This window comes from Variovorax sp. 10L421 (assembly GCF_056395365.1).
The window spans coordinates 1-53,561 of record NZ_JBFTJJ010000026.1 but is presented as its reverse complement, the minus strand read 5'-3'; the positions used below and the strand labels follow the sequence as shown (position 1 = coordinate 53,561).

The window sequence follows — 53,561 nt, the reverse complement described above, 5'->3', positions numbered from 1 at the left end:
TCGACCTCGCCCACGGCGAGCAGAAGCAGCAGCCCATCGCCACCGGCTGGCTTCGCGGCACGCTCGAGGAAGCGAAGGCCGAGGCCATGGCCTTGGGGCAATGGCTGGCGCGCGCGGGCATGGCGGTGCGGCGCGTGAAGATCGAGGCGTCGGTCCAGGGCTGGGAGCGGCTGAGCCAGCCCGACCAGTATTTCGAGTGGCGCGGCAAGCTGCTGCTGCACAACGCATCCGCGCTGCAGCACCTGTGCGAGACGCACGGTGCTCGGCTGTCGCGCAACAGCCTCATGGGCGAGACCGGCATGCGCTTCGTCACGCTGCGCAGCCGCGAGCCGCTGGCCGGGTTCAAGGCCCGGGTGGCGGCGCTGGCTGGCCAGCTGGAACGAGAAGGCTGGCTGCCGCTGAAGCAGGACAGCGAGATCTGCCTGCACGACAGCCGCGAATCGCTCGACGACGGCTGGCCGGGCAGCGCCGCTTGACGCCGCCCGGGCTCAGAGCCTGAGGCCGCTGAACTCCATCTTCATCCACTCGATGAACGCCCGCGTGCGCGCGGGCAGCAGCCGCGCGTTGGGATAGATCACGCTCACCGGCCGCGGCGGCGGCTCGAAGTCTTCGAGCACCAGCTTCAGCCGGCCCTGCGCCACGTGCGGCATCACCTGGTACGAGAAGAAGGTGCCGAAGCCCATGCCCGCCGCGCACGACTCGATGGCCGGGGCCAGGTGGTTGAACTCCAGGCGGTTGTTCGGCGTCACGCTGATCGTCTTGCCGCCGTCGCGGAACAGCCACTGCGCCGGTGCGTCGATGCGGCCGCGCACGCAGGGCGCACCGGCCAGGTCGCGCGGATGCCGTGGCGTGCCGTGCTGGGCGAGGTACGCGGGGCTCGCAGCCACCACGCGGCGGATGGTGCCGAGCGTCTGCGCCACCAGCGACGAATCTTCCAGCGGGCTGATGCGGATGCCCACGTCGATGCCCTCCTCGAGCAGGTTCACGGTGCGGTCGTACAGGCGCACGCTACAGCGCACCTTTTCGTGCCGCTGCATGAAGCGCACGATGGCGGGCGCCACGTACATGTGGCCGAAGAGCACCGGCGCGGTGATCGTGAGCTGGCCCGCCGGCTCGCGCGCCTCGGCCTTCAGCGCGAGGTCGGCGGCGTCGGCCGCGAGCAGCACTTCGCGCGCGCTCGGCAGGTAGTGGCGGCCTTCCTCGGTGAGCGACAGCCGGCGCGTGGTGCGATGGAACAGTCGCACGCCCAGGTGCGCCTCCAGCGCGGCGAGCGAGCGCACCACTGCCGGCAGTGAGCTGCCGAGCGCCTCGGCGGCGCGAGTCAGGCTGCCCTGGTCGGCAATCTGAACGAAGGTCTGCATGGCTTTGAAACGATCCATGGCGCGATTAAACCGGAAAACGCAGCAGTCAAATACCGAATTGGCTATTCATTCATCTGATGCAGGAGAGAACAATCCAGGCAACGCCCCCGCCATCCTCAAACAAGGAGTTCCCATGACCACCGCCCGCCCCGCCCAGCCCATCAAGCTCTACGGTTCCGCCATCTCGGGCCACGTGCATCGCGTGCGCCTGTTCCTCGCGATGCTCGGCCTGCCATTCGAGAACATCGAGATCGACATGCGCAGGCGCGAGAACCGCACGCCCGAATTCCTGGCGCGCAACCCCTTCGGCCAGGTGCCGGTGATCGAGGACGGCGAACTCGCGCTGGCCGATTCCAACGCCATCCTCGTTTACCTCAACGAACGCTATGCGCCGGACCCCGCGCGCTGGATGCCGAGCGATCCCGTCGGTGCTGCGCGCGTGCAGCGCTGGTTCTCGGTGGCGGCCGGCCCGCTGGCCTACGGTCCGGCGGCGGCGCGGGTCATTGCGCTGTTCGGCCGCGACACCGACCCGGCGGAGATCGTCGCGCGTTCGCATGCGCTGCTCTCGGTAATGGAAATGCATTTGCAGCAGCAGCCCTTCCTCGCCGGCCACGACGCAACGCTCGCCGATATCGCGAACTACGCCTACGTGGCGCATGCACCCGAAGGCAGCGTGTCGATCGACGCCTATCCGAACCTGCGCGGCTGGCTCGAACGCGTGGAAGCCCTGCCGGGGTTCGTGCCGATGGTGCGCACGCCCGTCGGGCTCGGGGCGGTTGCATGATCGCCGCGCCGTTCCATGCGGGCGAGCGCGCGATGCAGGCCCTGGCAGGCTCGCGCGAGCAGATGGAGGTGGCGGGCCCGCGCGTCATTCGCGACTACATGCCTGACCAGCACCGCGAATTCTTCGGGCTGCTGCCGTTCCTCGTGGTTGGCAGTCTCGATGCGGAACTGCAGCCGTGGGCCAGCGTGCTCGCGGCGCCCGCCGGCTTCGTGCATTCACCCGATGCCACGCACCTGCGCGTCGATGCGCTGCCGGCGGCGGGCGATCCACTTACCGGGCAACTGAAGCAGGGCGCCACGCTGGGCCTGCTCGGCATGCAGCCGCACACGCGGCGGCGCAACCGCATGAACGGCACGGTCGAGGCGCTCGATGGTTCGGGCTTCATGGTCGCGGTGCAGCAGAGCTTCGGCAATTGCCCGCGCTACATCCAGGCGCGCGAGCCGGTGTTCGCATCGCCGCGCGGCGATGCGGCGCCGCAGGTGCAGTGGCTCGACGAACTCGACCTGGCGGCGCATCGCCTGATCGGCAGCGCCGACACGCTGTTCATCGCCACTGCCTATCCGAACGAAGCGGCGGCGGGCGATGAGGCCGATGCGAGTTCGCACGGCGTCGACGTGTCGCACCGCGGCGGCCGTCCGGGCTTCGTGCGCATCGACAACGACCACGAAGGCGACGTGCTCACCGTGCCGGATTTCAACGGCAACCGCTTCTTCAACACGCTCGGCAACCTGGCGGCGCATCCGCGCGCGGGGCTGCTGTTCGTCGACTTCGACAGCGGCGACCTGCTGCACGTGGCGGTCACGGCAGAGATCGTGTGGGACGGTCCCGAAGTGGCCGCGTTCGAAGGTGCGGAGCGGCTGATGCGCTTTCGGGTCACGCACGCCCTGCGTCGTCCGGCGGCGTTGCCGCTGCGCTGGGGTGATGCACAACTGTCGCCCCACCTGGCGGGCACGGGTCAGTGGAACACGGGGATGCGCCCATTGACCGACGGCCGATAGCTCCAGCCGCGCACGCGCTGCGCATCGAGGTCGGCTGCATGGCGCGGCAGCAGGGCACCGAGGCTGGCCGCCGCCAGCGTGCAGGCCAGCGCCTGCCCCGGACACGCGTGCATGCCGTGGCCGAAGCCGAGCATGCGGCGGCGGGCGCGCACGGGCATGAAGCGATCGGGGTCGGGGTTGAGTGCCGGGTCGCGGTTGGCCGAGGCCAGCAGCACCAGCACCGCATCGCCGGCCGCCAGCGGGGTGCCGGCGATCTCGACGGCCTCGGCGGCAAAGCGCCGCGTGTTCTGCACCGACGGGTCGTGGCGCGCGGTCTCCTCGACGATGGCTTGCAGGCCGTCGCGCGTGCGGGTCGACGCACTCGGCAGGGAAGGCTCGCGCATCATCGCGATCAGGCTGTTGCCGACCAGGCCCGCCGTGGCGTCGCAGGTCTGCGAGAGCAGGCCCGCGAGGTTCGCGAGCAGAGAGCGCGACACGCGCGCATCGCCCGCGCTCTCGGCGAGCACAGCCGCGAGCAACGTGCCGTGCCGCGGCGGCGCGACCGCTGCCAGCATTTCAAAGCGCGCCATCAGTTCGCCCGCTGCGGCGCTCGCACGCTCCAGCTGCTCGGGCGTGGACAGCGGCGACAGGCAGGCCACGAAGTCGCGCAGCCACCGGTCCACCTGCGCCAGCGCATCGTCGGCAAAACCCAGCAGGTGCGCGACGGCCTGCACGGGCATCGAGAACAGCGTGTCGGATAGCGGCTGCTGCCCGGGCACGCGCTGCGCCACCCGCAAGGCGGCTGCATGCACGGCATTGAGGTCGAGGCCGGTCAGCGCTCGTTGCAGCGCAGGCCGATGCGCCTGGTGCGCCGCGCCGTCGTTCATGCGCACCAGATGTCCGAACACTTCGCCGGCCGCGCTGCCCGCGATGGCGCGCGGCACCGGCTCGGCGGCCGGCCGCACGCGCAGCGCGCCATGCGCGAGCAGTACCTGCTCGATGACATCCGCGCGGCTTGCGACCCAGAGGCGCAGTTTCTCGTTCCACGCGAGCGGCGGGCCGTCGCGCAGGGTGGCGTAGCAGGGATAGGGGTCGGCATGCGTGGCGGCTGCGACCGGGTCGGCGGGCATGCCGATATCGACGGGGCGGTTGCTTTCGTTCATGGCCGCAGTGTGCGATCGAAGCCGCCATCGCACTTCGCCCGCGAACGAAGTGTCGGATGCAGCGCCGTTCTACGATGCGCGCATGGACTCCATTTCCTCCTCCGCCGATTTCCAGCTGGCCCGCCTGGCCGGCGCCATCGCCGAACCGGCGCGCGCCCGCATGCTGAGCTGCCTGATGGACGGCCATGCACGCACCGCCACCGAGCTGGCCACCGTCGCCGAGGTGGCCGCGTCGACCGCCAGCGCGCACCTCGCGCGCCTGAAGGACGAGCGGCTGGTCCAGCTGCTGGTGCAGGGCAAGCACCGCTACTTCCGCCTCGCCAGCGACGACGTCGCCGCCGCGCTCGAAAGCCTGATGGTGGTGGCCGGCACGCCGCGCACGCCCGGATTCGAGCCGAGCACGCCGAGCCGCCTGCGCAGTGCGCGCACCTGCTACGACCACATGGCGGGCACGGCGGGCGTTGCGCTGCACGACCGGCTGCATGCCCAGGGCTGGCTCAGCGGCCTGCAGAGCGGCTCGTACGAGCTCACGCCCGAAGGCGCGATCGCGCTGGAGAGCCTGGGTGTCGAGGTCGATGCGGTGCGCCGCTCGCGCCGGCGCTTTGCCTGCGCCTGCCTGGACTGGAGTGAACGCCGGCCGCACCTGGGCGGCGCATTGGGTGCCGCATGGCTGCAACTGTCGCTGCGCCGGGGATGGGTACGGCAGGAGCTGGACGGGCGGGCGCTCACGCTCACGCCGAAGGCGCAGCGCGAGATGCCGGAGCTTTTTTCTTGAAGCGCCGGGCGATCAGGCTTTGAGCTTGAGCAGGTAGATCAGCGGGCCGGCCATCGCCGTGTCGAGTTCGAGGAAGCTCTCGAAGTCCTTGCCCGCCATCCAGTACGCGTCCCAATTGCTGCGCTTGATGGTCTTCTGCCAGAGTTCGGCCATGGTGGCGCGGCGCACGGCTTCGAGCAGCACCGCGCGGCGCTCGGCCGGCACCTTCTTGCCGGTGAGCACGCCGCGCCAGTTGGCGAGGTCGGCGTCCACGCCCTGTTCGCGCACTGCCGGAATGCCCATGAACGAGCGCTTGGCCGATACGCCGATGGCGCGCAGCTTGCCGCTGGCCAGGCCTTCGCTGAATTCGCTGTAGCCCGAGATGCCGGCGGCCGCCTTGCCGCTTTCCAGCGCCTCGACCACCTGCGCACCGCCGGGGTACGGCTGGTAGACCAGCGCGGCCGCATTGCCGGCCACGCGCGCCAGCATGCCGGCGTACATGTGGTCCACGCCGCCGGCCGAGCCACCGGCGATGACCGTCTTGGCGGCATCGGCGCGCAGCTGCGCGATCAGGTCCTTTGGCGTCCTGATGGGCGAGTCGGCCTTCACCGCCACCACCTCGTAGTCGCTGGTAAGCCGCGCCACCGGCGCGAGCTGCGCCATGGTGACAGCGGGCTTCTGCAGCGCCACCGCGCCGACCATGACCATGCCGCTCATCAGCAGGGTGTCGGGGTCGGCGTCGTATTTTTCTACGTACTTCGCCAGGCCGATGGTGCCGCCCTTGCCGCCGATGTTCTCGTAGGCGACATCGCCCACCGCACCCGACGCCACCATCGCGGCACCAAGCGCGCGGCCGGTCTGGTCCCAGCCGCCGCCTTCGTTGGCGGGAATCACGATGCGCAGCTTGGGGATCAGCTGCGGTTCGGCCGCGCCAGCCAACCGGGGCCAGAACGCTTCCGGCACCACGCCCGCGACGACGGCCGATGCCAACCATGCAGCGAGGCTGCGGCGAGAAAAGCCTGCTGGCACGGGATGCGGCATTTTGTTTCCAGTTGTCTATAAAGGTAACTGGATGATGTCCGAAAAACGAGCAGCCTCCTCGGGTTTTACATCTAGGGAAAACCCTTGGAGTTGAGTGGCGGCCGTTGCCCCTCAGGCTTTCAGCTTGAGCAGATAGATCAGCGGACCAGCCATCGCCGTGTCGAGTTCGAGGAAGTTCTCGAAGTCCTTGCCCTCCATCCAGAAGGGGTCCCAGTTGTTCTGCTTGATGGTTTTCTGCCACAGGTCGGTGGCGGTGGCGCGCCGCACCACCGTCAGCAGTGCCGCCTTGCGGTAGGGCGGTACCTTGCGGCCGGTGAGCACGCCACGCCAGTTGGCGAGATCGGCATCGACGCCCTGTTCGCGCACCGACGCAATGCCCTGGAACGGCCGCTTCGACGACACGCCGATGGCGCGCAGCTTGCCGCTGGCCAGGCCTTCGCTGAACTCGCTGTAGCCCGAGATGCCCGCCGCGGCCTTGCCGCTTTCCAGCGCCTCGACCACTTCGGCGCCGCCGGGGTGCGCCTGATAGACCAGCGTCTGCGAGGCGTCGGCCACGCGCGCCAGCATGCCGGCGTACATGTGGTCCACGCCGCCGGCCGAGCCGCCCGCGATGACGGTGTTGGCCGCATCGGCGCGCAGCTGCGCGATCAGGTCCTTGGGCGTCCTGATGGGTGAATCGGCCTTCACCGCCACCACCTCGTAGTCGCTCGTGAGGCGGGCGATGGGCGCCACGTGGGCCATGGTGACGGCGGGCTTCTGCAGCGCCACCGCGCCGACCATGACCATGCCGCTCATCAGGATCGTGTCGGGGTCGGCATCGTATTTCTCGGCGTACTTCGCCAGGCCGATGGTGCCGCCCTTGCCGCCGACGTTCTCGTACACCACGCTGCCGACCGCGCCGGAGGCCAGCATCGCGGCACCGAGCGCGCGGCCGGTCTGGTCCCAGCCGCCGCYTTCGTTGGCGGGAATCACGATGCGCAGCTTGCTGCTCACGGGCGCGTCGGCGGCGTGCGCGGCGCGCGGCCAGAGGGCGGCATGCCCTCCGCCGGCTGCTGCGGCCGAGGCCGCGATCCATGCCGAGAAGCTGCGGCGGGAGAGGGGAGCGGAAGGCGACTGGGGCATCTTTTTTCCGGTTGTCTGTAGGGCCAGCCAGATGATGTCCGCGAAACGCGGCGATCCCGCGCCGCGGCGGGCAGGACAAACCCTGAGGCCCGCGCTCTCCCAGGGCCCTGCTGGAGCCCTTCTTCTTACTGGAATGCCACCTCGTCGAAGCTGCGCAGCTTGCGGCTGTGCAGCCGTGTCGAGCCTTCCGCGCGCAGGATGTCGATGGCGCGCATGCCGATGCGCAGGTGCTGCTCCACGCGCTCGCGGTAGAAGTGGTTGGCCATGCCGGGCAGCTTGATCTCGCCGTGCAGCGGCTTGTCGCTCACGCACAGCAGGGTGCCGTAGGGCACACGGAAGCGGAAGCCGTTGGCCGCGATGGTTGCGCTTTCCATGTCGAGCGCCACCGCGCGGCTCTGGCTGAAGCGGCGCTGCGGCTGGTTGCCGGGCAGCAGCTCCCAGTTGCGGTTGTCGGTGCTGGCCACGGTGCCGGTGCGCATGATCTTCTTGAGGTCGGGGCCTTCGTAGCGCGTGATGTCGGCCACGGCTTTTTCCAGCGCGAGCTGGATTTCCGACAGTGCCGGAATCGGCACCCACAGCGGCAGCTCCTCGTCGAGCACGTGGTCTTCGCGCACGTAGGCGTGGGCCAGCACGTAGTCGCCAAGCTGCTGCGTGTTGCGCAGGCCGGCGCAGTGGCCCAGCATCATCCAGGCATGCGGGCGCAGCACCGCGATGTGGTCGGTGATGGTCTTGGCATTGGCCGGGCCGACGCCGATGTTGACCATGGTGGTGCCGCTGCAGTCCTCGCGCACCAGGTGGTAGGCCGGCATCTGCGGCAGCCGCGGCGGCGCGGTGCCTTGGCTGCCGTCGAGCAGGTGGCCGTAGGTGCTGCTCGAACCGGCCGGCAGCCCGCGCCGGCGCGTGACCACGTTGCCGGGCTCGATGAAGGCGACGTACTCGCTGTTCTCGTCGGCCATCGCCTCGTGGCCCAGGCGCACGAACTCGTCGATGTAGAACTGGTAGTTGGTGAACAGCACGAAGTTCTGGAACCACTCGGGCGCGGTGCCCGTGTAGTGGCGCAGGCGGTGCAGCGAGTAGTCCACCCGCGCGGCCGTGAACAGCGACAGCGGCTGCGCCTCGCCATCGCGCGCCTCGTAGGTGCCGTTGGCGATGCCGTCGTCCATCACGCCCAGGTCGGGCAGGTCGAACACGTCGCGCATCAGGGCGCGGCGCTCGGCGCTCATGGTGCCTTCGATGTGGTCGTTCTCGGCAAAGGAGAAGTGGATCGGAATGGGCTGCGTGCTGGTGCCCACCTCGAGCTCGACCTGGTGGTTCTCCAGCAGCAGTCGGAACTGGTCGAGGTAGTACCGCGAGAACAGGTCCGGCCGCGTCAGCGTGGTCTCGTAGCGGCCGGGTCCGGCGACGAAGCCGTAGCTCAGGCCGGCGTTGGCAGGCGGCGTGTGGCGCGAGACGGTGTGGGTGTGCACCCGCACGAAGGGGTAGCAGGCCCGCACCCGGCCCGGCAGCGCCTCGCCGGCAACGAAGCGCAGCATCGATTCGCGCAGGTGGGCGAGGCCGCCCTGGTAGATGGTCTTGACCTGTTCGAGTGCGGCGGCGGCGTCGGTGAAGCGGGCGGGGGCGACGAAGGTGGGCATGTAGGGCATGCCTGTCATTGTGCAATGCCTGCGGTGTTTGCCTTGGGACCGCGTTGGGGTGCGTTGTTCAGGGCGCGCTCACGCCGACGGGGTGCCTTGCTCCGCGAATGTCCCCTGCACGGCCTCTCAAGCCAGCAGGCAGCCCAGCACCTTGCCCAGCATGTCGTTCACATCCGCAGCCTGCACCGCGCCCGGCAGCTCGATATCGCCGTGCATCACGAACACCGGCTTGCCCCACTTGAGCCCCATCGCCATCTCCGACAGCGTGCCCATGTTGCCGCCGATGGCGACCAGGCACACGCCGCTGCGCGCGACGATGCCGTTGCGCATCTCGCCCATACCGGTCGGGATCGCCACGCTGAGCCATTCGTTGGCATTGCGGTCGTCGTCCTCGGGCAGGATGCCCACGGCGATGCCGCCGGCTTCCACCGCCCCGCGCGAGGCGGCGGCCATCACGCCGCCGCGCCCGCCGCAGACCACTGCCATGCCCGCGCCGGCCAGTGCGTGCGCCACGGCATAGGCCGCCTCGCACTCTGCCGGGCCGCCGTCGCCGGGACCGATGATGGCCACCGGCTGGCGGTGGCGCGCCGGCCCCCACTGCTTCTGCGCCAGGCGCGTCAGCGCCTCAGTGACCGGCGCCGACAGCACCGTGCTCGCGCCTTCGCGTAAAGACATCGCCCACTCCCATCACGATCACACACACCACCATCAGCACCAGCGACAAGGCCGCCGCCACCGCGAAATCGGAACCGCCGTCGCCCACCTGCGCGAGCAGCATCAGCGGCAGGATGTTGAGCTGCGTGCCCACCAGCGCCAGCGCCGTGCCGTAGGTGCCCATCGCTATCGCGGCCACCATGCAGGCGTTCGACAACACCGAGGGCAGCACCTCGGGCACCACCGTGTCCCGGAAGGCGCGCGAGCGCGAAGCGCCCAGCGTGCGCGCCGCCTGCGCCGGGCGCAGGTCGAGGTTCGCGAACACCGGGTACAGCGACAGCGCCACGCGCGGAATCAGGTAGTAGGCGTATGCAAAGCCCAGGCCCGACACGCTGTAGATCCAGCTGCCGATGGCCGCCGGGTCTGCGCCCAGGCCCGCGAGCAGCTGCGTCACGAAGCCGGCGCGACCGAAGGCCAGGATGAAGCCGTAGGCGATCACCAGCCCCGAGAAAGCCAGCGGCAGGCCCAGCAGCGTCATCATCCATTGGCGCCGACCCTCGGGCTGGCGAGCGAGTTCGATCGCGATGCAAGTGCCCACCAGCGCCGACATGAGACCCGCCGCGAGCCCGAGCGCCAGCGTGTTGCGCAGCGCGCCGAAGAACAGCGGGTTGCCGAACAGCCGGCCGAAGGCGCTGCCGCCCTCGCCGAAGGCCTCGGGCAGCAGCGCCGCGAGCGGCACCGCGAAGAACAGCGCCATGAAGGCCCATGCGGGCCAGGCGCCAAAGCGTCGCATGCTGATTACTTCCCCAATGCAGCCTGGGCCCAGAGCTTGTCGACCTCGGCCTTGCGCTCCGACGCCTTCACCACGTCGAGCGGGCGGATCTGCGGCGCGGCCGGCATCTTGGCCGCGACATCGGCCGACAGCGGCGTACCCGGCACGGCGGGCCGCACGAAGCCCTGCGCGAACAGCGACTGGCCGGCCTCGCTCATGATGAAGTTGAGCCACAGCTTGCCGGCGTTCGGGTTCGGGCCGTTCTTCACGAGGCTGATGGCGTAGGGCGCGGCCACGCTGGCTTCCTTCGGGATCACGACTTCCACCGCGTCGCCCATGCCGTCGACGTGCTTGGCCTTCAGGCCGTCGTTCTCGTAGCTGATCCACACGGGGATCTCGCCCTTCAGGAACTTGGCATACGGCGTGGTGCCTTCCACGCGCAGCACGTTGCCGGCCGCATGCAGCTTGCCGAGGTAGTCGGTGCCGGGTTGCACGTTGTCGACGCTGCCGCCGTTGGCATACGCCGCCGCGAAGGTCAGCACCTGGCCGATGCCGGTGGAGCGCGGGTCGAGGTAGACCACCGTGCTCTTGAACTCGGGCTTGAGCAGGTCGGCCCAGCCGGTGGGCACGGTCTTCACCAGTTTCTTGTTGACCAGGAAGGCGATGTTGAGCGTGTGGATGGTGAACCAGCGGCCCTCGGCCTCGCGGAACACGGGCGGCAGCTTGTCGAAGTTGACAGGCTTGAAGGGCGCGACCACGTCCTTCTTCGCGGCATCGACGGCCGAGGCCGCGAAGTAATAGGCGGTGTCGGCCTGCGGGCGGCGCTTGGTCTTTTCGAGTGCGACCACAGTGGCGGCGGAGCCGATGTCGTTGTAGGTCAGCTCGATCTCGGGGTAGCGCTTCTTGAAGTCACGGAACAGCGACTTCCAGTTGGCCCACTCGGGGCCGGTGTCGAAGGAGACGCACAGGCCTTCCTTCTGCGCCTCGGCGTACAGCGCCTTCTCGCCCGCGTAGAGCTCGGGGCCGTCGAAGGCGAAGGCGGTGCGTGCCGCGAGCGTGGCCAGCGGCAGTGCGCCGGCGGCCTGGATCAGATGTCTGCGTTGCATGGTGGCTCCTTGAAGGAAAAGGTCAGTGGTCGAGTAAACGGAGGTGTTCGGGCGCGATGGCAATGGCTTCGTTGGCCGGCGCGGGCGACTCGGCGAGGAAGGGCTTGGGCGCTCCCTGCACTTCGAAGTCGTAGCGCGTGAGCGCGCCCAGGTAGCGCTGTGCGCCGGTGCGGCCCGCGAGGCGGTTCATGGCGTTGGGCGCCGGGTCGGGCTGGATGTGCTCGGGGCGCACCAGCACATGCACCGGGGTGCCGAAGGAGCGGCTGCCCGTCTCGGCGAAGAGCTCGGCAAAGCCCAGGTCCAGCCGGCCCGGCGAGGCCACCTTCGCGGGCAGGATCGTCGAGAGCCCCACGAACTCGGCCACCGCGCGGCTCGCGGGGTTCTCGTAGATGTCGCGCGGCGTGGCGATCTGCAGCAGCCGGCCGTCTTTCAGCATGGCCATGCGGTCGGCCATCACCAGCGCTTCTTCCTGGTCGTGCGTGACCAGCAGCGTGGTCGCGTTGAAGCGCTGCTGGATCGAGCGGATCTGGTCGCGAAGGTGGCCGCGCACGCTGGCGTCGAGCGCCGACAGCGGCTCGTCGAGCAGCAGCGCACGCGGGTCGATGGCCAGCGCGCGGGCAAGGGCCACGCGCTGCTGCTGCCCACCCGAGAGTCGCGCCACGGCGCGCTGCGAGAACTCGCCCAGCCCCACGATGTCGAGCAACTCCTGCGCGCGCTTGCGCCGCTCGGCCGTTGCCACCTTGCGCAGCTTGAGCCCGTAGGCCACGTTGTCGAGCACGCTCAAATGCGGAAACAGCGCATAGCTCTGGAACACCATGCCGATGTGGCGCTGGTGCACCGGCGTGCGCGACATGTCTTCGCCGCCGAGCATGATGCGACCGGTGTGGCCCGTCTCCAGGCCCGCCACCAGCTTGAGCAGCGTCGACTTGCCCGATCCGCTGGGCCCGATCACCGCGACCAGTTCGCCGGTACGCACGTCGAGCGACACGTCGTGCAGGCCGTGCGTGCTGCCGGGGTAGTTGTAGCTGACGTTGTCGAACAAGAGGCTCATGCGCGCTGCTTTACAAGGGAAGAAGAAAGAAGCGCCGACGCGCTGGCCAGCACAAGAAGGATCACCGTGGCCGCGCAGGCAAAGCCGGTGGCGCCGTAGAAGGCCTGCAGCAGCACGACTGGGTAGGTGCGGTTCTGGAAACTCGTGAGCAGGTTCGACACGCCGAACTCGCCCACCGATATCGCGGCCACCATCACCAGCCCGCTGATCAGGCTCTGGCGCAGGCTCGGCAGCACGATGCCGGTGAACTGCTGCCAGCCCGAGGCGCCGAGCGTGGCCGCGGCCTGCTCGAGCCGGCCCAGGTCGAGGTGGCGCAGGTCGGTCAGCAGCGTGTTGGTGAGATAGGGCAGCGTGAGGATCGCGTGCGCCGCGATCAGCAGCGGCATCGAGCCCAGCCAGGGCGCGAGGTCGGTGTTGAACACGATCATGTAGCCGAAGGCCAGCGTGATGGCCGGCACCGCCACCGGCGTGGCGCTCACGATCCGCGCGGCGAGGCTGCCGCCGCGCCGCGCGCCGTGGTACAGCGCATAGGCCAGCGGAAGCGCCAGCACGGTGTTGATGGCGCAGGCCGCCATGGCGACCACGAGGCTGCTCACGAAGGCCTTGCGGAAGGAGGTGTCGAGCCAGAGGTCGAGATACCACTGCCCGGTGATGCCCGTGGGCAGCAGCGTGTTGGTCCAGTTGCCGCCCACGCTGCCGACGAGCAGCAGGGCGATGGGCAGCAGCAGGTACAGGCCGTAGATGAGCGAGATGCCGCGAACCAAGGTTGTCTCCAGTATCATTGGCACCCGGCATACTTTCCGGATGCGCTACTGTCTGCGCCGGCCATGCCGCCGCGATGCTTCGAATTCTAGGAAGCGCATGCGAACTTATGGGTGAAAGTTGGATGACGACACTTGAGCAATCGGAAAGCGTTTTTCATTCAGCTTTCATCAACCGGAGCCATGCAGCATGAAGCGTGACTGCCCCACCATCCAGGAGCTGCTGGCCTTCGACGCCGTGGCGCGCCACGACAGCATCACGCTCGCGGCCGGCGCCCTGTGCATCACCGTGAGCGCGGTCAGCAAGCAGATTGCGGGGCTCGAAGCTTTCCTCGGCCGCGAACTGCTGCAGAAGAACGGACGCGGCGTGCAGCTGACCCCCCAGGGGCGCGTGTACTGGCAGAAGATTTCGGGTGGGCTGCGAGCGATTGAAACGGCGACCTTCGAGGCGCGCTCGGGCGATGCGGGCGCCGGACTTCTCACGCTGGCGAGCGTGCCCACCTTCCTCACCAAGTGGCTGATTCCGCGCCTGCCCGCCTTCAGCCAGAAGAGCCGCCACGTGATGCTGAGCTTCAGCCGCCACCTGGAGCCGAGCGACGGCATTCCGGCCGGCGTGGACGCCGCGATCCGCTACGGCCCCGACGGCTGGCCCGGCGTGGTGTCCGAATACATCGCGGGGCGCGAGTTCGTGCTGATCGTGGCGCGCTCGCTGGTCGAAGGGCGGCACCGCATCGCGCAGCCCGCCGACATCCTCGGCCACACGCTGCTGCACCACGAGGGCGCGCCGACCGCGTGGCGCCAGTGGGCCGCGCAACACGGCGTGCCGGAGGTGCAGACCGTGGCCGGCCCGCGCTTCGCGCAGTACTCCGCGTTGATCCAGGCAGCGCTCAACGGCCTGGGCATCGGCCTCGTGCCCAGGCTGCTGGTGCAGGAAGAACTGGCGGAAGGCTCGCTGCTGAGTCCCTGCGGCATGCCGGTGAGCGTGAACCAGGGGCACTATCTCTGCTATCGGCCGGACCGGCTCGACCTGCCGGCGTTCGTGGCGTTCCGCGAATGGCTGCTGCAAGAGGGCGCGGCCTCGCGCGGCGTGGAGGCCGAAGCATGAAACGGCCGTGTTGAGTAACCTCGTGGTCCGAACAGACAACGAAGGACACGATCGATGAAAGTCGCAGTCATGGGCGCCGGCGCAGTCGGCTGCTACTACGGCGCCATGCTGGCGCGCGCCGGACACGAGGTGGTGCTGATCGGGCGGCCCTCGCATGTGGAGGCCGTCAACGCCAGCGGGCTTCGGCTGGAGACCAAGGCCTTCGACGAATTCGTGAAGGTGGCAGCCAGCATCGAAGCCAGCGCAGTGCACGGCGCCGACCTCGTTCTGTTCTGCGTGAAGTCCACCGACAGCGAATCGGCCGCCGCGCAGATCAAGCCGCACCTCTCTCCCGGCGCGCTGGTGCTCACATTGCAGAACGGCGTGGACAACGACGAGCGCGTGCGCCCGGTGCTGCCGTCGAATGAGGTTGCAGCGGCCGTGGTCTACGTCGCCACCGAGATGGCGGGGCCGGGCCATGTGAAGCACCACGGGCGCGGCGAACTGGTGATTGCGCCTTCGCGCGTGAGCGAACAGGTCGCTCGGCATCTGGCCGCCGCGGGCGTGCCCACGCAAATCTCCGACAACGTGCGTGGCTCGCTGTGGGCCAAGCTGATCCTCAACTGCGCCTACAACGCACTGTCCGCCGTTACGCAGCTGCCCTACGGTGTGCTCGTCAAAGGCGAGGGCGTGGCCGAGGTGATCCGCGACGTGGTGGCCGAATGCCTCGCCGTCGCAAAAGCCGAGGGCGTTGTGGTGCCCGGCGACACCGACGCCGCCGTGCGCGGCATCGCGCAGACCATGCCTTCGCAATACTCGTCCACCGCGCAGGACCTCGCGCGCGGCAAGCTCAGCGAGATCGACCACCTCAACGGCCTGGTCGTGCGGCGCGGCGAGGCGCTCGGCGTTCCCACGCCGGCGAACCGCGTGCTGTTCGTGATGGTGAAGCTGCTCGAAGGCAAGCAGCGCTAGCCTGGCATCGGCTCGCGCATCGTCACGAACTCCTCGGCCGCAGTCGGGTGTATGCCGATGGTGCTGTCGAACAGCGCTTTCGTCGCACCCGCGCGCATCGCCACCGCAAAGCCCTGCACCACTTCGCCCGCGTCCGCGCCCACCATGTGCAGGCCCACCACGCGGTCGGTGGCCTTCTCGACCACCAGCTTCATGAAGGTGCGCTCGGTGCGGCCCGACAGCGTGTGGCGCAGCGACTTGAACTCGCTCGAGAACACCGTGACCTCGCCGAACTTCGCGCGCGCTTCGAGTTCGGTGTAGCCGCAGGTACCGATGTTCGGGTGCGTGAACACGGCTGTGGGAATGAACTCGTAGTCGAGCCGGCGCTTGCCCTTGCCGAAGAGTTCGTCGACCACCACCATCGCCTCGGCCAGCGCCACCGGCGTGAGCTGCACGCGCGTGGACACGTCGCCCACCGCATGGATCGACGGCACCGAGCTGCGGTAGTGCGCATCGACCGCGATGGCGCCGCGCTCGTCGAGCTTCACGCCCGCCGCCTCGAGGCCGAGCCCCTGTGTGTTGGGCACCCGGCCGGTGGCGAAGAGCACCGTGTCGGCCTCGATCTGCTGGCCGCGCGCCAGCGTGACGGCAAGCCCGTGCGGCCCGCGCGTGACCGAGGTGGCTTCGCAGTTCAGCCGCACGTCGACGCCGGCCTTGCCCATCTCGTTCGCAAGGAACTGCCGCACGTCGTCGTCGAAGCCGGTGAGCAGGTGCGCGCGGCGGTGCAGCTGCGTGACCTGGGCGCCGAGGCCGTTGAAGATGGATGCGAATTCACAGGCGATGTAGCCGCCGCCCACCACCAGCAGGCGCTTGGGGAAGGGGTCGAGGTCGAACATCGCATCGGAGCTCACGATGTGTTCGCGGCCCGGAATGTCGGGCACGTAGGGCGTGCCGCCGGTGGCCACCAGCAGGTGACGCGCGGTGTGGCGCTTGCCGTCGACTTCCACCGTGTGGGCGTCGGCCAGCTGCGCCCAGCCGGTGACGAGCGTGACGCCCGCGTTCTTCAGCAGCGAGGCATAGATGCCGTTGAGCCGCGTGATCTCTTTTGCGCGCTGCGACTTCAGGTGCGCCCAGTCGAACTGCGGCGCCTGCGGCAGCTTCCAGCCGTAGCCGGCGGCTTCCTCGAACGATTCGGCATAGCCGGCGGCGTAGCTGTAGAGCTTCTTCGGTATGCAGCCCACGTTGACGCAGGTACCGCCGAGTTCGGCGGCCTCGGCGATGGCGACACGCGCGCCGGTTTGCGCGGCCATGCGCGCGGCGCGGACGCCGCCGCTGCCGCCGCCGATGACGAAGAGATCGAAGTCGAATGTGGGCATGAAAGGCTCCTTGGCCGCCGACTGTAGCGGCGGGCCGAAGGAAGCGCTTTCGGCGGGACTTGCGCGGCGGCTGGCGTTCAGCGCGAGTCGGGCGAGGTCCAGAGCCTGCGCGGATCGTCGCTGCGCTGGCCTTGCGGCTGCTGCTGCGGCTGCTGCTGCGGCTGCTGCGGCTGCTGCGGCGCTGGCGCGATGCCGCGCTGCTGCTGGATCGCGCGCAACTGGGCCTCCTGCGCCTGCCGCATCGCGTTCTGCTGGGCCTGAAGCTGGGCTTGCGCCTGCTGCTGCGCCTGTGCGGCGCGCAATTGCATTTCCTGCTGCTGGCGAAGCTGCTGTTGCTGTTGCTGGGCCTGCTGCTGGGCCTGCTGCTGGGTCGCGCGTTGCTGCTGCTGCTGCTGCTGGGCTTGCGCCTGCGCCGCGCGCTGCTGCATTTCCTGTTGCTGGCGCAGCGCCTGCTGTTGTTGTTGTTGCTGTTGCTGTTGCTGTTGCTGTTGCCAGCGTTCCTGTTCGCCGCGCTGGCGCCCGTCCTGTTGGGCCCGCCAGTCCTGCTGCTGGCGCCAGTCCTGTTGCGGACGCCCGCCCTGCTGGCGCTGCCATTCCATCTGCTGTCGTTGCTGCAACTGTTGCTGCTGCGCCTGCTGGAGCTGTATCTGCTGCTGCCTCGCCATCAGCGCCGCCGCCGGCGGGACCACGGCGGCGGGCCGGCCGAAGCCACCGCCGAAGCCGTTGATCGCGACGCCCGGCGTGGGTGCCACCGGCACGCGCGCAAAGCGGTCGTCCGGCAGCCGCACGAGGTCACGACGGCCGAAGGGGCCGCGGCCGAAGCGGTCGGCGGGCAGCACGGTCACGGCGCCCGGCATCTGCTGGTTGGCATAGAAGTCGTTGCGCGGCCCGGTCTGACGGTTGTAGATGGCCATGCGGTTCACCTGGTCCACATAGCGCTGGCTCGCGTGGTAGCCGGGGCGCCATTGCTCGCCCGGGGCCAGCGGGAACCAGCCCACGCCGCTGCGGCCGTTGCCGATCTGGACGCCCGCGTTCGCACCGCCGCCCACGAAGCCGACCAGCGCCGGCGAATACACCGGCCGGCCGCTTGTCCGCCCCGGCACCCAGCCCCAGCGCGAACCCACGCGCGCCCAACGGCCGTAATGGAAGGGTGCGAAACCCCAAGGCGCGGCATCGACCCAGGTCAGGCCCCACGGCGCGACGTTGACCCACTGGCCGTCGCGGTACGGCGCCCAGTCGGCATCGACGTTGCGCGGGAACCAGACGTCGCCGTACGTGGCGTCGTTCTGCCAGTCGCCGTAGTTGTCGAGCTGCAGGTAGCCGACCACTTCGCGCGACACGTAGCGCGCCGAGACCGACTGGTCCTCGATGCGGTTGCGCTCGGCCACCCAGGCGTCGAAGCCGCCAGCCTGCGGCGGCGCACCGCCCACGGCCGCGAGGTCGCGGCCCGACACGGTGAGCTGCTGGCGCGCGGCCAGCGACTGCGATTGGCCGTTCTCGCCATAGAGCGTGGCGCGGCCCGAGGCCACGGCCACCCAGGTGGTGCCGGCGGCCGGATCGGAGGCGATGCGGTATTCGCCCGGCGCGTCGATCACCACCGCGAGGTTGCCGGTGTCGACCTCGAAGCGCTGGCCTGCCAGCTCGTCGCGCACCCGCAGCTGCAGGTTGCCCTGGTTCGAGGTGATGCGCGCCGTGTCGTCGTCGAGCTCGGAGAACTCCACGTGCGTCTGCCCGTCGAGCCGCAGGGCTGCCGAGCCGATGTACACCTCGGCGCGGGCATTGCGGTCGGTCCAGAGGCGGTCGCCGGTGGTGATGGGGCGGTTGGGCTGCGCGTCGTACCAGCTGTCGTCGCCGGCCGGCGCGAAGCTGATGGTGCCCTGGTGGAAGTTGAGACGGGCCACGCGGCCCGGCGGGTCCTGCTGGGCGCCGGCCGCGAGGCCGACGCACAGCATGGCCAGGCCGAGCAGCCAGCGGCGCAGCGTGGCGGAATGCATGGAAATGGCGGATGGGCTCATGGCGTTGTTCTCCCCGGTCGTTGGGACAATGCGAAAGCGCTGAATGTGTAACGCGCGAGAATCCGCTGCCGCTGTCATCGCCAACCCGCTGCTTGGTGAAGCGCGCGTGCATTCGGCAACCGGCTGTAAGGAAGAAATCCCCCATGAAAAACCAGGATCGCGCACGCCCCACGGGCGCCATGCGCTCCGAAACCGATAGCTTGATCGCGCTTTGCGCAGCGCTCGCCATGGTTCTGGCGGCCATGCCCGCCGCGGCCCAGCTGGCGCGCAAGCCCTCGTATTACCAGCAGCAAAACCAGCCTCTGCCCGACGGCCCGGCCGCGCAGCTCGCGCCGCGCCCCGCGGTGCCGTCGTCATTGCCCGCGCTGCGCAGCCAGGGGGACTTCGACCAGCTGGCGCGCGTCTACGACGCCGGCACGCCGATGCAGCTCGCGCACGTGCTGTTCGCCGTCGACCGGCAGGCGAAGCCGGCGCGCATGTACTACATCGACACGCCGCGCTACCAGCTGCACGTACGCTTCCTGCGCGACACCCGGCTCACGCCGAACACGATCAAGCGCGAGATCGACCGCAACTACCTCGTGCCCGACCGCCGCTTCCTGTTCGGCACGCTGAGCTGGCAGCAGAACATCGGCACCTTCACCTACGAGTTCTGGGAGGGCGACCGGCTCACTGCGCCGCTGCTGCGGCAGGCCGACGCGCAGGTCAAGGCCAGCTTCTTCGCGCCCGTGAAGTTCAAGACCAACTCCACGCTGCACGAACGCGTGGCGAAGGAAGCCGGCATCGACTTCGTGAGCCAGGAGGCGCTGATCCGCGAGCAGCCATTTCTGCCGATGAACCTCGGCACCGCCACCGGCCGCGTGCGCATCGTGGACGACGAATCGGGCATCAACGCCCAGCTCGCACTTTTGCCCGACGACATCGCCGTGCTGCGGCAGGTGCCGATCAGCCTGCCGCCGGTGGCGGGCGTGCTGACCGAGCGGCCGTCGACCGCGCTGTCGCACGTCAACCTGCTGGCCAAGGGATGGGGCATTCCGAACGCCTACGTGCGCGACGCCGCCACGGTGCTGAAGGCGCATGCGGGCCAGTGGGTGGCATTGAAGGTCGCGGCCTCGGGCTACCAGGTGCGCCGCCTCGCGCCCGAAGAGATCGCCGCCCTGCCGCCGCGCGCCGTGCGCACCGCCGCCACCGGCGCGACGCCCGGCAGCGCGCGCGCCATCAGGCCCGACCTGCACGAAACCCGTCTGCTGCCGTTGGTCTCGCTGCGCGCGCGCAACAACGCGCAGTGCGGCACCAAGGCCGCGAACCTCGGCGCCATGCTGGCCGCGCACATTCCGGGCACTTCGGTGCCCGACGGCTTCTGCATTCCGTTCGCGCACTACGACCGCTTCATGCGCGCCAACGGCCTGGCCGAGCGCATCGCGCGCATGCAGCAGCAGCCAGGCTTCGCGAGCGATCCGAACGCCCGGCAGAAGGCGCTGGCGCAACTGCGCGACGAGATCGTGCAATGGCCGGTCGACGCGGCCACCGCCGCCGCATGGCGCGCCGCGTGGCAGTCGCAACTGGGCGGCGGCGGCGTGTTCGTGCGCAGCTCGTCCAACTCCGAAGACCTGCCCGGCTTCAGCGGCGCGGGGCTCTACACCACGGTGCCCAACGTCAAGACCGGCGATGCGCTCGAGGTCGCAGTGAAGAAGGTCTGGGCCTCGGTCTTCAACCCCGAGGCCTGGGAGGCACGCAGCGCCGCGGGCTTCGGCGCCGAGTCGGTGCTGATGGGGGTGTTCGTGCAGACCGCCATCGACTCGACCAACGCTGGCGTCATGATCACCCGCGACCCGTTCGATGCGGGGCATCCGCACGTCACCTACATCTCGGCCAAGCGCGGTATCGGCATCCGCGTGGTCGAGGGGCAGCGGGTGGCGGAGCAGGTGATGTATTCGAGCTGGTCGAAGGCGATCCAGGTGCTGAGCCGTTCGGCCGAAGAAACGTCGCTGCAGCTCGACAAGGAAGGCGGCGTGAAGGAAGTGCCGGTGGAGGTGGGCCGCAATGTGCTGACCGACGAGCTGGTGGTGCGCCTCGCCAACGTGGGCGCGGCTGTGAAGCGCACCTTCAACGCGGTGGACCAGGACATCGAGTGGGCCACCGTGGGCGACCGCATCGTGCTGCTGCAGGCGCGGCCATACGTGGAGCGGCGGCGCTGAGCCATCACTGCGGGGCGGCCGCGCCTCGATGGACCGGAAGGGCGTTCAGCGGAATGCGCAGGTAGGCCACCCCGTTGTCATCGGGCGGCGGAAATCGCCCGGCGCGCACGTTGACCTGCATCGACGGCAGGATCAGCGTCGGCACGTCGAGCGTGGCGTCGCGCGCGGTGCGCATGCGCACGAATTCTTCTTCGCCGATGCCGTCGCGCACATGGATGTTGTGGGCGCGCTGTTCCGCCACGCTGCTCTGCCAGCGGGGCTCGCGCGTGGCGGGCGGATAGTCGTGGCAGACATAGATGGTCGTCTCGGGCGGCAGGGCGAGCAGCCGGTGCATCGAGCGATAGAGCTGGCGTGCGTCGCCGCCGGGGAAGTCTGCGCGCGCGCTGCCCAGGTCGGGCATGAAGAGCGTGTCGCCGACGAAGACCGCGCCGTCCACGAGGTACGCCATGTCGGCCGGCGTGTGGCCGGGCACCAGGAGCGCGACCGCCTCGGCGTCGCCGATGCGGAAGGATTCGCCGTCCTTGAAGAGATGGTCGAACTGGCTGCCGTCGGGCAGGAAGTCGCGCTCCAGGTTGTAGAGCGCGCGGAAGGTGGCCTGCACCGTGCGGATGTGCTCGCCGATGGCGATGCGCCCGCCGGCCTGCGACTGCACATGGCGCGCGCCCGAGAGGTGGTCGGCGTGCGCGTGGGTTTCCAGGATCCAGTCGACCTGCAGCGCCTGCTCACGCACATAGGCCAGCAGGCGGTCGGCGGAGGCGGTGCTGGTGTGGCCAGACCTGAAGTCGTACTCCAGCACTGGATCGATGATCGCGGCGTGCTTCGTGGCGTGGTCCCAGATCACGTAGGACACCGTGCCCGTCACGGGATCGAAGAATGCCTGGGTGGTGGTGCGGCGGGGCGCTGCGGTCGTCGTCATGGGCACTCCTTCAGTCAAGCCGTTGATATTATATTAATCGATATAATATTAGTGAACTAACCGACATTGCCCTCCATGAAGGCTTCCACCCTCGTCATCGATCCCGAAGTGCTGCGCGGCGGTGCCCGCCAGGCGATCGCGGTGCTCAAGCTGCTGGCCAACGAAGACCGGCTGCTGCTGCTGTGCCAGCTCTCGCAGGGCGAGATGTGCGTGAGCGACCTCGAAAGCGCGCTGGGCATCCGCCAGCCCACCTTGTCGCAGCAACTCTCGGTGCTGCGCGCGGAAGGCGTGGTCAGCACCCGCCGCGAGGGAAAGAACATCTACTACAGCGTCGCCGATGCCGCGCTGCTCGACATCCTCGCGGTGCTCTACCGTCTCTACTGCCCGAAGGAGGACTGAAGATGGCCGCCATCGACTGGCCGCATTTCACGCCATGGACCGCGCTGGCCGGCGGCGTTCTCATCGGCATCGCCGCGGCGATGTTCGTGCTGCTCAACGGGCGCATCGCGGGCATCAGCGGCGTGCTGGGCGGTTTGCTGCGCCCCGTGAAGGGCGACGTGGCCTGGCGCGCGGCCTTCGTGCTCGGACTGGTCGGTGCACCCGCCGCCTGCGGGCTGTTTGCCGTGCTGCCCGCGGCACGGATCGATGCCGGCCATGGCGCGCTCGCACTGGCCGGCCTGCTGGTGGGCGTGGGCACGCGTTACGGTGCGGGTTGCACCAGCGGCCACGGCGTGTGCGGCGTGGCGAGGCTGTCGCCGCGTTCGCTGGCCGCCACCGGGGCTTTCATGGCCACCGGATTCGCCACGGTGTTCGTGGCGCGTCATCTGTTGAACCTGTGATGAAGGAGCGATTCGCCCTCATGCCGACCGTCATCGCCTCCCTGCTCGCCGGCCTGGTCTTCGGGCTCGGCCTCATCGTCTCCGGCATGGCCAATCCGGCCAAGGTGCTCGGTTTTCTCGACCTTGCCGGCGCCTGGGACCCCTCGCTCGCATTCGTGATGGGCGGGGCGGTGATCGTGAGCGCCGCCGCCTTCCTGTTCGCGCGCCGGCGCAAGCTGTCGCTGCTCGGCGCGCCGATCATGCTGCCCACCGCGCGCCGGATCGACCGTCGCCTCGTCGGCGGCAGCCTGCTGTTCGGCGTTGGCTGGGGTGTAGCGGGCTTTTGTCCCGGCCCCGCGCTGGTCTCGCTCGGCATGGGCGAGTTCAAGGCCGTGGTCTTCTTGGGCGCCATGCTGCTGGGCATGGGCCTGTTCGAACTGATCGAACAGATGAAGAATTCCAGTGATTGAAAACCGCGTCGCAGAAAAGGAAGGAAGCAAGGAAATGACCGAATCCGTGGAGAACAAAGGCTACGCTGGCGACGTGACGCCCGAGCAGGCGGCGCAATGGATGGCCAGCGGCGAGGCCGTGATGGTCGACGTGCGCACCGACGCCGAGCGTGAATGGGTCGGCTACGTACCCGGCGCCGTGCCGCTGGCCTGGAAGCAGTGGCCGGGCATGGCGATGAACCCCGCGTTCGACGACGGCATCCGTGCCGCCGCCGAAGGCAGGAAGAAACTGGTGCTGCTGTGCCGCAGCGGCGTGCGCTCCATCGCGGCCGCCAAGCGCGCGACCGAACTGGGCGCAGAGGCTTACAACATCCTCGAAGGCTTCGAGGGGAATCCGGACGACCAGGGGCATCGCGGACTCATCGGCGGCTGGCGCAAGCGTGGGTTGCCCTGGAAGCAGAACTGAGTCGTTCGGGGTGTGCTCACGCCGACGGGGCTCCCCACAGCGAAATAAAGGAGGAGCCGAAGGCGGGGGGCATTCGCGCAGGGGAGCACCCGGTGCCATTCGCACGCACCCCGAAAGAAGCAAAAAGGCCCACCGATTCCTCGGCAGGCCTCGAGACTGCCCTCTTCGAGCGCCAGTTCAGAGCGGCGGAATGCGCAGCTTCTGCCCCGGATAGATCTTGTCGGGGCTGCTCAGCATCGGCTTGTTCGCCTCGAAGATCGCGTTGTACTTGTTCGGATCGCCGTAGTACTTCTTCGAGATGGCCGAGAGCGTGTCGCCCTTCACCACGTCGTGGTACTGCGCGGGCGGCGCGGCCGGTGCGACGAGGTTGTTCTCGACGCTCGTCACGTTCGCCACGTTGCCTGCTGCCAGCGAGGCTTTCTCGCTGGCCTCCTGCGATGGCGCCTGGCCCGCGAGGGTGACCACGCCGCTGCTCGCCGCATAGGTCACCTGGAGCCCCGTGAGGCCGAGGTTCTGCGTCTCGATGTAGGTCTTGATGGCCGCGGCGGCGGCCTGGTTGGCGTCTGGCGTGGCGGCCTGCGCCGACGGGCCGCCGAACAGTTTTTCACCCGCCTCCTTGATGAAACTGAGCAAACCCATGGTGTTCTCCTTGTGCCGTAGTTGGTGGATGGACCTGCCAATCTACCGGCGCGACGGGGCAGCGCCGCGTAGGCCCACGCCGCGTGTCGACGAGGTGCCAGCAGGAATAACGACAAAGTCGCAATAATCCCGCGCATGCCATCCCCCTTCCTCGCCATCGACATCGGCAACACCCGCCTCAAATGGGCGCTCTACGACTCGGCCCGCCCCGGCGCCGAGCTGCAGGCGCACGGCGCCGAATTCCTCGACCACATCGAACGGCTGGCCGACGGCCCCTGGGCCGACCTGCCGGCGCCCGGTTCCATGCTGGGCTGCGTGGTGGCCGGGGACGCGGTGCGCCGGCGTGCCGAGGAACAGATCGTCGAGCGTTTCGACTGCGCGCCGCGCTGGGTGATGTCCAGCGCGGGCGAGGCCGGCATCGTGAACGGCTACGACCATCCCACCCGCCTGGGCGCCGACCGCTTCGTGGCGATGATCGGCGCGCGCCACCGCATGCTCGCCGCAAGGCCGGGACAGCCGCCGCGGCCTATGGTGGTGGTGATGATCGGCACCGCCGTGACCGTCGAGGCGATCGACGCGGACGGCAGGTTCCTCGGCGGGCTGATCCTGCCGGGCCACGGCATCATGCTGCGCGCGCTGGAGTCGGGCACGGCCGGGCTGCACGTGCCGACCGGCGAGGTGCGCGAATTCCCCACCAACACCAGCGATGCGCTGACCAGCGGCGGCACCTACGCCATCGCCGGCGCGGTCGAGCGCATGGTGCAGCACGTGCGCTCGCACTGCGGCGCCGATCCGGCCTGCTACATGACCGGCGGCGCGGGCTGGAAGATGGCGCCGGTCATGAACGGGCACTTCGAGCTGGTCGAGAGCCTGATCATGGACGGCCTGCTCGTGATTGCCCGGGAGCGGGCGACGGCCTAGAAGCGGCTCAGGGGCGCATCAGCGCCTCGGCCACGGCATGGAACGCCGGCAGCGTCAGCGGGTCGTTGCCCGCATTGCCCGCCACCGGATGCGCGGCGTAGCGCACGATCACCACCTCGGCCTTCGGGTCCACGTAGATGCTCTGGCCGTGGATGCCGCGCGCCATGTAGGCACCGTGCGGGTTGTGCGACACCCACCACATGTCGCGGTACGACCAGCCCTTGAGCAGCGCATAGCCGGCCTTCACGAACTTCGCCGGGTCGCCGCCGCGCTGGATGTCGTCGACCACCGCCTTCGGAATGGCCTGCTGCCCGTTGGAGGCGCGCCCGCCGTTGCGCATGGTCTCGCCGAAGCGCGCGAGGTCGCGCAGCACGGTGTTGAGGCCGCCGCCGCCCGACTCGGTGCCGATGCGGTCGACCATGAAGTAGGCGTCCTGCTCGGCGCCGATGCGGCGCCAGATCTTTTCGCTCAGCAGGTCGGCCAGCGACTGGTTGCTGGCGCGGCGCACGATCCAGGCCAGCACCTCGGCGTTGACCGTCTTGTAGGCGAAGGCGTCGCCGTGCTCGCCTTCCTTCTTCAGCGTGACGAGGAATTCGTAGAACGACTTGGGTCCGATGTAGTTCTGGCCCTGCGTGAGCATGCCGCCGGCACGGGCGTAGTCCCAGATCTCGGCCTTCGGGTCGGCGTAGTTCTCGGAGTAGTGCACGCCGACGGTCATGTCCATCACCTGGCGCACGGTGGCGTCGCCGTACGCCGTGTCCTTGAGCTCGGGGATGTACTTGGTGACCGGTGCGGCCGGATCGAGCTTGCCTTCGTCCGCGAGGATGGCAGCCAGCGTGCCCACGAAGGACTTGGTGACCGACATCGCGATGTGCGGGCGCTCGGGCGTGAGTGCGCCGAAGTACTTCTCGTAGACCACCTTGCCGCGGTGCATCACGAGGATGCCGTCGGTGTAGGTGCCGGAGATCATCTGGGCGAAGTTCAGCGTCTGGTCGCTGCCTGCACCTCCAAGAGGCTTGAACGTCACGGCTTCGATCTGGACGGGTGACGTGGCCGCCGGCAGCGGGCTGGCCGCGCCGCTGCCGCGCCACACGTTGGCGGTGGGCACGGTCTCGCGCACGTGCGAGAAGCTCCAGCGCGTGCGCGGAAACACGCCGCCGGCCGGGTTGTCCAAGGTGATGAGTTTGTCCGGTGCGGGCGGGAAGCCCTTCATCCAGCCCAGCGCGTCGACCGAGGTGGCCGCGGGGTCGGGCAGCGCGGGAGGCGTGGGCGTCTGTGCGGAAGTGGTGTTCACGGCGAGCAGGGTGAATGCGGCGGCGAGCGCCGTGCGAACGAAAAAGGGCATGTTGTTGTTCTCGGTGAAAGGATCAACGGCCGCTGAAGCGCGCCGGCCGGCGTTCGACGAAAGAGCGCACGCCCTCGGCGGCGTCCTCGCTGTTCGACAGGCGTTTCTGCGTCTCGATGAATTCCGACACCGCGGCCAGCGGCCCGTGCTCGATGGCCTTCAGCACGTTGAGCCGCGTGGCCACCACCGCCAGCGGCGCCTGGGCGGCGATGCGCTGCGCAATGGCCAGCGCCGCGTCGAGCTCCTGGCCGGCCGGCACCACCTTCTGCACGAAGTTGAGGCGATAGGCTTCGGCGCTGTCGAACTCGTCGGCCGTGAGCAGGTGCAGCATCGCGTTGCCCAGGCCGGCACGCTCGGCCATGCGCAGCGTGGCGCCTCCCGTGGCCATGATGCCGCGCTGCACTTCCATCTGCGAGAAGCGGCAGTCGTCGGCGGCCACCACGATGTCGGCGCCCAGCATCAGCTCGATGCCGACCGTGAAGCAGATGCCCTTCACGGCAGCCACCATCGGCTTGGTGCGGCGGCGGTAGCCTTCGAGCCCGAAGTCGTGCGGCTCCACCAGGCCCTGCGGGACCGCCTTCTCGCCACGCTTCATGTACTCGGCCACCGCCGGCAGGTCGAGGCCTGCCGTGAAGTGGTCGCCGAAGGCGTGCAGCACGCCCACGCGCAGGCTCGGGTCGTCGTCGAGCCGGGTGTAGGCCTCGGCGAGCTGCCTGAACATCGGCGGCGTCCAGCCGTTGCGCTTGGCAGGGCGGTTGATGCCGATCAGCAGCACGTGGCCGAGCACCTCGGTGTCGATGCAACCTTCTGCCGGTGGGATTGTGGGCGTGGCGGTCATGGCGTTCTTGTCTCCTTGTTGTTGTTTTCGCTCGATCAGTACGTGTAGACGCCGCGGCCCGTCTTGCGGCCCAGCTGGCCCGCGGCGACCATTTCCTTCAGCAGCGGGCAGGGGCGGTACTTGGAGTCGCCGAACTGCTCCAGGTACACCTCCATCACGGCCAGGCACACGTCCAGGCCGATCATGTCGGCCAGTGCCAGCGGGCCGATCGGCTGGTTGCAGCCCAGCTTCATGCCGGCGTCGATGTCTTCCGCCGTGGCGATGCCCTCGGCCAGCACGAAGAAGGCCTCGTTGATCATCGGCACCAGGATGCGGTTGACCACGAAGCCCGGCGCGTTCTTCACGGTGATGGGCGACTTGCCCAGGCGCTCGGCCAGTTCCTTCACCGTGTCGTGCGTGGCGTCGCTCGTGAGGTAGCCGCGGATCAGCTCCACCAGCGCCATCATCGGCACCGGGTTGAAGAAGTGCATGCCGATGAAGCGGTCGGGGCGCGAGGTGGCGGCGGCCAGCTGCGTGATCGAGATCGACGAGGTGTTCGAGGCGATGATCACCTCGGGTGCCAGCATGTCGTCGACCTGCTTGAGGATCTTCAGCTTGAGCGCGTGGTTCTCGGTGGCCGCCTCGATGACCAGCTGCGCGCTCTTCAGGTCGTCGTAGTTGGTCGAGCCCTTGATGAGCGCCAGCGCGGCGGTCTTCTGCTCGGCGGTGAGCTTCTCTTTCTTGATCAGGCGGTCGAGGCTGCCCGACACCGTGGCCAGGCCCTTGTCGACCGCCGCCTGGGCGATGTCGACCATCACCACCTTCACGCCGGCCACCGCGCAGGCCTGCGCGATGCCGTTGCCCATCGTTCCGGCGCCGATGATGCCGACAGTCTGAATAGCCATGAGAAAACTCCTTGAGAGAAAACGAAAAGAAGGGTGCGCGAGGCTGGCGCCGCGGCGAAAACTTCGATTGTGAAGCAGCCCCCGGGCCGCGCCGTTGCCGCGTGCGACACCGTCGGCCCGCCGGTGGCTTACAGTGCGGCGGTTGCTTTTTCCCCCGCTTTCCACCGCTTTCTCCGACCTCCGACCATGACCACCCTCGGCACCCCCCTTTCCCCCTCGGCAACCCGCGTGATGCTTCTCGGCTCCGGCGAACTCGGCAAGGAGGTGCTGATCGCCCTGCAGCGCCTCGGCGTCGAGACCATCGCGGTCGACCGTTACGAGAACGCCCCCGGCCAGCAGGTGGCGCACCACGCGCGCACCATCACCATGAGCGACCCCGAGCAACTCAAGGCGCTGATCGAGGCCGAGAAGCCCGCGCTGGTGGTGCCCGAGATCGAGGCCATCGCCACGCCCATGCTCCAGCAGCTCGAAGACGCGGGTGTGGTGCGCGTGATTCCCACCGCCCGCGCCGCCCGCCTGACCATGGACCGCGAAGGCATCCGCCGCCTGGCCGCCGAGACGCTGGGCGTGCCCACCAGCCCCTACAAGTTCTGCGACTCGCTGGCCGAACTGCAGGCGGCCATCGACGCAGGCATCGGCTACCCCTGCATCGTCAAGCCCGTGATGAGCAGCTCCGGCAAGGGCCAGAGCAAGATCGACGGCCCGGCCGACGTGCAGAAGGCCTGGGACTACGCCATGGCCGGCGGCCGCGTGAGCCACGGCCGCGTGATCGTCGAGGGCTTCATCGACTTCGACTACGAGATCACGCTGCTGACCGTGCGCGCCAAGGATGCCGCAGGCGCCGTGGAAACCAGGTTCTGCGACCCCATCGGCCATGTGCAGGTGAGCGGCGACTACGTGGAAAGCTGGCAGCCGCACCCCATGGCGCCCGCCGCGCTGCAGAAGGCGCAGCAGATCGCGCAGGCCGTCACGGCCGACCTCGGCGGGCAGGGCCTGTTCGGCGTCGAGCTGTTCGTGAAGGGCGACGAAGTCTGGTTCAGCGAAGTCAGCCCCCGCCCGCACGACACCGGCATGGTCACCATGGCCACGCAGTGGCAGAACGAGTTCGAGCTGCATGCGCGCGCCATCCTCGGCCTGCCGGTCGACACCTCGCTCAAGAGCCCGGGCGCCAGCGCCGTGATCTACGGCGGCGTGGACGCCACCGGCATCGCCTTCGACGGCGTGGCCGAGGCCTTGCAGGTGCCCGGCAGCGACGTGCGCCTGTTCGGCAAGCCCGAGAGCTTCACCAAGCGCCGCATGGGCGTGGCGCTGGTGCATGCAGCCGACACCGGCACCGCCCGCAGGCTCGCCAAGGAAGCCGCCTCGCGCGTGAAGCCGCGCAAGGCATAGCCAGTTTCCGCAAGCCGCGCCGCAGCGGCGCGGGCATGGTGCGGGGAGATCGAGCGACGCCCGCTCGACCTCCCGGAGACACCATGCTGCATCCCCAGGCGCGCGCCTTGCTCGACTTCATCGAGGCGCGCGGCATTCCGCCGACTCACACCCTCTCGCCTGCCGACGCGCGGGCCTTCTATCGCGAGCGCCGCGCCGCCTTGCAGCCGCTGCCGGCCGAGGTGGCCGAGGTGCGCGACCTGGCCGCGCAAGGGCCGCACGGCCCCATCCCGGTGCGTCTGTACAGGCCCCTGGGTTCGGGCGCCGGTCCGCTGCCGGTGCTGGTGTACTACCACGGCGGCGGCTGGGTCATCGGCGACCTCGACACGCACGACGTGCTGTGCCGCGAACTGGCCAACGGCGCCGGCTGCGCCGTGGTCGCGGTCGACTACCGCATGGGCCCGGAGCACCGCTTTCCCGCAGCGGTGGACGACGTGCTCGCCGCCACCCGCTGGGTGCGCCGCGAGGCCGCCGCGCTGGGGCTCGATGCGAGCCGCCTCGCCGTGGGCGGCGACAGCGCTGGCGGAAACCTCGCGGCCGTGGTGTCGATCGCCGCACGCGATGCCGGCGACCTGCCCATCGCCTACCAGCTGCTGATCTACCCGGCCACCGACATGCGCCGCGGCCATCCATCGCACCAGGCCAACGGGCAAGGCTACCTGCTGACCAGCGACACGATGACATACTTCCACGACCACTACATCACCGACCCGGAGCACGACCTCGACTGGCGTGCTTCGCCGCTGCTGCACACCGACCTCGCGGGCCTGCCGCCGGCGCTCGTCGTCACGGCCGGCTACGACCCGCTGCGCGACGAAGGCGCCGCGTATGCCGAGGCGCTCACGGCCGCCGGCAACAGCGCCGCGTACGTGTGCTTCGAGCGCCAGATCCATGGCTTCATCACCATGGGCAAGGTGCTCGACGAGGCCGGCACCGCGGTCGCGCTCTGTGCCGCCGAGCTGCGCCGCGCGTTCGCGCGGGCCTAGGGAAAGTCCCCGCGCAAATGCACGCCGCGCCGCCGGCCTGCGCCGCTACGATCCAGCGAGCGCGACACCATCCACCGTTGGCAATCGACCCCCGATGCAGGAGACAGGCACCATGCAGCGAACGAGGACTGCGCCGTCGGACAACGGCGGCSCACCACAGGGTGAACGCCTCATGTGGCTCACGCCGCAACGCGTGTTCTACGCCGGGCTGCTCGGCGCGGCCGCCGAGCGCACGATGGGCGGGCACGGCGTGTACCTGGCGCCCGCGGGCGTGCCGCCGATCCGCATCCGCATCGGCGGCGGCGCCTGGCAGGCGGGCGAGCTGATCGTGGTGCCGCCGCAGGTGCCGCACCATGTCGAGAGCGAGCATCCGCTGATCTTCAACCTGTTGATCGAATCGGAATCGGTCGACCCCGCGCGCTTGCCGGCGTTCATGCGGCACTGCGGCCCGGTCGATGCGCCCGCCTTCGCGCGGCGTGTGCGCGAGGTCCATGCGCACCTGCTCGCGGCCTCGGGCCGCGGCTCGGAATTCGACGGCTTCGATTTCGATGCGCTGTTCTTCGGCGAGGTGCTTGCGCCGCGACCGATCGACGCGCGCATCCGCAAGGTCATCGACACCCTCGTCGCCGACCCCGCGGCGCCCGCCTCGGCCGAAGACTGCGCGGCCTCGGTGCACCTGTCGTTCTCGCGCTTCCTGCATCTGTTCAAGCAGGAGACCGGCATGGCGTTTCGCGCCTTCCGGGCCTGGAAGCGCGCGCGCAGCCTGCTGCGCTACGTGCGCCAGGCCGGCACGCTGACCGATATCGCGCTGGACACCGGCTACCCCGACTCGACGCACTTCAGCCATTCGATCCGCCAGGTCTACGGCCTCAAGCCCAGCGACATCGTGGCCGGATCGCGCCGGCTTGCGCTGCACGACGCGGCGGGCGGCTTCAGGCAGTAGGCGCGAAGAGGCCCCATGCAGATCCTCCAACTCCTGCTGTCGGGCATTGCGCAAGGTTGCATCTACGGCCTGATCGCGCTGGGCTTCGTGCTGATCTACAAGGCCACCGAAACCGTGAGCTTCGCGCAGGGCGACCTGATGATGCTCGGGGCCTTCGGTGCGTTCGCGGGCATGTCGCTGTTCGGCCTGCCGTTCTGGCTCGCGGCCATCCTTGCCGTGGTGGCGATGGCGGCTTTCGGCGTGCTGCTCGAACTGGTGGTGATCCGGCCGATCCTCGGGCAGCCGCAGTTCTCCATCGTGATGCTCACGATCGGCATCGCCTACGTGGCGCGCGGGCTCATCACCATGGTGCCGGGCATCGGCACCGACACCCACACGCTCCCCGTGCCCTACAAGGACCAGATCTGGAAACTGGGCGAGCTGGTGGTCAACCTCGAGCAGCTCGCGATCATCGTCGCCACCGCCATCCTCTGCGCCCTGCTGTTCGCGATGTTCCGCTACAGCAAGCTCGGCATCGCAATGCAGGCCTCGTCGCAGAACCAGCTGGCGGCCTACTACATGGGCATTCCGGTGAAGCGGCTCAACGGGCTGGTGTGGGGCCTGGCGGCGGCGGTCGCGGCCATCGCGGGCATGCTGCTCGCGCCCATCACCTTCGTGCACGCGAACATGGGCTTCATCGGGCTCAAGGCCTTTCCGGCGGCGGTGGTCGGCGGTTTCGGCAGCCTGCCGGGTGCCATCGTCGGTGGGCTGGTCATCGGCATCGTCGAGTCGTTCGCGGGCTTCTATCTGCCCGATGGCTTCAAGGACACGGCGCCGTACATCGTGGTGCTGTTGATGCTCATGATCAAGCCGAACGGTCTGTTCGGCGAGAAGCTGCGCAAGAAAGTTTGATCGTTCATGCGCTTCATCTTCAAGACCAGCTACGACCAGGACATCCGCCTTGCCCGGCACGGCGGGCATGTGTTCTGGTACGGCCTGCTGGTGGCGTTCCTGGTCGTCGCACCATGGGTGATCGACGAATACTGGCTCGCGCAGCTGACCTTCGTGCTGATCTACGGGATCGTCGGCCTGGGGCTCATGCTGCTGGCCGGGTTCACGGGGCAGTTCTCGATCGGGCATGCGGCGTTTCTTGGCGCGGGCGCTTACACGCAGGGCGTGCTGACGAACGCCGGTGTGCCGTTTCCGGTTGCGCTGATCGCAGCCGCGGCGCTGTCGGCGGCCGTGGGCGTGGTGGTCGCGCTGCCGGCCTTGCGCGTGAAGGGCATCTACCTCGGCATCGCGACGCTGTCGTTCGGCTTCATCGTCGAGGAAGTGTTCGCGCGGTGGGAGAGCGTGACGGGCGGCAATGCCGGCCTGCATGTGAAGGCGCCGGAGATATTCGGCTGGTCGCTGGGCTCGGGCGATGGCTTCTACTTCCTGTGCCTGGTGGTTGCGGTGATTTCCACCTTGGGCATCCTGAACCTGCTGCGCTCGCCGACGGGGCGCGCCTTTGTCGCGATCCGCGATTCGGAGATCTCGGCGCAGAGCATGGGCATTCACCTCGCACGCTACAAGACGATGTCGTTCGCGATCTCGGCGGCACTCGCGGGCCTGGGCGKGGCCTTGTATGCGCACAAGCTCAGCTTCATCTCGCCGGACCAGTTCAGCATCCTGCAGTCGATCGACCTGCTGCTGATGGTGGTGATCGGCGGGCTCGGCTCGGTGCACGGCGCGTTCCTTGGCGCGATCTTCCTGATCGCGATGCCGCAGCTGATTTCCATCGGCAAGGACTGGCTGCCCGCGGTCATCGGGCAGGCGCCGGGGCTTCAGGGGCTGGTGTATGGCCTGGTGCTGATCGCCTTCGTGCTGTTCGAGCCGCTGGGGCTGTACGGCCGATGGCTCAAGGTGCGCACATGGCTGCAGCTCTTTCCGTTCTATCGCCGCGGATTGTTCAAGCGGCAGAAGTCGTTCACCAAGTCGGACCGGCTGAGATGACACTCCCCCCAGGCTTCGCGCACTCCGTGTCGCTTCGCCAACCCCCTCGCCGGGGGCGACACCTGCTGCCCGGCAAAGCCGGTTCCGCGGCGTCCTGCGAACGGGGTGCGGCAGTCCTGCGCGCCGGCGAGTGACGGAGCCCAGAGATGAGCGGCGACATTCTTCTTTCGGCCAAGGAGCTGAGCGTGCGCTTCGGCGGGGTGCTGGCGGTCAACAAGGTGAGCTTCGATGTGCGGCGTGGCGAGGTGTTCACGCTGATCGGGCCGAACGGGGCGGGCAAGACGACGGTGTTCAACCTGATCAGCCGCATCTACACGCCGACCATGGGGGAGATCACGTGGCATGGCGAGGAGGGCGGCGCCATTGCGCTGACCCAGCAGGCCCCGCATGCGATTGCCGCGCTGGGCATTGCGCGCACCTTCCAGAACATCGAACTGTTCGAGCACGCGACGGTGCTGCACAACCTGCTGATCGGCCGGCACACGCACCGGCAGACGGGGTTCTGGAGCGAGGTGTTCTTCACGCCCGCCACGCGGCTCGCGGAGATCGAGGCGCGCGAGAAGGCGGAGCAGGTGATCGAGCTGCTGGACCTGCAGCACCATCGCGATTCGATGGTGGCGGGATTGCCTTATGGCGTTCGCAAGGTCGTCGAGCTGGCACGTGCGCTGTGCACGGAGCCGAAGCTGCTGCTGCTCGATGAGCCTTCTTCGGGGCTCAATGTGGAAGAGACGGCGGACATGGCGTTCTGGATCCAGGACATCCAGCATGAGCTGGGTGTGTCTGTGCTGATGGTCGAGCACGACATGTCGCTTGTTTCCAAGGTGTCCGACCGGGTGCTGGCGATGAACATGGGCGAGGTGCTGGCTACCGGCTCTCCTCGCGAGGTGCAAGCCGATGCGCGGGTTGTCGAGGCCTATCTCGGGACCGTGGACGACGTGAGCAGCTTGAGGAGGACGGCGGCATGAGCGACGCAGTCCTTCAGCTTCTCAACGTAGAGAGCGCCTACGGTCCGATCAAGGCGATCCGTGGCGTCAGCCTGAAAGTCAGGCAGGGCGAGATCGTGACCGTGCTCGGTTCGAACGGCGCAGGCAAGACGACCATCCTCAAGACCATCTCCGGAATCATCGACCCCCGCAAGGGCAGCATCGAATTCCAGGGCAGGAACATCACTGCCAAGGACCCGGCCCACATCGTCCAGCAGGGGCTGAGCCACGTGCCCGAAGGCCGCGAGGTGTTCCCGCTGCTGTCGGTGAAGGACAACCTGCTGATGGGCGCCTACACCCGCAAGGACCGCGACGGCGTGGCGCGGGACATGGAGACGGTCTACACCTACTTCCCGATCCTGCGCGAGCGGGCCACGCAGGACGCGGGGCTGCTGTCGGGCGGCCAGCAGCAGATGCTCGCCATCTCGCGCGCGATCATGGCCGCGCCGCATCTGATTCTTCTGGACGAACCGAGCCTCGGGCTGAGTCCGAAACTGACGAAAGAGATCTTCGAGATCGTCGTGCGCATCAACCGCGAGCGCGGCACCACCATCCTGCTGGTCGAGCAGAACGCCAACATGGCGCTCAACGCCGCCGACCACGGCTACGTGCTGGAGAACGGCCGCATCGTGATGGAGGACACCTGTGAACGCCTGCGCGAGAAGGAAGACATCAAGGAGTTCTACCTCGGCGTGAAGGACGACGGCGTGCGCGGCGAGCGGCGCTGGAAAAAGAAGAAAACCTGGAGATAGCCGCCATGCAAGGACTCTGGGACCTCGACGCCTTCGCACCCCGGCTCGACGTCGTCGTGCCCGGCGACACCATTCCCGCGATGTTCTGGAACGCCGTGAAGCAGCGCGGCGACAACATCTGGATGCGGCAGAAGGAACTGGGCATCTGGCGCAGCTGGAGCTGGCACCAGACCGCCGACGCGGTGCGCGAGATCGCGGCCGGCCTCCAGTCCATCGGCTTTGCGCCGGGCGAGTGCGCGTCGATCCTGTCCAACACCGTCATCGAATGGGTGCTCGCCGATCTCGCGGTGCTGAGCTGCGGCGGTGTCTCCAATGGCATCTATCCGACCGACGCGGCCTCGCAGGTGCACTACCTTTGCGAAGACTCGGGCACCACCGTGCTCTTCGTGGAAGACGACGAGCAGCTCGACAAGGCGCTCGAGGTGCGCGCCGGCCTGCCGCGCCTGCGCTGCTTGGTCGTGTTCGACATGGAAGGCCTGCGCGACCTCGACGATGCAGCGGTGATGAGCCTCGACGCGCTGCGCGCGCTCGGGCGCCAGCACCTGGCCACCGATCCGCAGGCGGTCGAACGTACGGTTGCCGCCTGCCGCCCTGAAGACCTCGCCATCCTCGTCTACACCTCGGGCACCACCGGCAAGCCCAAGGGCGCCATGCACAGCCATGCCGGGCTCGTGTACACCGCGCGCGGCTACAACACGCTCGTCGCGCAGGACCAGACCGACGAGCGCATGTGCTTCCTGCCGCTGTGCCACATCGCCGAGCGCATGGGCGGCGAGTACTTCGCGATGTACACCGGCGCTATCCTCAACTTCGTCGAGAACCCCGAGACCGTGCCGGAGAACGTGCGCGAGATCGCACCCACGGTGTTCACGGCCGTGCCGCGCGTGTGGGAGAAGTTCTATTCGGGCGTGATGATCGCCCTGAAGGAGGCGAGCCCGCTGCAGCAGGCGGCCTACAGGTGGAGCATCGGCGTGGGCGAGGAGATCGCCAACCGCGTGCTGGCGGGCGAGCCGGTGAGCTCGCCGCTGAAGTTCAGGTTCAGGCTCGCGCGCATGCTCGCGCTGGACAACGCGCGCAAGCTCATCGGCATCCACCGCGCGCGCTTCCTGGTGACGGGCGCGGCGCCCATCTCGCCCGAGCTGGTCAAGTGGTATCTCGCGCTGGGCGTGCCGATGCTGGAGGTGTGGGGCATGACGGAGTCGTGCGGCGCCTCGACCGCGGTGCCGGCCACGCGCATCAAGCCGGGCTCCATCGGCCCGGCCACCGGCTACAACGAGGTGCGCCTCGACCCCGCCACCGGCGAGATCCTGGTGCGCGGCCCCAATGTCTTCATGGGTTACCTCAACCTGCCCGAGAAGACGGCCGAGACCATCGACGCCGACGGCTGGCTGCACACCGGCGACGTGGGCACGATGGACGAGGACGGGTATTTCCGCATCACCGACCGGATGAAAGACATCATCATCACGGCGGGTGGGAAGAACGTGACGCCCAGCGAGCTGGAGAACGAGCTCAAGTTCAGCCCCTACATCACCGATGCCGTGGTCATCGGCGACAAGCGGCCGTACCTCACGGTGATCGTCATGATCGATCAGGAGAACGTCGAGAAGTTTGCGCAGGACCACGACGTGCCGTTCAGCAACTACGAGAGCCTGACGCGCACGAAGGAAGTGCAGGATTTGATCCAGGGCGAGATCGATCGCGTCAACGCCAGGTTCGCGCGCGTCGAGCAGATCAAGAAGTTCTTTCTGCTCGAAACGCAGCTCAGCGCCGAGGACGAGGAGCTCACGCCCACGATGAAGCTCAAGCGCAAGCTGGTGCAGACCAAGTACGCCGGCCGCATCGACGCCATGTACCGCTGACCTCTTTTTTTGCCAACCCGAGGAGACACCGCTATGACGAAGCTCAAGACACTGACGACGCTGGCCGTGCTGGGCCTGATCGCGACGCTCGCATCCGCTCAGCAGCAGGGCGTGAGCAAGGACGAGATCCGCATCGGCACGATCCAGGACCTGTCGGGTCCGCTCGCGGGCTTCGGCAAGCAGGCGCGCAACGGCATGCAGCTGCGCGTGGACGAACTCAACGAGCAGGGCAGCCTCAATGGGCGCAAGCTCAAGCTCTTCGTCGAAGACTCGGGCTACGACCCGAAGAAGGCCGTGCTGGCGGCGCAGAAGCTGGTGAACCAGGAAAAGATATTCATCATGGCCGGCCACATCGGCACGGCGCAGAACATGGCGGCGATGCCGGTGCAGTTCGAGAAGAACATCGTCAACTTCATGCCGATCACCGCAGCGCGCGAAATGTACGAGCCGCTCAATCGGCTGAAGTATTCGTTCGCAGCCACCTACTACGACCAGATCCGCCTGGCCCTGCCCAAGATGATCAAGGAGAAGGGCGCCAAGAAGGTCTGCACCATCTACCAGGACGACGAGTTCGGCCTCGAGGTGCTGCGCGGCGCCGAGGCGGGCCTGAAGACCGCCGGCATGGAGCTGGCCGAGAAGACCTCGTTCAAGCGCGGCGCCACCGACTTCAGCTCGCAGGTCGCCAAGATGAAGGCCGCCAACTGCGACCTCGTGGTGCTCGGCACCATCATCCGCGAGACCATCGGCACCGTGGGCGAGTCGCGCAAGACGGGTTTCAACCCGACCTTCCTGGGCTCGAGCGCGGCCTACACCGACCTGATCCACAAGCTGGGCGGCAAGGCGATGGACGGCATCTACGCCACCATGACGGTGCAGAACCCGTACACCGACGAGCAGTCGCAGCCGCTGCGCTTCTGGGCCAACAAGTACAAGACCAAGTTCAACGAAGACCCGACCGTGTTCTCGGTGTACGGCTACGTGATCATCGATTCGTTCATCAAGGCGGCGACCAAGGCCGGGCCGAACCTCACGACCGACAGCTTCATCAAGGCGATGGACAGCATGACCTTCGAGCCCGACATGTTCGGCAGCCCGAAGAGCAGCTACACCGCCACCAAGCGCCTGGGCAACGATCTGTCGCGCCTGTCGCAGATCAAGGATGGCAAGTGGGTGGTCGTGTCCGACTATGTGACACCATGACCCGGCGCTCCCCCATGCTTCGCGCACTTCGTGTCGCTGCGCACACCCCCTCGCCGGGGGCAACACCTGCGGCCCGGCAAAGCCGGTTCCGCGGTGTTCCGCGATGAAGGTGCGCAGGTTGGCCGGGGTTTATATTCGCGGCGAACTTCTCTGGTGAAGACCCCGCAATGCCACAGTACTGGTTGATGAAATCCGAGCCCGACGAGGTCTCGATCGACGATGCGCTCGCCGCGCCCGGCGCCACCGTGGCCTGGACCGGCGTGCGCAACTATCAGGCACGCAACTTCATGCGCGATGGCATGAAGGTCGGCGACGGCGTGTTGTTCTATCACTCGAGCTGCCCGGAGCCCGGCATCGCGGGCATTGCGCGCGTGGCCTCGGGCATCAAGCCCGACCCGACGCAGTTCGATCCGAAGTCGCCCTACTACGACGCGGCCTCGAAGAAGGACGATCCGCGCTGGCTGCTGGTGGATGTGCAGGCGCTGCGCAAGACGCGGCTGCTCTCGCTGCCCGAGCTGCGCGCCAGGCCCGAGCTGGCCGACCTGGTCGTGCTGCGCAAGGGCAACCGGCTGTCGATCACGCCGGTCGAACCCGCGCACTGGCGGATCATCGAGAAGATGCTGGGCTGAATGAATCAGCCCACGCGCTGCAGGATCGGAAACAGCTTCCCCAGCCCATCGGCCATCACCTCTACCGCGAGCGCAGCGAGGATCAGCCCCATGAGCCGCGTCATGATGTTGATGCCCGTCTTGCCGAGCACGCGCGCAATGGGTTGCGCGAGCGAGAAGGCCACCGCGGTGGCCAGCGCGACCACCACGCCGTAGCCGACCAGCACCGCGAGTTCCCACAGGTGCTGCGTCTTGTCCGCGTAGATGACCACGGTGGAAATGGTGGCCGGCCCGGTGAGCAGCGGAATGGTGAGCGGCACCACCGCGATGGACGCGCCCATGGAGGCCTTCACTTCGGTGGCGCGCAGCTCCTCGACGTTGGTCTTGCTCTCGGCCGGCTTGGCATTCAGCATCGACAGCGAGCTCATGAGCAGCAGCAGGCCGCCGCCGACCTGGAAGCTCGCGATCGAGATGCCGAAGAAGGACAGCAGTTGCAGCCCGAGCAGCGCGCTCACCGCGATCACCACGAAAGCGCTGAAGGCCGACATGCGCACCGTGTGGCGGCGCTGCGCATCGCTGTAGCCCTGCGTGTAGTGGATGAAGAACGGCACGATGGCCAGCGGGTTGACGATGGCCACCAGCGTGACCAGCGGCTTGATCAGGTCCATCGAGGTGCTCATGGTCAGCGGCCTCCGGCGACGTCGAGCAGGGCCATGGTGGTGTAGCTGGCCTCGGCGGACAGCAGCCACAGGATGGCGCCCGCGATTTCCTCTGCGCTGCCGGTGCGCTGCATGGGCACGGTGGGCGCGAGATCGAAGGCGCGGTCCGGCATGCCGCCCGAGGCGTGGATCTCGGTATCGATCAGTCCGGGGCGCACTGCGTTCACGCGGATGCCTTCGGCCGCCACTTCCTTGGCCAGCCCGATGGTGAAGGTGTCGATGGCGCCCTTGCTCGCGGCGTAGTCGACGTACTGGTCGGGCGAGCCCAGCCGCGCGGCGGCGCTGGAGATGTTGACGATGGCGCCGCCCGCGCCGCCGTAGCGCGTGCTCATGCGCCGCACGGCCTCGCGCGCGCAGATGAAGCTGCCGATCACGTTGATGCGGAACATGCGCTCCAGCCGGGCCACGCTCATCTCGTCGACGCGTGCCTGCACGTCGACCACGCCGGCGTTGTTGACCAGCGCCGTCAGCCGGCCGAACCTCGCGTCGACCTTCTGGAACATGGCGAGTACCTGCGCCTCGTCGCCCACGTCGGCCTGCACGGCCATGGCGGTGCCGCCGCCCGCGCGGATGGTGCGCACCACCTCGTCGGCGGCCAGAGAGTTGCTGGCGTAGTTGACGGCCACCGCGTAGCCGCGCTGCGCGGCGAGCACGGCGGTGGCGGCGCCGATGCCGCGCCCGCCGCCCGTGATCAAGAGCACTTGGTCCAAAACCTACCTCCTGCAGAGAAACTGCGTGTCAGTTAAAACCGTTGGCTTGGATTACATCATCGGGGGCACGCGCATGAGCACCAACAGAACCATCGACTACTACTTTGCGCCACAGAGCCCATGGACTTATCTGGGGCATTCCCGCTTCGCGGCGATTGCCGCGGCCGCCGGTGCCGCGGTGCGCGTACGGCCCATCGACATGGGCAGCGTGTTCCCTGTGTCGGGCGGGTTGCCGCTGGGCAAACGCGCACCGCAGCGCCAGGCGTACCGGCTGGTCGACCTGGCGCGCTTCTCGCGCCACCTCGGCCTGCCGCTGAACACCAGGCCGAAGTTCTTTCCCGTGGCCAGCGACGATGCGGCCCGGCTCATCATCGCGGTCGACATGCACGACGGCACCGAGGCAGCCATGCGCATGTGCGCGGCGGTGTTCGCGGCCGTGTGGGTGCAGGAGCGCAACATCGGCGATCCGAAGGTGCTCGATTCGCTGGTCATCGAATGCGGGCTGTCGCCCAAGCGCGCCGAGCAGTCTCAGAGCCAGGCGGTGCAGGAGCGCTACGAGGCCTACACGCAGGAGGCCATCGACATCCAGGTGTTCGGCGCGCCGAGCTACGTGATCGACGGCGAGATCTTCTGGGGCCAGGACCGCCTCGACTTTGTCGAGCGAGCGCTGCGCCCTTGACCCCCGGCATTCATTCATTCATTCATTCATTCATTCATTCATTCATTCATCTATTTGCCATCAAGGAGCAAGACAACATGGGTCAATTCATCGATCTCAAGGCCAAGGACGGCTTCATCTTCCCCGCCTACGTGGCCGAGCCGGCGGGCAAGCCGCGCGGCGCGGTGGTCGTGGTGCAGGAAATCTTCGGCGTCAACTCGCACATCCGCGCGGTGGCTGACGGCTACGCGGCGGAGGGTTACCTCGCCGTGGCGCCGTCGACCTTCCACCGCGTCAAGCCGGGCGTGGAGCTGGGCTATTCGGACGACGACATGAAGAACGGCTTCGGCCTGAAAACCGCGGTCGAGGCGCTGCCGGCGCCGGGCGTGCTGCAGGACATCGAGGCGTCCATCGCCTACGCGTCGAAGGCCGGCAAGGTCGGCATCGTCGGCTACTGCTGGGGCGGCCTGCTGGTGTGGCGCGCAGCGGCGCTGCTGCCGGGCCTGGCGGCAGCGGCACCCTACTACGGCGGTGGCATGACCACGCCCGAGGAAACGGCACGCCAGCCCAAGGTGCCGGTGCTCGCGCATTTCGGCAACCAGGACCACTGGATTCCGCTGGACACCGTCGAGTCGTTCAAGAAGGCGCATCCGGAGGTGGAAGTGCACGTGTACCCGGTCGGCCACGGCTTCAACTGCGACCAGCGCGGCTCCTACGACGCCGACGCGGCAAAGCTCGCGCGGGAACGCACGCTGGCGTTCTTTGCGAAGCACGTCGGCTGAAGCAGCGCCTCGGCGCCCTTACTTGCTTCTTTGCGCCGATTCAGGACCCACTCGCGTCTGCAGGAAGTCGAGCAGCGCGCGCAGCGCGGCGCTGTTGTGGCGCCGCTGCAGGTAGGCGGCCGACAGCCACATGTCCTTGCGCGCGTAGTCCTGCAGCACGGGCACGAGTTCGCCCTGGTCGAGGTGCGACTGCACGAGGATCGACGGCAGGTAGATCACGCCGAAGCCGTGCATCGCCACGCGGATCAGCGGCGCAGCCTCGGTGCAGTCCATGCGGCTCTTGACCTGCACGTCGAGCGGCGTGCCGTTCTCGTCGAAGCGCCACACCGGCTGCTGGCCCAGCAGCGAGAAGGTGAGGGCGTCGTGGCCAGACAGGTCGCGCGGATGCTCGGGCTTGCCGTGCTTCTTCCAGTAGATCGGCGAGGCGCAGACCACCATGTTCATCAGACGCAGCTTGCGCACGATGAGGTTGGCGTCTTCCACCGGGCCGCTGCGCAGTTCGACGTCGATGCCTTCCTCGGCGAGGTCGACGGTGCGGTTGGTCAGCTGCAGGCTGATCGTCACGTCGGGGTAGTAGCGCATGAAGTCGGCCAGCAGGTTCGGAAACTCGCCGTTGCCCATGCCGTGCGGCGCCGAGATGCGCAGCCGGCCGCCGGGCTGGCTGGCGCGGTCCTGCAGTTCCGACTGGGTGAGCTCGACCATCTCGAGCACCGGCGTGCTGCGCTCCAGCAGCAGCTGGCCGGCGTCGGTGAGGCTCACGGAGCGCGTGGAGCGGTTGAGAAGACGCACGCCGAAGCGGGTTTCCAGCTCGGCCACGTACTTGCTGACGGTGGCCTTCGACATGTCGAGCCTCTTGGCTGCCTGGGAAAAACTGCCTTGCGAGGCGACTTCCCGAAAGGTTCTGATCAGGTCGAGACTGTCCATGTGAATAAGCCCATTGTTTCCGTTTTGGGAACGCGATGGTTCGATTCTCCGGGGTTTTTCTTAGCCGGCTCCCGCGACACTGTGGTTCACGTCGACGTTGCCAGCCACGGCTGGGCCGTTCCGGAACCGGCCGCTTTCTTCTACCGGCATGCCTTGATGCTCGCATTGTTTCAATAGAGGAAACACGGTGTCTCTGATCCGAGTGTTCTGGCAGTGCAGTTCGCCCGGAAACTCGCCGCACAGGCAAGCGAACCAGCAAGCCTGGTGGACGAACCATCCGACGAACACACTAGGAGAACTGAACATGAAGACCTCGCAAATCCTCGCCGCTGCCGCCCTGACCCTGCTGGCCGCCGTTGGCGCCCAAGCCGAAACCTACCAAGGCGTGAACACTGCCGTCTCGACCAAGAGCCGCGACGACGTCAACGCCGAAGCCGCACGCACCGCGTCGGCTCCGAACCAGAACGTCGTGCGCGGTTCGCGCGGTGCGGAAACCGTCGCCGTGTCGAAGGACCGCGCGATCGTCGAAGCCGAAGCCGTTCGCACCGCCTACGCTCCCGACCAGAACGTGACTTCGGGTTCGCGCGTCAACAGCAAGGTCATCTCGACGATGGCCAATCCGGCTGACGCACTCCAGGCGCAGCAAGGTTCGGGCGCTATCGCCAAGTAATCGAAGCGGCCCCTCGGGGTTGCCCAAATGCAAAAGGGCCACGCGAAAGCGTGGCCCTTTTGCATTTGCCGCTGATATATAGGGGAGTCAGCGCGTGCGGGCGAGGTAGCGCTTGCGCCAGAAGATCAGCACCAGCAGCACGGCGATGACCAGCATCGACGTCATCGCGATCCAGAAACCGTCGGCCTTGTGCACCAGCGGGATGAACTCGAAGTTCATGCCGAAGATACCCGCGATGAGGTTGAGCGGCAGGAACACGGCAGTGAGCACCGTCAGCACCCGCATGATGTCGTTGGCACGGTGGCCCTGCACGCTGAAGTGCATCTGCACCGCGGTTTCGGCGTTCTGCTCCAGCCGGTGCACGTGGTGCACCACGCGCTCGATGTGCTCGAGCACGTCGCGGCTGCGGATCATGATGAGTTCGCGCTCGCGCCGCTCGGTCTCGCCCTTGGGCACGGGCAGGGTCTCGAGCGAGTCGATCCAGTCCTGCATGGCGGCGCGCTGGTCCTCGCAGATCTCGTCCAGGTGGTGCAGCGACTGGCGCGCTTCCATCAGCGCCCCCCAGTTGGTGAAGCGGCTGCGCGGGTCGATCAGCTCGGTCTGCCAGTGGTCGAGCTGCTTGGTGAGTTCGCGCCGCAGGTCGAGGTAGCCGTCGACGATCTGGTTGATCACGCGCAGCATCAGGTCCGAAGGGCTGGCCGGCACGCGCGACGAAGTGGCGCGCACGTCGAGTGCTGGCGCGCCGCGGTCGTCGGGCGAGCCGGCCGCCAGCAGCCGCGCGGCGAAGGCGTCGCGCACCGCGCCGTCTTCCGGGTGCACCGACAGCAGCACGCGGTCGAACGCCGCGAAGCCGACCGGACGGGTGTCGACGCGGCGCAGCACGGGCGGGCCGCTGCGGGGCAGGCGCGGCGCCGCGCCACCCGCCGGGGCCTCCTGGCCCTGCCCGTTCCCGTTGGCAAGGCGCCGGAACACCAGCACGTCGTATTGGGACGTGTAGTCGTAGTGTGAAGGCAGCTGATCGTTGAGCAGGTCGGCCACGTGCAGGTCGACCAGCTGCGTGAGACACAAGGTCTGCAGGATCTGCTGCACCTCGGCCAGCGAAGCCCGGAATTCCTCGCGCGTGAGCGAGATCCACAGGTAGCCGCCTGCGCCGCACGCGCCCGGCACGGTCAACGGCGTCAGTGCGGAGTGCTCGCTGACCTGCGAGCGATTGATTTCGAAGATGCGCATGCCGGTGCGCGCTACTTCTGGAGCAGGCGCGCGGCGTCGAGCGCGAAGTACGTCAGCACGCCGTCGGCGCCGGCGCGCTTGAAGGCCAGCAGGCTTTCGAGCACCACGGCGTCGTGGTCGAGCCAGCCGTTCTGGGCGGCCGCCTTGAGCATCGCGTACTCGCCGCTCACCTGGTAGGCGAAGGTCGGCACGTGGAACTGGTCCTTCACGCGGCGCACGATGTCGAGGTAGGGCATGCCGGGCTTCACCATCACCATGTCGGCGCCCTCGGCGATGTCGATGGCCACTTCGCGCAGGGCCTCGTCGCTGTTGCCGGGGTCCATCTGGTAGACCTTCTTGTTGCTCTTGCCGAGCGTGGCGGCCGAGCCCACGGCGTCGCGGAAGGGGCCGTAGAAGGCGCTGGCGTACTTGGCGCTGTAGGCCATGATGCGCGTGTGCACGTCGCCGCGGGCCTCGAGCGCGGCGCGGATGGCGCCGATTCGGCCGTCCATCATGTCGCTGGGCGCCACAATGTCGACGCCGGCTTGCGATTGTGTGAGCGCCTGCTTCACCAGCACTTCAACGGTCGCATCGTTGAGGATGTAGCCGGTGTCGTCGAGCAGGCCGTCCTGGCCGTGGCTGGTGTAGGGGTCGAGCGCGACATCGGTCATCACGCCCAGTTCGGGGAAGCGCGCCTTGAGGGTGGCCACCACGCGGGGAATCAGCCCGTCGGGATTGAAGGCCTCGTCGCCGTTGGGTGTCTTGAGGCTGGCGTCGATCACCGGGAACAGCGCCATCGCCGGGATGCCGGCGGCGACGCACTGCTCGGCCACGGGCAAGAGCAGGTCGAGGCTCAGGCGGTCCACGCCGGGCATCGAAGGCACGGCATCGCGGCGTTTTTCGCCTTCCTGCACGAACACCGGGTAGATCAGGTCGTTGGCCGTCAGCGCGTGCTCCCGCACGAGGTTGCGGGTGAAGGCATCGCGGCGCAGGCGCCGCGGCCGCCCGGCGGGGAACATGGCCAAGGGGGAAGATGATGACGTCATATATCCAAAATTGTGCCTGAAGCGACATTTCGCCGCGTCCGTTCGAAGGAGGCGGTTGTCTGACAACTACGGAAAATCGTAGAACCAAGGTTCTAAATTTTTTGCCTTAAATGTCAAAGAAAGTGCCTCAGTCGCTTGAAACCTTGTTTCGTCTTTGTTAAATTCTGAAGCGGGCGGCTTGCCGCTCCCCGCTTTTCCTCCCTGAGCGGGTGCCTTGATGTGTGACAGCAAAAGGGCTTCCCAGCCCGGCGTGAAGACGTCGGGCTTTTTTTTGCCCGCCGTGCGGAGGCACTGCCGCAAAACCCCGGGGCCGGCGAGAGGGCGCCACTAAACTGCCGCCATGCTCTGGGTCAAATCTCTTCACATCGTCTTCATTGCAAGCTGGTTCGCGGGGTTGTTCTACCTGCCCCGGATCTTCGTCAATCTGGCGATGGTGCCGCCCGAGTCGGTGGCCGAGCGTGAACGGCTGCTGCTGATGGCGCGCAAGCTGATGCGGTTCACGACTTTCCTGGCAGTTCCGGCGCTCGGCTTCGGCCTGTGGCTCTGGCTGGGCTACGGCATCGGGCGTGGCCCGGGCAACGGGTGGATGCATGCCAAGCTGGCGCTGGTGCTGGTGGCCATCGGCTACCACCATGGCTGCTGCGTGCTGCTGCGCCGCTTCGTGGCGGGCGAGAACCGGCGTAACGACCGCTGGTTCCGCTGGTTCAACGAACTGCCGGTGCTGCTGCTGCTGGGTATCGTGATCCTGGTGGTCGTCAAGCCGTTCTGAAGCCCGGTGCACATGGTGGAGAGGCCGCACAAGTCAACCGCGCTCCCCCTGGCGCTCGCCTATGCAGCGCTGATCGTCTACGCCAGCCTCTATCCGTTCGCCGACTGGCGCGACCAGGGGATCGCGCCCTGGGCCTACCTGTCGGCGCCCTGGCCCAAGTACTGGACGGGTTTCGACTTCGCCGTCAACGTGGTGGGCTACATGCCCTTCGGATTCCTCTGCGCCCTGGCGGCACTGCGCACGGGCCGGACTGCTGCCGTCTGGCATGCCGTGCTGCGAGCCGTCATAGCGGGTGCGGCGATCGCCTTCGCCATGGAGACGCTGCAGAGCTATCTGCCTGCGCGCATCCCTTCCAATGTGGACCTGGGGCTCAACACGACCGGCACCGTTCTCGGCGCGGTGCTGGCGGCGGGGCTGGAGCGGCTGGGCGCGGTTGCGCACTGGAGCCGCGCGCGTTCGCAGTGGTTCGTCGAGGAGTCGCGCGGCGCGCTGGTGCTGCTCGCGCTGTGGCCTTTCGCGCTGCTGTTTCCGGCCGCCGTCACCTTCGGGCTCGGGCAGGTGTTCGAGCGGCTCGAAGTGGCGATCTCCGAATGGCTGCTCGACACGCCCTTCATCGACTGGCTGCCGCTGCGGCAGTTCGAACTCGAACCGCTGGTGCCCGCGGTGGAACTGCTGTGCGTGATGCTCGGCGCGCTGGTGCCGTGCCTGCTGGGCTACCTGGTGGCGCGCTCCGTGGCCCAGCGCGCGGTCCTGCTGCCGCTGACGCTGCTGACCGGCGTCGCGGCCTCGGCGCTGTCGGCGGCATTGAGCTACGGGCCCGAGCACGCATGGGCATGGCTGGACCTGCCGGTGCAGGTCGGCATCGCCGCGGCCTTGTTCGCTGGCGTGTTGCTGCTTTTCGCGCCGCGCCGCCTCTGCGCGGCACTGCTGCTGGTGGGGCTCGTGCTGCAGCTGAGCCTGCTGAACCAGGCGCCCGAGAGCGCGTACTTCGCCCAGACCTTGGCCACTTGGGAGCAGGGGCGCTTCATCCGCTTCCACGGACTGGCGCAGTGGCTCGGCTGGACTTGGCCATTCGCCGTGCTGGCGTATGTGGTGGCCGCCTTGTCGCGGCGGAGCCGGCCTGCCGCCGTTGCGACGGTCTGAGCGTCCGGGCCACGACGCCGGGAGGCGGTCACTAAAATCTGCCGATGCCCAGTTCCTCTCCCGCCAAGCCGTCCGGCTATTACGGTCGCCACATCTTCTTCTGCCTCAACGAGCGCAAGAACGGCGAAGACTCCTGCGCCATGCACAACGCGCAGGAGGGCTTCGATCGCTGCAAGGCGAAGGTCAAGGAGCAGGGGCTCGCAGGGCCTGGCAAGGTGCGCGTCAACAAGGCCGGCTGCCTCGACCGCTGCGCGGGCGGGCCGGTGGCCGTGGTGTACCCCGAAGCCGTCTGGTACACCTTCGTCGACAGCGAGGACATCGACGAAATCGTCGAGTCGCACCTGAAGAACGGCCAGGTCGTCGAGCGGCTGGTGCTGCCTCCCGATGTCGGACGCTGAACTTTTCCACCGGCTCTCCGCTCGTACCCTGCGCCAATGAACTCCCAGACCGAAAAGATCAGCCTCCAGGGCGCCGCCGGCGCGATCGAGGTTCAACGCGACCAGCCTGCCGGTGTTGCGCGCGGCATTGCCGTGATCGCCCATCCGCACCCGCTGTTCGGCGGCACGATGGACAACAAGGTGGTGCAGACGCTGGCGCGCGCTTTCGTCGCCTGCGGCTGGACCACGGTGCGCTTCAACTTCCGCGGCGTGGGTGCCAGCGAAGGCGTGCACGACGAGGGACGCGGTGAGCTGGACGACATGCTGAATGTCGTGGGCCAGCTGGCGTCCGAAGGTCCGTTGGCGATCGCCGGCTTTTCCTTCGGTGCTTTCGTCGCGAGCGGCGCCGCCGCAAGACTCTGGGCCGAACGCGACATCCGGCAGATCGTGCTGGTGGGCACGGCCGCCGCGCGCAACACCGTGGCCACGCTGCCGGCCGAGGCGCACGAGCGCATGCTGGTGGTTCATGGCGAAGCCGACGACACCGTGGCGCTCTCCGCCGTGATGGACTGGGCGCGGCCCCAGTCACTTCCTGTCACAGTCGTCCCCGGGGGCGGCCATTTCTTTCACGGACAATTGCCGCTGCTCAAAAGTCTCGTGGTCCGCCATCTGCGCGCGGACATCGCGTGAAAGCCTCGCAGGCTTGTTTTCGTCTCTTTCCGAACTCCCCATGAATCGTTTTCTTGGCGCGCTCCGCGCGCTGGTCCTTACCGCCGCTGCATCCGTCAGCCTGATCGCCGTCGCCCAGGTGCCGACGCCGCCCGAAATTGCCGCGCGCAGCTACCTGCTGCTCGACGTGACCGCGAACCAGATCCTGGCGCAGAAGGACATCGACAGCCCGGTCGAGCCGGCTTCGCTCACCAAGCTGATGTCGGCCTACGTGGTGTTCGACGCGCTGCGCGCCAAGAAGATCACGCTGACCCAGACGATGCCGGTCAGCCCGCGCGCATGGAAGATGCCCGGCTCGCGCATGTTCATCGACCCCAAGATGCAGGTGCCGGTGGAAGACCTGATCAAGGGCCTGATCGTGCAGTCCGGCAACGACGCCACGGTGGCGCTGGCCGAGGGCGTCGGCGGCACGGTGGAGCACTTCGTCGAAATGATGAACGCCCAGGCCAAGGCCCTGGGCATGAAGAACACCAGCTACAAGAACCCCGAAGGCCTGACGGCCCCCGGTCACACCACGACGGCCCGCGACCTGAGCATCCTGGCGACCCGCCTGGTGCGCGACTTCCCCGAGGAAGCCAAGTACTACGCCATCAAGAAGTACCGCTATCCGGGCACCCCGTCGACCAACGACACCAACCGAAACCTGCTGCTGTTCCGCGACCCGACCGTCGACGGCCTGAAGACCGGCCACACCGAAGCGGCCGGCTACTGCATGATCGCCACCGCCAAGCGCGACTTCCCGAACCTGACCGGTGGGCGCCGCCTGCTGTCGATCGTGCTGGGCACCACCGGCGAGACCGTGCGCGCCAACGAGTCGCAGAAGCTGCTGAACTGGGGTTACACGGCCTACGACGCGGTCCGCCTGTTCGACGCAGGCCAGCCGGCTGCCACTCCGGCCGTCTGGAAGGGCAAGGCCAACATCCTGAAGCTGGGCCGTCCGGAGGCCATCGTGGTCGCGGTGCCGGCCGGCACTGCCGCCAAGATCAAGACCCAGGTGTCGCGCCCCGATCCGCTGGTGGCTCCGTTCGCCAAGTACCAGCCCGTCGGTTCGCTCAAGGTCACCCTGGACGACCAGCCGGTCGCGGATGTGCCGCTGGTCGCCCTGGAGCCCGTCGAGCAGGCAGGGATATTCGGCCGCGCCTGGGATGCCGTGCGGCTCTGGATCAAGTAAATCGGTGGGATTGCAAGGCCGTCGGCGGCCAGCTGCCGCGGCTGACCTTGCCGTTTCATGCTCGTTTGCTATACTCGTGGGCTTTTCGGAAATTTCCGAAGGGTTTCACGTTTTCGTTATTCCCGGCTTCCCTGCCTTGCGTCACGACAAGGACAAGGACGGTTTCACAGCCAAGGCCGGGGCGTTTTGGGACTAATTCATTCATGCCAACCATCAATCAACTGGTGCGTCAGGGTCGAACGGTCGAAAAGATCAATTCGAAGAGCCCTGCCATGCAGAACTCGCCGCAACGTCGCGGTGTCTGCACCCGCGTCTACACCACGACGCCAAAGAAGCCCAACTCGGCGCTTCGTAAAGTTGCCAAGGTCCGTCTGACCAATGGCTTCGAAGTCATCTCCTACATCGGCGGCGAAGGCCACAACCTGCAGGAACACAGCGTCGTGCTGGTTCGCGGCGGCCGTGTCAAGGACTTGCCCGGTGTGCGTTACCACATCGTGCGCGGTTCGCTCGACCTGCAAGGCGTGAAAGACCGCAAGCAGTCGCGTTCCAAGTACGGCGCGAAGCGTCCCAAGAAGGCTTAAGCCTTCCTGTTGTAAAAAACAAGCGGTGTTCGATGGCCTTGGCGGGCTTGTCGAACGAAGTGACCCAATCCCGGGTCGAGTAAGTGAGAGTCCTGACTGGCTCTCGCGGTATCGGAAACGATGCCAACTGAAGCAAAGAGGTTAGAAAAATGCCACGTCGTCGCGAAGTCCCCAAACGTGAAATCCTGCCGGATCCCAAGTACGGCAATGTCGAGCTGTCCAAATTCATGAACGTGATCATGGAAGGCGGCAAGAAGGCTGTTGCCGAGCGCATCATCTACGGTGCCCTCGACTTCATCGAAAAGAAGAACCCGGACAAGGACCCTCTCGAGGCTTTCACCGTTGCCATCAACAATGTGAAGCCGATGGTCGAAGTGAAGTCGCGCCGCGTTGGCGGTGCGAACTACCAGGTGCCGGTCGAAGTCCGTCCCGTCCGTCGCCTCGCCCTGTCGATGCGCTGGATCAAGGAAGCTGCCCGCAAGCGCGGTGAGAAGTCGATGGCCCTGCGTCTGGCCAACGAACTGATGGAAGCCACGGAAGGCCGTGGCGGCGCCATGAAGAAGCGCGACGAAGTGCACCGCATGGCAGAAGCCAACCGCGCATTCAGCCACTTCCGCTTCTAAAAATCAGACACAGCTTGGGCGTTGGATCTTGAGTGTCGGGCGATGTCGTCCGTACTCGAGAACCAGCGCTCAACGCATTTAACCCGAAAGTAAATCATGTCCCGCAAGACCCCCATCGAGCGCTACCGCAACATCGGTATCTCCGCGCACATTGACGCTGGCAAGACCACGACGACCGAACGTATCCTGTTCTACACCGGTGTGAACCACAAGATCGGTGAAGTGCACGACGGTGCCGCCACGATGGACTGGATGGAGCAAGAGCAAGAGCGTGGCATCACGATCACCTCGGCTGCCACCACCTGCTTCTGGAAGGGCATGGCTGGCAAGTTCGAAGAACACCGCATCAACATCATCGACACCCCCGGCCACGTGGACTTCACCATTGAAGTCGAGCGCTCGATGCGCGTGCTGGACGGCGCCGTCATGGTGTACGACGCCGTCGGCGGCGTGCAGCCCCAGTCGGAAACCGTCTGGCGCCAGGCCAACAAGTACAAGGTGCCCCGCCTCGCGTTCGTCAACAAGATGGACCGCACCGGCGCCGACTTCCTGCGCGTGCGCCAGATGATGGTCGACCGCCTGAAGGCCAACCCCGTCGTGATCCAGATCCCGATCGGTGCCGAAGAGCACTTCCAGGGCATCGTCGACCTCGTGAAGATGAAGGCCATCATCTGGGACGAAGACAAGGGCGTGACCTTCACCTACGGTGACATCCCCGCGAACCTGACCGATGTCTGCAACGAATACCGCGAAAAGCTCGTCGAAGCGGCTGCCGAAGCCAGCGAAGAGCTGATGAACAAGTACCTCGAAGGCAACGAGCTGACCGAGGAAGAAATCAAGAAGGCCATCCGCCAGCGCACCATCGCCGGCGAAATCCAGCCGATGCTGTGCGGCTCGGCCTTCAAGAACAAGGGCGTGCAGGCGATGCTCGACGCCGTCGTCGAATACATGCCGGCACCGACCGACATTCCGCCCGTCAACGGCACCGACGAAGACGAAGCGCCCGTCACCCGCAAGGCCGACGACAACGAGAAGTTCTCGGCCCTGGCATTCAAGCTGATGACCGACCCGTTCGTGGGCCAGCTGACCTTCGTGCGCGTCTACTCCGGCGTGCTGACCAAGGGCGACAGCGTCTACAACCCGGTGCGCGGCAAGAAGGAACGTATCGGCCGTATCGTGCAGATGCACGCGAACAACCGCGAAGAAGTCAATGAAATCCGCGCCGGTGACATCGCCGCCTGCGTGGGCCTGAAGGAAGTGACCACGGGCGAAACCCTGTGCGATCCCGCAGCCGTCGTGACGCTCGAGCGCATGGTGTTCCCGGAATCGGTGATCTCGCAGGCCGTCGAACCCAAGACCAAGGCCGACCAGGAAAAGATGGGCATCGCCCTGCAGCGCCTGGCTCAGGAAGACCCGTCGTTCCGCGTCAAGACCGACGAAGAATCGGGCCAGACCATCATCGCCGGCATGGGCGAGCTCCACCTCGAAATCATCGTGGACCGCATGAAGCGCGAATTCGGCGTGGAAGCGAACGTCGGCAAGCCGCAAGTGGCCTACCGCGAAACGATCCGCAAGACCGTCGAAGAAGCCGAAGGCAAGTTCGTTCGCCAGTCGGGCGGCAAGGGCCAGTACGGTCACGTGATCCTGAAGCTCGAGCCGCAGGAAGCGGGCAAGGGTTTCGAGTTCGTCGACGCCATCAAGGGCGGTGTGGTTCCTCGCGAATACATCCCCGCAGTGGAAAAGGGCGTTGTCGAAGCGCTGACGCAAGGCGTGCTGGCGGGCTACCCCGTCGTCGACGTCAAGGTCACGCTGCACTTCGGTTCGTACCACGACGTGGACTCGAACGAAATGGCGTTCAAGATGGCCGCGATCTTCGGTTTCAAGGAAGGCGCCCGCAAGGCCAGCCCCGTGATCCTGGAGCCGATGATGGCCGTGGAAGTCGAAACGCCCGAAGACTACGCCGGCAACGTGATGGGCGACCTGTCCTCACGCCGCGGCATGGTGCAGGGCATGGACGACATGATCGGTGGCGGCAAGTCCATCAAGGCCGAAGTGCCGCTGTCGGAAATGTTCGGCTACTCGACCACGCTGCGCTCGATGTCACAAGGCCGTGCCACGTACACGATGGAGTTCAAGCACTACGCTGAAGCTCCGCGCAACGTTGCCGAAGCCATCGTGGCTGCTCGCGCAAAGTAAGTTTTCAAGAATGCAGGGCCGCGCAGTGCGTGGCCCTCGTTGTCTGCGATCCGGTGCCGCCACGTTCCCGTGCGAGGCGAACCAGCAATCGGATGCAGACATAAAACCAACACACGGGACATGCTCTTTCAAGGATTGAAAAATGGCAAAAGGTAAATTCACCCGCACCAAGCCGCACGTGAACGTGGGCACGATCGGTCACGTCGACCACGGCAAGACCACGCTGACGGCGGCGATCGCCACGGTGCTGTCGGCCAAGTTCGGCGGCGAAGCCAAGGCCTACGACCAAATCGACGCTGCGCCCGAAGAAAAGGCCCGCGGCATCACGATCAACACCGCGCACGTCGAGTACGAAACGGCCAACCGCCACTACGCACACGTCGACTGCCCCGGCCACGCCGACTACGTGAAGAACATGATCACCGGCGCCGCCCAGAT

At 67.6% G+C, this 53,561-nt stretch carries 56 protein-coding genes (1 of these 56 running past the window's edge); 34 read left to right on the top strand and 22 right to left on the bottom strand.

Annotation, left to right across the window (positions count from 1 at the left end; translation table 11 throughout):
* A protein-coding gene (locus tag AC1DFC_RS24915; RefSeq protein WP_007829689.1) for a hypothetical protein crosses the window boundary here: on the top strand, nt 1-476 show its 3' portion. 52 nt of this gene lie to the left of the window's left edge; the window shows 476 of its 528 coding nt (coding positions 53-528); its start codon lies beyond the left edge, outside the window; it ends in the stop codon at nt 474-476.
* Between the two features lie 12 nt (nt 477-488).
* Here the strand turns inward: AC1DFC_RS24915 and AC1DFC_RS24910 are convergent, their stop codons facing one another.
* Nucleotides 489-1,379 (bottom strand): LysR family transcriptional regulator, encoded by an 891-nt coding sequence (locus AC1DFC_RS24910; RefSeq protein WP_478180179.1) that lies wholly within the window; start codon nt 1,377-1,379, stop codon nt 489-491.
* 115 nt (nt 1,380-1,494) lie between these two features.
* On the opposite strand from AC1DFC_RS24910, the gene AC1DFC_RS24905 reads away from it, so the two are divergent.
* Together AC1DFC_RS24905 and AC1DFC_RS24900 are read left to right on the top strand one after the other, a co-directional pair.
* Nucleotides 1,495-2,145, top strand: coding sequence for a glutathione S-transferase family protein (locus AC1DFC_RS24905; RefSeq protein WP_478180178.1), 651 nt, complete (start codon nt 1,495-1,497; stop codon nt 2,143-2,145).
* A complete protein-coding gene (locus AC1DFC_RS24900) occupies nt 2,142-3,143 on the top strand; it encodes a flavin-nucleotide-binding protein (RefSeq protein WP_478180177.1) in 1,002 nt (333 codons plus the stop codon). Before AC1DFC_RS24905 ends, AC1DFC_RS24900 begins: the two co-directional genes overlap by 4 nt.
* Here AC1DFC_RS24900 and AC1DFC_RS24895 read toward each other — a convergent pair.
* Nucleotides 3,101-4,285: a cytochrome P450 gene (locus tag AC1DFC_RS24895; RefSeq protein ID WP_007829683.1), complete on the bottom strand. Its 1,185-nt coding sequence runs from the start codon at nt 4,283-4,285 to the stop codon at nt 3,101-3,103. The two genes, AC1DFC_RS24900 and AC1DFC_RS24895, sit on opposite strands and share 43 nt — an antisense overlap.
* Nucleotides 4,286-4,367: 82 nt before the next feature.
* Here AC1DFC_RS24895 and AC1DFC_RS24890 point away from each other — a divergent pair, with 82 nt between their 5' ends.
* On the top strand, nt 4,368-5,060 hold the full coding sequence (locus AC1DFC_RS24890) for an ArsR/SmtB family transcription factor (RefSeq protein WP_007829681.1): 693 nt from the start codon (nt 4,368-4,370) through the stop codon (nt 5,058-5,060).
* A gap of 12 nt (nt 5,061-5,072) precedes the next feature.
* On the opposite strand, the gene AC1DFC_RS24885 is transcribed toward AC1DFC_RS24890, so the two are convergent.
* The 8 genes from AC1DFC_RS24885 to AC1DFC_RS24850 form a co-directional block, all read right to left on the bottom strand.
* Nucleotides 5,073-6,080 (bottom strand): Bug family tripartite tricarboxylate transporter substrate binding protein, encoded by a 1,008-nt coding sequence (locus AC1DFC_RS24885; protein ID WP_007829680.1) that lies wholly within the window; start codon nt 6,078-6,080, stop codon nt 5,073-5,075.
* A gap of 111 nt (nt 6,081-6,191) precedes the next feature.
* Nucleotides 6,192-7,202 carry a Bug family tripartite tricarboxylate transporter substrate binding protein gene (locus tag AC1DFC_RS24880; protein WP_478180176.1) on the bottom strand — a complete coding sequence of 337 codons (1,011 nt, stop codon included), beginning with the start codon at nt 7,200-7,202 and terminating at the stop codon, nt 6,192-6,194.
* A gap of 125 nt (nt 7,203-7,327) precedes the next feature.
* Entirely contained in the window at nt 7,328-8,845 is a 1,518-nt protein-coding gene (locus AC1DFC_RS24875) for an AMP nucleosidase (RefSeq protein ID WP_042672838.1), read from the bottom strand.
* A gap of 117 nt (nt 8,846-8,962) precedes the next feature.
* Complete coding sequence (locus tag AC1DFC_RS24870) at nt 8,963-9,511, bottom strand: TIGR00725 family protein (RefSeq protein WP_007829673.1); 549 nt, start codon at nt 9,509-9,511, stop codon at nt 8,963-8,965.
* Entirely contained in the window at nt 9,462-10,283 is an 822-nt protein-coding gene (locus AC1DFC_RS24865; RefSeq protein WP_007829671.1) for an ABC transporter permease, read from the bottom strand. The genes AC1DFC_RS24870 and AC1DFC_RS24865 overlap by 50 nt, the downstream gene beginning before the upstream one ends.
* Nucleotides 10,284-10,288: 5 nt before the next feature.
* Nucleotides 10,289-11,368, bottom strand: a complete 1,080-nt coding sequence (locus AC1DFC_RS24860) for an extracellular solute-binding protein (RefSeq protein WP_007829669.1) — start codon at nt 11,366-11,368, stop codon at nt 10,289-10,291.
* Nucleotides 11,369-11,390: 22 nt separating this feature from the next.
* Nucleotides 11,391-12,419, bottom strand: coding sequence for an ABC transporter ATP-binding protein (locus tag AC1DFC_RS24855; RefSeq protein ID WP_478180175.1), 1,029 nt, complete (start codon nt 12,417-12,419; stop codon nt 11,391-11,393).
* Entirely contained in the window at nt 12,416-13,201 is a 786-nt protein-coding gene (locus AC1DFC_RS24850; protein ID WP_007829666.1) for an ABC transporter permease, read from the bottom strand. Before AC1DFC_RS24850 ends, AC1DFC_RS24855 begins: the two co-directional genes overlap by 4 nt.
* Nucleotides 13,202-13,370: 169 nt before the next feature.
* Between AC1DFC_RS24850 and AC1DFC_RS24845 the strand changes: the two genes are divergently transcribed.
* Nucleotides 13,371-14,285, top strand: coding sequence for a LysR substrate-binding domain-containing protein (locus AC1DFC_RS24845; RefSeq protein ID WP_007829664.1), 915 nt, complete (start codon nt 13,371-13,373; stop codon nt 14,283-14,285).
* 54 nt (nt 14,286-14,339) lie between these two features.
* Nucleotides 14,340-15,236, top strand: a complete 897-nt coding sequence (locus AC1DFC_RS24840; RefSeq protein WP_007829662.1) for a ketopantoate reductase family protein — start codon at nt 14,340-14,342, stop codon at nt 15,234-15,236.
* Here the strand turns inward: AC1DFC_RS24840 and gorA are convergent.
* Nucleotides 15,233-16,591 (bottom strand): glutathione-disulfide reductase, encoded by a 1,359-nt coding sequence (gene gorA, locus AC1DFC_RS24835; protein ID WP_007829659.1) that lies wholly within the window; start codon nt 16,589-16,591, stop codon nt 15,233-15,235. The genes AC1DFC_RS24840 and gorA overlap by 4 nt on opposite strands.
* A 77-nt stretch (nt 16,592-16,668) precedes the next feature.
* Entirely contained in the window at nt 16,669-18,606 is a 1,938-nt protein-coding gene (locus AC1DFC_RS24830) for a DUF6600 domain-containing protein (RefSeq protein ID WP_478180174.1), read from the bottom strand.
* 143 nt (nt 18,607-18,749) lie between these two features.
* On the opposite strand from AC1DFC_RS24830, the gene AC1DFC_RS24825 reads away from it, so the two are divergent.
* Nucleotides 18,750-20,804, top strand: coding sequence for a PEP/pyruvate-binding domain-containing protein (locus tag AC1DFC_RS24825; RefSeq protein ID WP_007829655.1), 2,055 nt, complete (start codon nt 18,750-18,752; stop codon nt 20,802-20,804).
* Between the two features lie 4 nt (nt 20,805-20,808).
* On the opposite strand, the gene AC1DFC_RS24820 is transcribed toward AC1DFC_RS24825, so the two are convergent.
* Nucleotides 20,809-21,720 carry an MBL fold metallo-hydrolase gene (locus tag AC1DFC_RS24820; RefSeq protein ID WP_478180173.1) on the bottom strand — a complete coding sequence of 304 codons (912 nt, stop codon included), beginning with the start codon at nt 21,718-21,720 and terminating at the stop codon, nt 20,809-20,811.
* A gap of 75 nt (nt 21,721-21,795) precedes the next feature.
* Between AC1DFC_RS24820 and AC1DFC_RS24815 the strand changes: the two genes are divergently transcribed.
* From AC1DFC_RS24815 to AC1DFC_RS24800, 4 genes are read left to right on the top strand one after another with little or no spacing between them, the layout of a single operon-like run.
* Nucleotides 21,796-22,119 (top strand): ArsR/SmtB family transcription factor, encoded by a 324-nt coding sequence (locus AC1DFC_RS24815; RefSeq protein ID WP_007829653.1) that lies wholly within the window; start codon nt 21,796-21,798, stop codon nt 22,117-22,119.
* A gap of 2 nt (nt 22,120-22,121) precedes the next feature.
* Nucleotides 22,122-22,559: a YeeE/YedE family protein gene (locus AC1DFC_RS24810; RefSeq protein ID WP_478180172.1), complete on the top strand. Its 438-nt coding sequence runs from the start codon at nt 22,122-22,124 to the stop codon at nt 22,557-22,559.
* A gap of 20 nt (nt 22,560-22,579) precedes the next feature.
* Nucleotides 22,580-23,008, top strand: coding sequence for a DUF6691 family protein (locus AC1DFC_RS24805; protein ID WP_478180171.1), 429 nt, complete (start codon nt 22,580-22,582; stop codon nt 23,006-23,008).
* Nucleotides 23,009-23,042: 34 nt separating this feature from the next.
* Complete coding sequence (locus AC1DFC_RS24800) at nt 23,043-23,453, top strand: rhodanese-like domain-containing protein (RefSeq protein WP_007829650.1); 411 nt, start codon at nt 23,043-23,045, stop codon at nt 23,451-23,453.
* 177 nt (nt 23,454-23,630) lie between these two features.
* Here AC1DFC_RS24800 and lysM read toward each other — a convergent pair whose 3' ends face one another.
* Nucleotides 23,631-24,092 carry a peptidoglycan-binding protein LysM gene (gene lysM, locus AC1DFC_RS24795; RefSeq protein WP_007829649.1) on the bottom strand — a complete coding sequence of 154 codons (462 nt, stop codon included), beginning with the start codon at nt 24,090-24,092 and terminating at the stop codon, nt 23,631-23,633.
* Between the two features lie 135 nt (nt 24,093-24,227).
* Between lysM and AC1DFC_RS24790 the strand changes: the two genes are divergently transcribed.
* Nucleotides 24,228-25,013 (top strand): type III pantothenate kinase, encoded by a 786-nt coding sequence (locus AC1DFC_RS24790; RefSeq protein WP_007829648.1) that lies wholly within the window; start codon nt 24,228-24,230, stop codon nt 25,011-25,013.
* Between the two features lie 7 nt (nt 25,014-25,020).
* On the opposite strand, the gene AC1DFC_RS24785 is transcribed toward AC1DFC_RS24790, so the two are convergent.
* The 3 genes from AC1DFC_RS24785 to AC1DFC_RS24775 are packed head-to-tail and all read right to left on the bottom strand — an operon-like array spanning nt 25,021 to nt 28,080.
* Nucleotides 25,021-26,358: a serine hydrolase domain-containing protein gene (locus tag AC1DFC_RS24785; RefSeq protein WP_478180170.1), complete on the bottom strand. Its 1,338-nt coding sequence runs from the start codon at nt 26,356-26,358 to the stop codon at nt 25,021-25,023.
* Between the two features lie 22 nt (nt 26,359-26,380).
* The gene (locus AC1DFC_RS24780; protein WP_478180169.1) at nt 26,381-27,196 is read right to left on the bottom strand and encodes a crotonase/enoyl-CoA hydratase family protein; all 816 of its coding nucleotides are present in this window, start codon (nt 27,194-27,196) and stop codon (nt 26,381-26,383) included.
* 35 nt (nt 27,197-27,231) lie between these two features.
* A complete protein-coding gene (locus AC1DFC_RS24775; protein WP_007829644.1) occupies nt 27,232-28,080 on the bottom strand; it encodes a 3-hydroxybutyryl-CoA dehydrogenase in 849 nt (282 codons plus the stop codon).
* A gap of 186 nt (nt 28,081-28,266) precedes the next feature.
* On the opposite strand from AC1DFC_RS24775, the gene purT reads away from it, so the two are divergent.
* The 10 genes from purT (at nt 28,267) to AC1DFC_RS24725 (ending at nt 38,837) form a co-directional block, all read left to right on the top strand.
* Nucleotides 28,267-29,469: a formate-dependent phosphoribosylglycinamide formyltransferase gene (gene purT / locus AC1DFC_RS24770; protein ID WP_478180168.1), complete on the top strand. Its 1,203-nt coding sequence runs from the start codon at nt 28,267-28,269 to the stop codon at nt 29,467-29,469.
* Nucleotides 29,470-29,552: 83 nt separating this feature from the next.
* Nucleotides 29,553-30,494 (top strand): alpha/beta hydrolase, encoded by a 942-nt coding sequence (locus AC1DFC_RS24765; protein ID WP_478180167.1) that lies wholly within the window; start codon nt 29,553-29,555, stop codon nt 30,492-30,494.
* A gap of 112 nt (nt 30,495-30,606) precedes the next feature.
* Nucleotides 30,607-31,437, top strand: coding sequence for a helix-turn-helix domain-containing protein (locus AC1DFC_RS24760; RefSeq protein WP_478180166.1), 831 nt, complete (start codon nt 30,607-30,609; stop codon nt 31,435-31,437).
* Between the two features lie 15 nt (nt 31,438-31,452).
* Entirely contained in the window at nt 31,453-32,328 is an 876-nt protein-coding gene (locus tag AC1DFC_RS24755; protein ID WP_007829636.1) for a branched-chain amino acid ABC transporter permease, read from the top strand.
* 6 nt (nt 32,329-32,334) lie between these two features.
* Nucleotides 32,335-33,411, top strand: a complete 1,077-nt coding sequence (locus tag AC1DFC_RS24750) for a branched-chain amino acid ABC transporter permease (RefSeq protein WP_478180165.1) — start codon at nt 32,335-32,337, stop codon at nt 33,409-33,411.
* 146 nt (nt 33,412-33,557) lie between these two features.
* Nucleotides 33,558-34,376, top strand: coding sequence for an ABC transporter ATP-binding protein (locus AC1DFC_RS24745; protein WP_007829632.1), 819 nt, complete (start codon nt 33,558-33,560; stop codon nt 34,374-34,376).
* On the top strand, nt 34,373-35,146 hold the full coding sequence (locus AC1DFC_RS24740; RefSeq protein WP_007829626.1) for an ABC transporter ATP-binding protein: 774 nt from the start codon (nt 34,373-34,375) through the stop codon (nt 35,144-35,146). Before AC1DFC_RS24745 ends, AC1DFC_RS24740 begins: the two co-directional genes overlap by 4 nt.
* A gap of 5 nt (nt 35,147-35,151) precedes the next feature.
* A complete protein-coding gene (locus AC1DFC_RS24735) occupies nt 35,152-37,008 on the top strand; it encodes an AMP-dependent synthetase/ligase (protein ID WP_007829624.1) in 1,857 nt (618 codons plus the stop codon).
* Nucleotides 37,009-37,041: 33 nt separating this feature from the next.
* Nucleotides 37,042-38,208, top strand: coding sequence for an ABC transporter substrate-binding protein (locus tag AC1DFC_RS24730; protein WP_007829622.1), 1,167 nt, complete (start codon nt 37,042-37,044; stop codon nt 38,206-38,208).
* 167 nt (nt 38,209-38,375) lie between these two features.
* On the top strand, nt 38,376-38,837 hold the full coding sequence (locus AC1DFC_RS24725) for an EVE domain-containing protein (protein WP_413331664.1): 462 nt from the start codon (nt 38,376-38,378) through the stop codon (nt 38,835-38,837).
* Nucleotides 38,838-38,842: 5 nt separating this feature from the next.
* Here AC1DFC_RS24725 and AC1DFC_RS24720 read toward each other — a convergent pair whose 3' ends face one another.
* Together AC1DFC_RS24720 and AC1DFC_RS24715 are read right to left on the bottom strand one after the other, a co-directional pair.
* On the bottom strand, nt 38,843-39,496 hold the full coding sequence (locus AC1DFC_RS24720) for a MarC family protein (protein WP_007829619.1): 654 nt from the start codon (nt 39,494-39,496) through the stop codon (nt 38,843-38,845).
* A gap of 2 nt (nt 39,497-39,498) precedes the next feature.
* Nucleotides 39,499-40,245: an SDR family oxidoreductase gene (locus tag AC1DFC_RS24715; protein ID WP_007829617.1), complete on the bottom strand. Its 747-nt coding sequence runs from the start codon at nt 40,243-40,245 to the stop codon at nt 39,499-39,501.
* 73 nt (nt 40,246-40,318) lie between these two features.
* On the opposite strand from AC1DFC_RS24715, the gene AC1DFC_RS24710 reads away from it, so the two are divergent.
* Both AC1DFC_RS24710 and AC1DFC_RS24705 read left to right on the top strand, forming a co-directional pair.
* Nucleotides 40,319-40,924 (top strand): 2-hydroxychromene-2-carboxylate isomerase, encoded by a 606-nt coding sequence (locus AC1DFC_RS24710; RefSeq protein ID WP_007829614.1) that lies wholly within the window; start codon nt 40,319-40,321, stop codon nt 40,922-40,924.
* A 77-nt stretch (nt 40,925-41,001) separates the two neighbouring features.
* Complete coding sequence (locus AC1DFC_RS24705; protein WP_007829612.1) at nt 41,002-41,685, top strand: dienelactone hydrolase family protein; 684 nt, start codon at nt 41,002-41,004, stop codon at nt 41,683-41,685.
* An 18-nt stretch (nt 41,686-41,703) separates the two neighbouring features.
* Here AC1DFC_RS24705 and AC1DFC_RS24700 read toward each other — a convergent pair whose 3' ends face one another.
* The gene (locus tag AC1DFC_RS24700) at nt 41,704-42,609 is read right to left on the bottom strand and encodes a LysR family transcriptional regulator (RefSeq protein ID WP_007829610.1); all 906 of its coding nucleotides are present in this window, start codon (nt 42,607-42,609) and stop codon (nt 41,704-41,706) included.
* Between the two features lie 304 nt (nt 42,610-42,913).
* Between AC1DFC_RS24700 and AC1DFC_RS24695 the strand changes: the two genes are divergently transcribed.
* Entirely contained in the window at nt 42,914-43,279 is a 366-nt protein-coding gene (locus tag AC1DFC_RS24695; RefSeq protein WP_007829608.1) for a hypothetical protein, read from the top strand.
* A gap of 87 nt (nt 43,280-43,366) precedes the next feature.
* Here the strand turns inward: AC1DFC_RS24695 and AC1DFC_RS24690 are convergent, their stop codons facing one another.
* Together AC1DFC_RS24690 and hemB are read right to left on the bottom strand one after the other, a co-directional pair.
* Nucleotides 43,367-44,509: a magnesium transporter CorA family protein gene (locus AC1DFC_RS24690; protein WP_478180164.1), complete on the bottom strand. Its 1,143-nt coding sequence runs from the start codon at nt 44,507-44,509 to the stop codon at nt 43,367-43,369.
* A gap of 11 nt (nt 44,510-44,520) precedes the next feature.
* Complete coding sequence (gene hemB, locus AC1DFC_RS24685) at nt 44,521-45,507, bottom strand: porphobilinogen synthase (protein ID WP_478180200.1); 987 nt, start codon at nt 45,505-45,507, stop codon at nt 44,521-44,523.
* A 367-nt stretch (nt 45,508-45,874) separates the two neighbouring features.
* Between hemB and AC1DFC_RS24680 the strand changes: the two genes are divergently transcribed.
* The 9 genes from AC1DFC_RS24680 to AC1DFC_RS24640 form a co-directional block, all read left to right on the top strand.
* Nucleotides 45,875-46,303, top strand: coding sequence for a CopD family protein (locus AC1DFC_RS24680; protein ID WP_007829602.1), 429 nt, complete (start codon nt 45,875-45,877; stop codon nt 46,301-46,303).
* 12 nt (nt 46,304-46,315) lie between these two features.
* Complete coding sequence (locus AC1DFC_RS24675; protein WP_413331663.1) at nt 46,316-47,446, top strand: VanZ family protein; 1,131 nt, start codon at nt 46,316-46,318, stop codon at nt 47,444-47,446.
* Between the two features lie 44 nt (nt 47,447-47,490).
* Nucleotides 47,491-47,844 carry a (2Fe-2S) ferredoxin domain-containing protein gene (locus tag AC1DFC_RS24670; RefSeq protein WP_007829595.1) on the top strand — a complete coding sequence of 118 codons (354 nt, stop codon included), beginning with the start codon at nt 47,491-47,493 and terminating at the stop codon, nt 47,842-47,844.
* A gap of 36 nt (nt 47,845-47,880) precedes the next feature.
* Nucleotides 47,881-48,513, top strand: coding sequence for an alpha/beta hydrolase (locus AC1DFC_RS24665; protein ID WP_007829594.1), 633 nt, complete (start codon nt 47,881-47,883; stop codon nt 48,511-48,513).
* Nucleotides 48,514-48,553: 40 nt separating this feature from the next.
* Nucleotides 48,554-49,723 (top strand): D-alanyl-D-alanine carboxypeptidase family protein, encoded by a 1,170-nt coding sequence (locus AC1DFC_RS24660; protein WP_007829593.1) that lies wholly within the window; start codon nt 48,554-48,556, stop codon nt 49,721-49,723.
* A 203-nt stretch (nt 49,724-49,926) separates the two neighbouring features.
* Complete coding sequence (gene rpsL, locus AC1DFC_RS24655) at nt 49,927-50,304, top strand: 30S ribosomal protein S12 (RefSeq protein WP_013543948.1); 378 nt, start codon at nt 49,927-49,929, stop codon at nt 50,302-50,304.
* Between the two features lie 149 nt (nt 50,305-50,453).
* On the top strand, nt 50,454-50,927 hold the full coding sequence (rpsG, locus tag AC1DFC_RS24650) for a 30S ribosomal protein S7 (RefSeq protein ID WP_007829591.1): 474 nt from the start codon (nt 50,454-50,456) through the stop codon (nt 50,925-50,927).
* 96 nt (nt 50,928-51,023) lie between these two features.
* On the top strand, nt 51,024-53,123 hold the full coding sequence (gene fusA, locus AC1DFC_RS24645; protein ID WP_007829590.1) for an elongation factor G: 2,100 nt from the start codon (nt 51,024-51,026) through the stop codon (nt 53,121-53,123).
* Nucleotides 53,124-53,265: 142 nt separating this feature from the next.
* On the top strand, nt 53,266-53,561 hold a 296-nt coding region (locus tag AC1DFC_RS24640), incomplete at its 3' end, for a GTP-binding protein (protein ID WP_478180163.1).

What these genes read in the sequence shown, in the direction of transcription:
- AC1DFC_RS24910 (WP_478180179.1), bottom strand. Translation starts at nt 1,379, where the DNA reads ATGGATCGTTTCAAAGCCATGCAGACCTTCGTTCAGATTGCCGACCAG.
- AC1DFC_RS24905 (WP_478180178.1), top strand. Translation starts at nt 1,495, where the DNA reads ATGACCACCGCCCGCCCCGCCCAGCCCATCAAGCTCTACGGTTCCGCC.
- AC1DFC_RS24900 (WP_478180177.1), top strand. Translation starts at nt 2,142, where the DNA reads ATGATCGCCGCGCCGTTCCATGCGGGCGAGCGCGCGATGCAGGCCCTG.
- AC1DFC_RS24895 (WP_007829683.1), bottom strand. Translation starts at nt 4,285, where the DNA reads ATGAACGAAAGCAACCGCCCCGTCGATATCGGCATGCCCGCCGACCCG.
- AC1DFC_RS24890 (WP_007829681.1), top strand. Translation starts at nt 4,368, where the DNA reads ATGGACTCCATTTCCTCCTCCGCCGATTTCCAGCTGGCCCGCCTGGCC.
- AC1DFC_RS24885 (WP_007829680.1), bottom strand. Translation starts at nt 6,080, where the DNA reads ATGCCGCATCCCGTGCCAGCAGGCTTTTCTCGCCGCAGCCTCGCTGCA.
- AC1DFC_RS24875 (WP_042672838.1), bottom strand. Translation starts at nt 8,845, where the DNA reads ATGCCCTACATGCCCACCTTCGTCGCCCCCGCCCGCTTCACCGACGCC.
- AC1DFC_RS24870 (WP_007829673.1), bottom strand. Translation starts at nt 9,511, where the DNA reads ATGTCTTTACGCGAAGGCGCGAGCACGGTGCTGTCGGCGCCGGTCACT.
- AC1DFC_RS24865 (WP_007829671.1), bottom strand. Translation starts at nt 10,283, where the DNA reads ATGCGACGCTTTGGCGCCTGGCCCGCATGGGCCTTCATGGCGCTGTTC.
- AC1DFC_RS24860 (WP_007829669.1), bottom strand. Translation starts at nt 11,368, where the DNA reads ATGCAACGCAGACATCTGATCCAGGCCGCCGGCGCACTGCCGCTGGCC.
- AC1DFC_RS24855 (WP_478180175.1), bottom strand. Translation starts at nt 12,419, where the DNA reads ATGAGCCTCTTGTTCGACAACGTCAGCTACAACTACCCCGGCAGCACG.
- AC1DFC_RS24850 (WP_007829666.1), bottom strand. Translation starts at nt 13,201, where the DNA reads ATGATACTGGAGACAACCTTGGTTCGCGGCATCTCGCTCATCTACGGC.
- AC1DFC_RS24845 (WP_007829664.1), top strand. Translation starts at nt 13,371, where the DNA reads ATGAAGCGTGACTGCCCCACCATCCAGGAGCTGCTGGCCTTCGACGCC.
- AC1DFC_RS24840 (WP_007829662.1), top strand. Translation starts at nt 14,340, where the DNA reads ATGAAAGTCGCAGTCATGGGCGCCGGCGCAGTCGGCTGCTACTACGGC.
- gorA (WP_007829659.1), bottom strand. Translation starts at nt 16,591, where the DNA reads ATGCCCACATTCGACTTCGATCTCTTCGTCATCGGCGGCGGCAGCGGC.
- AC1DFC_RS24830 (WP_478180174.1), bottom strand. Translation starts at nt 18,606, where the DNA reads ATGAGCCCATCCGCCATTTCCATGCATTCCGCCACGCTGCGCCGCTGG.
- AC1DFC_RS24825 (WP_007829655.1), top strand. Translation starts at nt 18,750, where the DNA reads ATGAAAAACCAGGATCGCGCACGCCCCACGGGCGCCATGCGCTCCGAA.
- AC1DFC_RS24820 (WP_478180173.1), bottom strand. Translation starts at nt 21,720, where the DNA reads ATGACGACGACCGCAGCGCCCCGCCGCACCACCACCCAGGCATTCTTC.
- AC1DFC_RS24815 (WP_007829653.1), top strand. Translation starts at nt 21,796, where the DNA reads ATGAAGGCTTCCACCCTCGTCATCGATCCCGAAGTGCTGCGCGGCGGT.
- AC1DFC_RS24810 (WP_478180172.1), top strand. Translation starts at nt 22,122, where the DNA reads ATGGCCGCCATCGACTGGCCGCATTTCACGCCATGGACCGCGCTGGCC.
- AC1DFC_RS24805 (WP_478180171.1), top strand. Translation starts at nt 22,580, where the DNA reads ATGCCGACCGTCATCGCCTCCCTGCTCGCCGGCCTGGTCTTCGGGCTC.
- AC1DFC_RS24800 (WP_007829650.1), top strand. Translation starts at nt 23,043, where the DNA reads ATGACCGAATCCGTGGAGAACAAAGGCTACGCTGGCGACGTGACGCCC.
- lysM (WP_007829649.1), bottom strand. Translation starts at nt 24,092, where the DNA reads ATGGGTTTGCTCAGTTTCATCAAGGAGGCGGGTGAAAAACTGTTCGGC.
- AC1DFC_RS24790 (WP_007829648.1), top strand. Translation starts at nt 24,228, where the DNA reads ATGCCATCCCCCTTCCTCGCCATCGACATCGGCAACACCCGCCTCAAA.
- AC1DFC_RS24785 (WP_478180170.1), bottom strand. Translation starts at nt 26,358, where the DNA reads ATGCCCTTTTTCGTTCGCACGGCGCTCGCCGCCGCATTCACCCTGCTC.
- AC1DFC_RS24780 (WP_478180169.1), bottom strand. Translation starts at nt 27,196, where the DNA reads ATGACCGCCACGCCCACAATCCCACCGGCAGAAGGTTGCATCGACACC.
- AC1DFC_RS24775 (WP_007829644.1), bottom strand. Translation starts at nt 28,080, where the DNA reads ATGGCTATTCAGACTGTCGGCATCATCGGCGCCGGAACGATGGGCAAC.
- purT (WP_478180168.1), top strand. Translation starts at nt 28,267, where the DNA reads ATGACCACCCTCGGCACCCCCCTTTCCCCCTCGGCAACCCGCGTGATG.
- AC1DFC_RS24765 (WP_478180167.1), top strand. Translation starts at nt 29,553, where the DNA reads ATGCTGCATCCCCAGGCGCGCGCCTTGCTCGACTTCATCGAGGCGCGC.
- AC1DFC_RS24755 (WP_007829636.1), top strand. Translation starts at nt 31,453, where the DNA reads ATGCAGATCCTCCAACTCCTGCTGTCGGGCATTGCGCAAGGTTGCATC.
- AC1DFC_RS24745 (WP_007829632.1), top strand. Translation starts at nt 33,558, where the DNA reads ATGAGCGGCGACATTCTTCTTTCGGCCAAGGAGCTGAGCGTGCGCTTC.
- AC1DFC_RS24740 (WP_007829626.1), top strand. Translation starts at nt 34,373, where the DNA reads ATGAGCGACGCAGTCCTTCAGCTTCTCAACGTAGAGAGCGCCTACGGT.
- AC1DFC_RS24735 (WP_007829624.1), top strand. Translation starts at nt 35,152, where the DNA reads ATGCAAGGACTCTGGGACCTCGACGCCTTCGCACCCCGGCTCGACGTC.
- AC1DFC_RS24730 (WP_007829622.1), top strand. Translation starts at nt 37,042, where the DNA reads ATGACGAAGCTCAAGACACTGACGACGCTGGCCGTGCTGGGCCTGATC.
- AC1DFC_RS24725 (WP_413331664.1), top strand. Translation starts at nt 38,376, where the DNA reads ATGCCACAGTACTGGTTGATGAAATCCGAGCCCGACGAGGTCTCGATC.
- AC1DFC_RS24720 (WP_007829619.1), bottom strand. Translation starts at nt 39,496, where the DNA reads ATGAGCACCTCGATGGACCTGATCAAGCCGCTGGTCACGCTGGTGGCC.
- AC1DFC_RS24710 (WP_007829614.1), top strand. Translation starts at nt 40,319, where the DNA reads ATGAGCACCAACAGAACCATCGACTACTACTTTGCGCCACAGAGCCCA.
- AC1DFC_RS24705 (WP_007829612.1), top strand. Translation starts at nt 41,002, where the DNA reads ATGGGTCAATTCATCGATCTCAAGGCCAAGGACGGCTTCATCTTCCCC.
- AC1DFC_RS24700 (WP_007829610.1), bottom strand. Translation starts at nt 42,609, where the DNA reads ATGGACAGTCTCGACCTGATCAGAACCTTTCGGGAAGTCGCCTCGCAA.
- AC1DFC_RS24695 (WP_007829608.1), top strand. Translation starts at nt 42,914, where the DNA reads ATGAAGACCTCGCAAATCCTCGCCGCTGCCGCCCTGACCCTGCTGGCC.
- AC1DFC_RS24690 (WP_478180164.1), bottom strand. Translation starts at nt 44,509, where the DNA reads ATGCGCATCTTCGAAATCAATCGCTCGCAGGTCAGCGAGCACTCCGCA.
- hemB (WP_478180200.1), bottom strand. Translation starts at nt 45,507, where the DNA reads ATGTTCCCCGCCGGGCGGCCGCGGCGCCTGCGCCGCGATGCCTTCACC.
- AC1DFC_RS24680 (WP_007829602.1), top strand. Translation starts at nt 45,875, where the DNA reads ATGCTCTGGGTCAAATCTCTTCACATCGTCTTCATTGCAAGCTGGTTC.
- AC1DFC_RS24675 (WP_413331663.1), top strand. Translation starts at nt 46,316, where the DNA reads ATGGTGGAGAGGCCGCACAAGTCAACCGCGCTCCCCCTGGCGCTCGCC.
- AC1DFC_RS24670 (WP_007829595.1), top strand. Translation starts at nt 47,491, where the DNA reads ATGCCCAGTTCCTCTCCCGCCAAGCCGTCCGGCTATTACGGTCGCCAC.
- AC1DFC_RS24665 (WP_007829594.1), top strand. Translation starts at nt 47,881, where the DNA reads ATGAACTCCCAGACCGAAAAGATCAGCCTCCAGGGCGCCGCCGGCGCG.
- AC1DFC_RS24660 (WP_007829593.1), top strand. Translation starts at nt 48,554, where the DNA reads ATGAATCGTTTTCTTGGCGCGCTCCGCGCGCTGGTCCTTACCGCCGCT.
- rpsL (WP_013543948.1), top strand. Translation starts at nt 49,927, where the DNA reads ATGCCAACCATCAATCAACTGGTGCGTCAGGGTCGAACGGTCGAAAAG.
- rpsG (WP_007829591.1), top strand. Translation starts at nt 50,454, where the DNA reads ATGCCACGTCGTCGCGAAGTCCCCAAACGTGAAATCCTGCCGGATCCC.
- fusA (WP_007829590.1), top strand. Translation starts at nt 51,024, where the DNA reads ATGTCCCGCAAGACCCCCATCGAGCGCTACCGCAACATCGGTATCTCC.